Source organism: Acinetobacter sp. YH12105 (assembly GCF_013419095.1).
GTDB classification, from domain to species: Bacteria; Pseudomonadota; Gammaproteobacteria; order Pseudomonadales; family Moraxellaceae; genus Acinetobacter; species Acinetobacter pseudolwoffii.
This window is the reverse complement of record NZ_VPAU01000009.1, coordinates 57,672-115,342: the sequence shown is the minus strand read 5'-3', so window position 1 is coordinate 115,342 and position 57,671 is coordinate 57,672. Positions and strand designations below refer to the sequence as shown.

49 protein-coding genes, 3 tRNA genes and 1 pseudogene (1 of these 53 only partly in view) are annotated in these 57,671 nt (G+C 43.9%); 28 read left to right on the top strand and 25 right to left on the bottom strand.

From position 1 onward, the window contains the following. The first annotated feature begins 29 nt into the window (after positions 1-29). Positions 30-344, top strand: a complete 315-nt coding sequence (locus FTU44_RS08515; RefSeq protein WP_180050150.1) for a DUF5713 family protein — start codon at positions 30-32, stop codon at positions 342-344. Between the two features lie 32 nt (positions 345-376). Here FTU44_RS08515 and FTU44_RS08510 read toward each other — a convergent pair whose 3' ends face one another. The 3 genes and pseudogenes from FTU44_RS08510 to FTU44_RS08500 all read right to left on the bottom strand — a co-directional run bounded on the left by FTU44_RS08510 (position 377) and on the right by FTU44_RS08500 (position 2,135). Next, positions 377-1,060: a hypothetical protein gene (locus tag FTU44_RS08510; RefSeq protein ID WP_100329093.1), complete on the bottom strand. Its 684-nt coding sequence runs from the start codon at positions 1,058-1,060 to the stop codon at positions 377-379. Positions 1,061-1,151: 91 nt separating this feature from the next. Beyond that, positions 1,152-1,237, bottom strand: a tRNA-Leu gene (locus FTU44_RS08505). Between the two features lie 169 nt (positions 1,238-1,406). Next, a pseudogene (locus FTU44_RS08500) lies at positions 1,407-2,135 on the bottom strand (hypothetical protein). Between the two features lie 174 nt (positions 2,136-2,309). On the opposite strand from FTU44_RS08500, the gene FTU44_RS08495 reads away from it, so the two are divergent. Beyond that, a complete protein-coding gene (locus tag FTU44_RS08495) occupies positions 2,310-2,816 on the top strand; it encodes a hypothetical protein (RefSeq protein WP_074383395.1) in 507 nt (168 codons plus the stop codon). Between the two features lie 52 nt (positions 2,817-2,868). Here the strand turns inward: FTU44_RS08495 and FTU44_RS08490 are convergent, their stop codons facing one another. The 3 genes from FTU44_RS08490 to FTU44_RS08480 all read right to left on the bottom strand — a co-directional run bounded on the left by FTU44_RS08490 (position 2,869) and on the right by FTU44_RS08480 (position 5,636). Continuing rightward, positions 2,869-3,150, bottom strand: coding sequence for a hypothetical protein (locus FTU44_RS08490; protein ID WP_005097706.1), 282 nt, complete (start codon positions 3,148-3,150; stop codon positions 2,869-2,871). Between the two features lie 46 nt (positions 3,151-3,196). After that, positions 3,197-4,519, bottom strand: coding sequence for a hemolysin family protein (locus tag FTU44_RS08485; protein WP_005097704.1), 1,323 nt, complete (start codon positions 4,517-4,519; stop codon positions 3,197-3,199). 127 nt (positions 4,520-4,646) lie between these two features. After that, complete coding sequence (locus FTU44_RS08480) at positions 4,647-5,636, bottom strand: LysR family transcriptional regulator (RefSeq protein ID WP_005097703.1); 990 nt, start codon at positions 5,634-5,636, stop codon at positions 4,647-4,649. A gap of 662 nt (positions 5,637-6,298) precedes the next feature. Between FTU44_RS08480 and FTU44_RS08475 the strand changes: the two genes are divergently transcribed. The 4 genes from FTU44_RS08475 (at position 6,299) to FTU44_RS08460 (ending at position 13,390) form a co-directional block, all read left to right on the top strand. After that, complete coding sequence (locus tag FTU44_RS08475) at positions 6,299-7,900, top strand: isocitrate lyase (protein ID WP_180050148.1); 1,602 nt, start codon at positions 6,299-6,301, stop codon at positions 7,898-7,900. Positions 7,901-8,158: 258 nt separating this feature from the next. Then, positions 8,159-11,260, top strand: a complete 3,102-nt coding sequence (locus FTU44_RS08470; protein ID WP_180050145.1) for a multidrug efflux RND transporter permease subunit — start codon at positions 8,159-8,161, stop codon at positions 11,258-11,260. A gap of 133 nt (positions 11,261-11,393) precedes the next feature. Further along, a complete protein-coding gene (gene mgtE, locus FTU44_RS08465) occupies positions 11,394-12,734 on the top strand; it encodes a magnesium transporter (RefSeq protein ID WP_100357860.1) in 1,341 nt (446 codons plus the stop codon). 74 nt (positions 12,735-12,808) lie between these two features. Then, positions 12,809-13,390 (top strand): DUF4112 domain-containing protein, encoded by a 582-nt coding sequence (locus FTU44_RS08460; protein ID WP_180050143.1) that lies wholly within the window; start codon positions 12,809-12,811, stop codon positions 13,388-13,390. Between the two features lie 82 nt (positions 13,391-13,472). Here FTU44_RS08460 and htpX read toward each other — a convergent pair whose 3' ends face one another. Together htpX and FTU44_RS08450 are read right to left on the bottom strand one after the other, a co-directional pair. After that, positions 13,473-14,378: a protease HtpX gene (gene htpX, locus FTU44_RS08455; RefSeq protein ID WP_005097694.1), complete on the bottom strand. Its 906-nt coding sequence runs from the start codon at positions 14,376-14,378 to the stop codon at positions 13,473-13,475. Between the two features lie 175 nt (positions 14,379-14,553). Beyond that, entirely contained in the window at positions 14,554-15,426 is an 873-nt protein-coding gene (locus tag FTU44_RS08450; RefSeq protein WP_005097692.1) for a lytic transglycosylase domain-containing protein, read from the bottom strand. 500 nt (positions 15,427-15,926) lie between these two features. Here FTU44_RS08450 and ttcA point away from each other — a divergent pair, with 500 nt between their 5' ends. Next, a complete protein-coding gene (gene ttcA / locus FTU44_RS08445; RefSeq protein WP_180050141.1) occupies positions 15,927-16,853 on the top strand; it encodes a tRNA 2-thiocytidine(32) synthetase TtcA in 927 nt (308 codons plus the stop codon). A 203-nt stretch (positions 16,854-17,056) separates the two neighbouring features. Then, positions 17,057-17,443, top strand: a complete 387-nt coding sequence (locus FTU44_RS08440; protein ID WP_004280536.1) for an SCP2 sterol-binding domain-containing protein — start codon at positions 17,057-17,059, stop codon at positions 17,441-17,443. Positions 17,444-17,539: 96 nt separating this feature from the next. Here FTU44_RS08440 and FTU44_RS08435 read toward each other — a convergent pair whose 3' ends face one another. Then, on the bottom strand, positions 17,540-18,655 hold the full coding sequence (locus FTU44_RS08435) for a transglycosylase SLT domain-containing protein (protein WP_005097690.1): 1,116 nt from the start codon (positions 18,653-18,655) through the stop codon (positions 17,540-17,542). A 362-nt stretch (positions 18,656-19,017) separates the two neighbouring features. Here FTU44_RS08435 and greB point away from each other — a divergent pair, with 362 nt between their 5' ends. The 5 genes from greB to epmA all read left to right on the top strand — a co-directional run bounded on the left by greB (position 19,018) and on the right by epmA (position 22,256). After that, entirely contained in the window at positions 19,018-19,512 is a 495-nt protein-coding gene (gene greB, locus FTU44_RS08430; protein ID WP_180050138.1) for a transcription elongation factor GreB, read from the top strand. 88 nt (positions 19,513-19,600) lie between these two features. Then, positions 19,601-19,690 (top strand) — tRNA-Ser (locus FTU44_RS08425). Between the two features lie 258 nt (positions 19,691-19,948). Beyond that, positions 19,949-20,038 (top strand) — tRNA-Ser (locus tag FTU44_RS08420). 179 nt (positions 20,039-20,217) lie between these two features. Continuing rightward, the gene (locus tag FTU44_RS08415; protein ID WP_005097687.1) at positions 20,218-21,285 is read left to right on the top strand and encodes a 4-phosphoerythronate dehydrogenase; all 1,068 of its coding nucleotides are present in this window, start codon (positions 20,218-20,220) and stop codon (positions 21,283-21,285) included. After that, positions 21,282-22,256 (top strand): EF-P lysine aminoacylase EpmA, encoded by a 975-nt coding sequence (gene epmA / locus FTU44_RS08410; RefSeq protein WP_180050135.1) that lies wholly within the window; start codon positions 21,282-21,284, stop codon positions 22,254-22,256. The genes FTU44_RS08415 and epmA overlap by 4 nt, the downstream gene beginning before the upstream one ends. Positions 22,257-22,348: 92 nt before the next feature. On the opposite strand, the gene FTU44_RS08405 is transcribed toward epmA, so the two are convergent. The 6 genes from FTU44_RS08405 to ahcY form a co-directional block, all read right to left on the bottom strand. After that, positions 22,349-23,584, bottom strand: coding sequence for a multifunctional CCA addition/repair protein (locus FTU44_RS08405; RefSeq protein WP_074383390.1), 1,236 nt, complete (start codon positions 23,582-23,584; stop codon positions 22,349-22,351). 94 nt (positions 23,585-23,678) lie between these two features. Beyond that, the gene (locus FTU44_RS08400; RefSeq protein ID WP_005169926.1) at positions 23,679-25,958 is read right to left on the bottom strand and encodes an NADP-dependent malic enzyme; all 2,280 of its coding nucleotides are present in this window, start codon (positions 25,956-25,958) and stop codon (positions 23,679-23,681) included. A 140-nt stretch (positions 25,959-26,098) separates the two neighbouring features. After that, positions 26,099-28,975, bottom strand: a complete 2,877-nt coding sequence (locus tag FTU44_RS08395; protein ID WP_180050132.1) for a bifunctional diguanylate cyclase/phosphodiesterase — start codon at positions 28,973-28,975, stop codon at positions 26,099-26,101. 176 nt (positions 28,976-29,151) lie between these two features. Further along, positions 29,152-29,862 carry a 16S rRNA (uracil(1498)-N(3))-methyltransferase gene (locus FTU44_RS08390; protein WP_180050129.1) on the bottom strand — a complete coding sequence of 237 codons (711 nt, stop codon included), beginning with the start codon at positions 29,860-29,862 and terminating at the stop codon, positions 29,152-29,154. Between the two features lie 108 nt (positions 29,863-29,970). After that, positions 29,971-30,807: a methylenetetrahydrofolate reductase [NAD(P)H] gene (gene metF, locus FTU44_RS08385; RefSeq protein WP_180050126.1), complete on the bottom strand. Its 837-nt coding sequence runs from the start codon at positions 30,805-30,807 to the stop codon at positions 29,971-29,973. Positions 30,808-31,067: 260 nt separating this feature from the next. After that, a complete protein-coding gene (ahcY, locus tag FTU44_RS08380) occupies positions 31,068-32,450 on the bottom strand; it encodes an adenosylhomocysteinase (protein ID WP_159138232.1) in 1,383 nt (460 codons plus the stop codon). Between the two features lie 228 nt (positions 32,451-32,678). On the opposite strand from ahcY, the gene FTU44_RS08375 reads away from it, so the two are divergent. Then, positions 32,679-33,212, top strand: a complete 534-nt coding sequence (locus FTU44_RS08375) for an SLATT domain-containing protein (protein WP_180050122.1) — start codon at positions 32,679-32,681, stop codon at positions 33,210-33,212. Between the two features lie 79 nt (positions 33,213-33,291). Here FTU44_RS08375 and FTU44_RS08370 read toward each other — a convergent pair whose 3' ends face one another. The 6 genes from FTU44_RS08370 to radA all read right to left on the bottom strand — a co-directional run bounded on the left by FTU44_RS08370 (position 33,292) and on the right by radA (position 39,046). Next, on the bottom strand, positions 33,292-33,810 hold the full coding sequence (locus FTU44_RS08370; RefSeq protein WP_005097675.1) for a tetratricopeptide repeat protein: 519 nt from the start codon (positions 33,808-33,810) through the stop codon (positions 33,292-33,294). Between the two features lie 98 nt (positions 33,811-33,908). Next, entirely contained in the window at positions 33,909-34,247 is a 339-nt protein-coding gene (locus FTU44_RS08365; RefSeq protein WP_100329080.1) for a DUF3325 domain-containing protein, read from the bottom strand. Further along, a complete protein-coding gene (locus FTU44_RS08360) occupies positions 34,244-35,965 on the bottom strand; it encodes a PepSY domain-containing protein (RefSeq protein ID WP_180050119.1) in 1,722 nt (573 codons plus the stop codon). The genes FTU44_RS08365 and FTU44_RS08360 overlap by 4 nt, the downstream gene beginning before the upstream one ends. A gap of 1 nt (position 35,966) precedes the next feature. Next, on the bottom strand, positions 35,967-36,323 hold the full coding sequence (locus FTU44_RS08355) for a hypothetical protein (protein WP_034608454.1): 357 nt from the start codon (positions 36,321-36,323) through the stop codon (positions 35,967-35,969). Positions 36,324-36,531: 208 nt separating this feature from the next. Beyond that, entirely contained in the window at positions 36,532-37,536 is a 1,005-nt protein-coding gene (locus tag FTU44_RS08350; RefSeq protein WP_005169956.1) for a Tim44 domain-containing protein, read from the bottom strand. Between the two features lie 118 nt (positions 37,537-37,654). After that, the gene (radA, locus tag FTU44_RS08345; protein ID WP_159138228.1) at positions 37,655-39,046 is read right to left on the bottom strand and encodes a DNA repair protein RadA; all 1,392 of its coding nucleotides are present in this window, start codon (positions 39,044-39,046) and stop codon (positions 37,655-37,657) included. Positions 39,047-39,220: 174 nt separating this feature from the next. Between radA and FTU44_RS08340 the strand changes: the two genes are divergently transcribed. Beyond that, complete coding sequence (locus FTU44_RS08340; RefSeq protein WP_005169959.1) at positions 39,221-39,625, top strand: hypothetical protein; 405 nt, start codon at positions 39,221-39,223, stop codon at positions 39,623-39,625. A gap of 100 nt (positions 39,626-39,725) precedes the next feature. Here FTU44_RS08340 and FTU44_RS08335 read toward each other — a convergent pair whose 3' ends face one another. After that, positions 39,726-41,072 (bottom strand): sodium:alanine symporter family protein, encoded by a 1,347-nt coding sequence (locus FTU44_RS08335; protein WP_005097666.1) that lies wholly within the window; start codon positions 41,070-41,072, stop codon positions 39,726-39,728. 320 nt (positions 41,073-41,392) lie between these two features. Between FTU44_RS08335 and FTU44_RS08330 the strand changes: the two genes are divergently transcribed. From FTU44_RS08330 to FTU44_RS08300, 7 genes are all read left to right on the top strand, one after another. Next, on the top strand, positions 41,393-42,796 hold the full coding sequence (locus tag FTU44_RS08330) for an amino acid permease (protein WP_180050116.1): 1,404 nt from the start codon (positions 41,393-41,395) through the stop codon (positions 42,794-42,796). A 133-nt stretch (positions 42,797-42,929) separates the two neighbouring features. Continuing rightward, positions 42,930-43,163: a lipoprotein gene (locus FTU44_RS08325; RefSeq protein WP_180050113.1), complete on the top strand. Its 234-nt coding sequence runs from the start codon at positions 42,930-42,932 to the stop codon at positions 43,161-43,163. Between the two features lie 24 nt (positions 43,164-43,187). Then, positions 43,188-44,432, top strand: a complete 1,245-nt coding sequence (gene lysA / locus FTU44_RS08320; protein ID WP_180050110.1) for a diaminopimelate decarboxylase — start codon at positions 43,188-43,190, stop codon at positions 44,430-44,432. Between the two features lie 13 nt (positions 44,433-44,445). Then, positions 44,446-45,291, top strand: a complete 846-nt coding sequence (gene dapF, locus FTU44_RS08315) for a diaminopimelate epimerase (protein WP_100534855.1) — start codon at positions 44,446-44,448, stop codon at positions 45,289-45,291. A 93-nt stretch (positions 45,292-45,384) separates the two neighbouring features. Next, positions 45,385-45,990, top strand: a complete 606-nt coding sequence (locus tag FTU44_RS08310) for an alpha/beta fold hydrolase (RefSeq protein WP_227523632.1) — start codon at positions 45,385-45,387, stop codon at positions 45,988-45,990. Further along, entirely contained in the window at positions 45,991-46,926 is a 936-nt protein-coding gene (gene xerA, locus FTU44_RS08305) for a site-specific tyrosine recombinase/integron integrase (protein WP_005097658.1), read from the top strand. Positions 46,927-47,156: 230 nt separating this feature from the next. After that, entirely contained in the window at positions 47,157-47,540 is a 384-nt protein-coding gene (locus FTU44_RS08300; RefSeq protein WP_180050107.1) for a hypothetical protein, read from the top strand. Positions 47,541-47,720: 180 nt separating this feature from the next. On the opposite strand, the gene FTU44_RS08295 is transcribed toward FTU44_RS08300, so the two are convergent. Next, positions 47,721-48,215: an Lrp/AsnC family transcriptional regulator gene (locus FTU44_RS08295; protein ID WP_004645712.1), complete on the bottom strand. Its 495-nt coding sequence runs from the start codon at positions 48,213-48,215 to the stop codon at positions 47,721-47,723. A 112-nt stretch (positions 48,216-48,327) separates the two neighbouring features. On the opposite strand from FTU44_RS08295, the gene FTU44_RS08290 reads away from it, so the two are divergent. From FTU44_RS08290 to FTU44_RS08265, 6 genes are all read left to right on the top strand, one after another. Further along, positions 48,328-48,933: a LysE family translocator gene (locus tag FTU44_RS08290; RefSeq protein WP_180050104.1), complete on the top strand. Its 606-nt coding sequence runs from the start codon at positions 48,328-48,330 to the stop codon at positions 48,931-48,933. A gap of 521 nt (positions 48,934-49,454) precedes the next feature. After that, entirely contained in the window at positions 49,455-50,207 is a 753-nt protein-coding gene (locus FTU44_RS08285; RefSeq protein WP_005097655.1) for an electron transfer flavoprotein subunit beta/FixA family protein, read from the top strand. A gap of 18 nt (positions 50,208-50,225) precedes the next feature. Further along, positions 50,226-51,158: an FAD-binding protein gene (locus FTU44_RS08280; protein ID WP_074383378.1), complete on the top strand. Its 933-nt coding sequence runs from the start codon at positions 50,226-50,228 to the stop codon at positions 51,156-51,158. Between the two features lie 153 nt (positions 51,159-51,311). Next, positions 51,312-51,971 (top strand): hypothetical protein, encoded by a 660-nt coding sequence (locus tag FTU44_RS08275; RefSeq protein ID WP_100355612.1) that lies wholly within the window; start codon positions 51,312-51,314, stop codon positions 51,969-51,971. A 319-nt stretch (positions 51,972-52,290) separates the two neighbouring features. Beyond that, positions 52,291-55,284, top strand: a complete 2,994-nt coding sequence (gene gyrA / locus FTU44_RS08270) for a DNA gyrase subunit A (RefSeq protein WP_180050101.1) — start codon at positions 52,291-52,293, stop codon at positions 55,282-55,284. A 68-nt stretch (positions 55,285-55,352) separates the two neighbouring features. Next, positions 55,353-55,772: a DUF3887 domain-containing protein gene (locus FTU44_RS08265; protein ID WP_180050098.1), complete on the top strand. Its 420-nt coding sequence runs from the start codon at positions 55,353-55,355 to the stop codon at positions 55,770-55,772. A gap of 33 nt (positions 55,773-55,805) precedes the next feature. Here the strand turns inward: FTU44_RS08265 and FTU44_RS08260 are convergent, their stop codons facing one another. Continuing rightward, the gene (locus FTU44_RS08260) at positions 55,806-56,906 is read right to left on the bottom strand and encodes an ABC transporter permease (RefSeq protein WP_180050095.1); all 1,101 of its coding nucleotides are present in this window, start codon (positions 56,904-56,906) and stop codon (positions 55,806-55,808) included. Continuing rightward, positions 56,906-57,671, bottom strand: the 3' portion of a protein-coding gene (locus FTU44_RS08255) for an ABC transporter permease (protein ID WP_159138221.1). It continues 362 nt past the right edge of the window; only the last 766 of its 1,128 coding nucleotides appear in the window; its start codon lies off the right edge, out of view; it ends in the stop codon at positions 56,906-56,908. Before FTU44_RS08255 ends, FTU44_RS08260 begins: the two co-directional genes overlap by 1 nt.

The window sequence follows — 57,671 nt, the reverse complement described above, 5'->3', positions numbered from 1 at the left end:
TTAAATTGTCATCTTTTAGAGTGCCTGTAATGTTTGCAGATTTACTTCTCCCCATGTTCGATGATGCGTATTATCCCGATATTCTGGTTGCTGAAATCAAACAGCACATCGAACGTTTTGCCCAAAAAGTCGCTAAATCAGCTTTGTCAGATCAAGAAATTTACCAGCTTGCCCATCTGACCGTTGCTGATATTAATGCCATGAAACCGCAGTTTGAAGATCTGGATTCATCTCTGGATGATACCGCTGCAGATTATATTGCCGAAGCCATGATGATGGTGGTGCAAGAGCACGGGTTGTTCGAGATTGAAATGGAAGAGCTGATTACCAATCGTGAATGGTGATCGATAAAACCCTGCTACTGCAGGGTTTTTTATTATTTGTAGAAATAGTCTTTAAAACTTTTAAAGCGAATCGAGCTGAGTAATTTTTGCTCTTCATGCATGCATTGCTGATAAAGATTCTGGTAATAAGCCTGCAGATTTGACTGGTCCTGAATCGGTTGCGGTGTTTTGGATCTGGACTGTTGATAGGCCCAAAAGGCCAGCTGCCGCAGTTTTTGCAGTTTGATCTGATCAATTGCACTACAAGAACTTTTAAATAAAGGTTCTAAGGTCACAGCGCCAAAAGAGGAAAGCGCTAAAATGATCATGCTGATGATCACCAACATATCTGAATGAATTACATACAGATTCAGCAATAAAACCAGAAAAATCGGAATTTGCAGATACAGACAGTTCTGCAAGCGCTGACTATAGGCTTTGGAGCTGAATTGTGCCTGATATTGTGCATACCAGATATAGGGATAAAGCAGGGCCATTAACATGATCAAGGTGACATTAAAGGCGATCGTGGCATTCTTGAAAAAATAATATTCCAGAAGTACTGAGCTGATGCTACAGGCCACGCAGATTAAAAGAGACAGTAAATTAATCGCGATCACAAACTGGAGATTTTGCAGGGCATTAAATTTGAAGCGGCTATAACGCAGCTTCAGGAAAAAAGCGTCTGGATGGCGTAATTGTAATGTGGCGAGATCGAAGTATTTTAATTCTGACATGAGGATTTCGCGCTAAAAGAATAAAATTCAGGCACAAAAAAACCAGCCTAATGCTGGGTTTTCTATTGCACCATTTTAATAAAGATTAAAATGGTGCCCGAGGCCAGACTCGAACTGGCACGCTTTGTGGGCGGGGGATTTTAAATCCCCTGTGTCTACCGATTTCACCACTCGGGCATGTGCGCAATAATAGAGGACGAAATAAAGCTTGGCAAGCACATTTCTAAATGATTGCTTTCTTTTCAAGCAATTCCGTGGCTTCTCTCTAAAAAATTAGCAGATCAATCTGTTTTTAAGGCCCCTTATTAGAAATATTCAAGATGGCTAATCAAAATAATAGAGCGAACTATGAGTTCTCGTCCAGATAACTGTCGACATCCAGATGCTTGATGGTTTTACAGTATTGATGCTCATGTTTCAGCAGTTGGATATATAACTCGGCATAGTGATTTAATTGCTGTTTTAGTTCGGCATGCTGAGGATGATTGTTTGAACAAAAACGTAATTTTAGTCGAAGCATACAGGTCTGTTTATAAGCCCAGAAGCAGATTCTACGTAATTGTTGCAACTGATAATGTTCAGTATTTTGGCTGTTTTCCCGGAACAAGTTTTCCCGATAAAAACGGATAAAGCCAAAGCTGACTCCAAAAAAGAATAAACTCCACATCAGCAGGCTACTTTGTACAAAAAACAGATTTAAGGTTTGTAGTATAATCACCACAGCCATCTTGATTGGGGTATGGCGTAATAACTGATATAGCGAATAAGAAGAATGCTGAACCTGTTGCAGAATTAAGGTGAGACTCAACATCAGGAACAACAGTATCGCCAAAATGGCATAACTTTGCGCCTGAAATTCGCTCACTTGCACAAAAGATTGCTTTATGACGTCACCGAACATCAAACTGACGGGAATAAAAATCATGGCCGCCAAGACCCAGGGAATCAAAAGCTTGGCTTTATCTCAGATCCCACGGATTTTGATCTGGCTATAGAACAGGTAATTGCCTTTAAATGCAGTCGGATACTGTTGTTGAAGTTGCTGCAGCAACAAAGTCACTTGGGTAGTGGGCATCATCCAGAGATTGATTCAGAAATAGACACAGGCACTATAGTCGATTTGACGCAGAATCACAGGACAAATCCATTTTCAGCGCTTATCATTGCTTTAATCACGAAGATTTTAGTTTTTTAGCCACGAATTATGCGAAAATAGCCGATTCAAGATTTATTTTTTTAAGGACAGTTTATGACTGATCAATCTCCTGAGGCGTTAAGCGACATCGAAATTTTAGACATCCTGCAAAGCATGAAAAAGGATGAACTAAATACTGAGGCGAAAGAAGTGATTCGTCAGGGTGGTAAAGCTGGTCGTCAGGAAGCGCATAAAGAAGCGTTAGTGGCATTGAATCAGTCATTTGAAGACAAATTTGTCGAAGCGGTATCTTTGGCTTTGGGCCTGAATACGGCACAAATCAAAAAAATCCGTTATAAAAAAGACCGCGTCCGTATTTTAAAAGCGCGCGGAATTGATTATATGGCGATTGATGGTGCTGAAACTGCACAGGTACTGTCACAAATTGCCCAAGCAATTGTGCGTGAAGACGCGATTGTTACCCATGACCTGCATAATATTTTCCCATTCTGGAAAGAAGGCTGGCCTATGGTGCAGTTCGACAATGCTTACAAGATTCTAGAAGATGATATCCAGATTCACTATCAAGCTGTTTTAGATGCATTGTTAACAAAGATCTAAGCACCTCAATAGATGTAAAAAAGCACCGTTAGGTGCTTTTTTATGATTGAATTTACTGGTTTGAATAAAACAAACTTAAAATAAAACTGATAGGAACGATAAATAGTCGTCCCCATAAAATCAAAGGTATGGCTAAATACTGTCCCCAACTCATGGTTCGGTCATAATGGCCACGGTGACGCTGGTAACCATAAGGGGTAATGATGCAAGCAAAAATCAATAAAATGATCGCTAAAAACAAAAACAGCGGATTTTGTTGTTGAGCAAAAAAGAAATAGATTAAATACAGTCCTGAATAAAAACTAAAACAAGCCAATAGCGCAGAAATGGACATCACTCTATCCTTATGATTTTTATTTTAAAATAGAAGAAGAATCAGATTATTCTGATTCTTCCTGAATTAATGGATTGATTTCAATGATCCGAGTCACCAGCAACTGGTCAATCTTGAAATGATCGACATCGACGACTTCAAATTTATAACCGGCATGAATGACGGTATCGGCAGGACGCGGAATTTTACGCAGCTTGAACATCATAAAACCAGCCAGTGTTTCGTAATTTTCCTCATCTGGCATTGAGTCGATTTCAAGCGCATGTTTCATGTCTTCAATTGGCGTGCTGCCTTCAATCAACCAGGAATTATTGTCACGCTTAATAATTTGCTGATCGGCTTCAATTGGTGTCACCCAGTCGCCCATCACGGTAATCATAATGTCGGAGAGGGTAATCACCCCAACTACCAGCGCATATTCATTAATGACGACGGCAAATTTTTCCTTGGTCGAGCGAAAACGGTCCAGAACTTCCGATAAAGTTAAAGTATCCGGAATGGTCAGGACATTACGGATGGTATTTTCATTTAACTGTAGCAGCGACTGGTTATTCAGAATCCGCACCAGAATATCTTTGGCATCGACATAGCCAATCACACTGTCGATGTCATTGCTACACACCAGAAACTTGGAATAGGGATATTCCGCCAGCTTTTGCCGAATACTTTCTTCTGGTTCATTTAAGGTAAAGAACACCACATTCTCACGGGTAGTCATACTCGAAGGTACATTACGCTCTTCCAGCTCGAATACATTTTCAATGAAATGATGTTCCTGTTTTTGCAGTACGCCAGCCTGTGCACCTGCATCCATCACTGCGGAAATATCATCAAAGGTAATATTATCATCACGAATGGTATTCACTTTAAACAGACGGAACAGCATGTTGGCAATAACATTAATGAGCCAGGCCAAAGGCTTACAGACTTTAATGAAAATCTGAATGGGTTCAATGACCGAGACTGCGATCTTTTCTGGCGCAATCATGGCCAGACGTTTCGGCATCAAGTCTGCAAATAAAATAAATAAAGAAGTGACGACAGTGAAGGAAAGTGCAAAGCTAATGTTTTCAGCCCACGGACCCTGGTAAAAGCGGGAAACAAAATTAAAAATATAAGGACGGAAGGCTCCTTCACCTAAAATACCGCCAAGAATGGCGACTGCATTTAAACCGATTTGAGAGGCTGCAAAGAAGTCAGCAGAATTTTCTTGTAGATCTAAAACTTTTTGAGCGCGATGTTCACCCGATTCAGCCAGAATTTTCAGTTTGACTTTACGGGCACCTGCGAGGGCGATTTCTGTTAAAGATAAAAAACCGGCCCCCGCGATGAGTATTAAGATAATCACGATATTTTGTAAGAGGCTCACAAATCCACCTGTGGATGAATAGTATCTTGGGATATTTTTAACACAAAAAAAGGCTTGAGGTGTAAAAACTACCTCTCAAGCCTTCAAAGTATAATCTTAAAAAATAAGAATTTAGAAGAATTTGAGTTTAATAGTGTGAAAATTGAGAATTATTGCTCAGGAATTCACGATTTTCTTCCTCAATCATTTGACGCGCAACATACAAAATCAGCTGACGTAACCAGCGATGTGCAGGGTGATGATGCAATAGAGGGCACCATGCCATTTTGAGTTCAAATTCGGGAATATAAAATGGTGGATCTTTCAGAATTAAATTATGATTCTTGGCTTGCAGGCGTGCGATCCGTGAAGGCAGGGTTGCCACCAGATCGACATTGGAGGCCAATAAACCTGGCATTTGATAATGACGGGTAAAGACCGAGATTTTACGTTTCTGGCCAATACGTTCCAAAGCCTGATCGATCCAGCCTAAACCGGCCTGTTTCTCCGGGTTGACCCCAAAGCCGACACCCATACCGGTTTTAGAGACCCAGATATGCTGTGCATCCAGATAGCTTTTTAAGTTCAGGTTGGTTGCAGCGGGGTGTTTATTGTTTAATAAACAGGAAAAACTGTCACGCCAGACCAGAACCTGATGAAAACTTTGCGGTATTTCATTAAAACGGTTAATCGCCAGATCAACTTTGCCTTGTTCCATGTCACGATAAGACACATCACTCGGGGTTAGAAAGTCCAAGACCACGTTCGGTGCTTCTGAACGTAAGGCTTTGACCAGCCGAGGAACCAGCGTCGCTTCGGCATAATCCGAGGTCATAATCCGGAAGACACGATTTGACGTATAAGGACGGAACTCGGTACGCGGTTCCAGAATCATGGACAAGTCAGCCAGCGCATCCCGGATACGTGGCTGTAACTCAAGTGCACGTTCTGTGGGTGTCATGCCTTCAGAAGAACGGATCAGGAGAGGATCATTAAATAAATTGCGTAATCGGCGTAAAATATTACTCATGGCAGGCTGGGTAACGCCCAATTGTTCGGCTGCACGGGTGACATTTTTTTCGCGAAGAAGTACATCAAGATAAATTAATAGATTGAGATCGACCCGCTCCAGATTCATAAAAGAAATACCGAGAATAAATACAAGAAATTATGCTGATTATGCCATAACTGCCGGGCTTTGTGTAAAGCGCCGATGAAAAAAAAGCCATGATAAAGCAGATAAAATCTAGGGAATTTATGCAGGTTTAAGCTGAATAATTAACGATTTTATTCGACTGAGTAGAAGCATGGGCTAAGCAAAGATTCAGTATTTTCATGTATGCAGATCAACAGCTCCATAACCAAGCTTTAAACTTTAAAAATACAGGTGTGAGTGCGTGAATAATTGCGTGAAAAGTATGCTATCTTGATAAATGCTTCAGCCTAAGAAATAATTCAAAATCATGATTATTTTTTAATAAAAGTGGATTTGAGCCAAGCCCAGACTTAAGTCTAATGAAGTATTTTTAAGCAGTATGAGTGAAAAACGATCAGTTTTATTTTAGTAAAATATAAAATAAAACAATATCTTATTTTAACATCACAGGATTATACTAAGACTTTCATCTACTCATTTTTTAAATAAATACTGAAGATTCTTGCAGACTATTGGATTAATTTTCATAAGCCCACTAATCTTTAGCTATCCCAACGGACCGGCGAAAATCTAAACAAGTTACTGAGGGTGTGATTTGAACGGTTCGTTGCAGAAAAATCCTAATATTATTACAGGAAAATATCATGACTACATACCAAACAGCGATTGATGCAATCCGCGAATTGAAAGCGAAATTCGGTAACACTTGGGCAGACATCAGTCCTGAAGATGCTGCGCGTATGCAAATCCAAAACCGTTTCAAAACTGGTTTAGACATTGCGAAATATACCGCGGCAATTATGCGTCGTGATATGGCTGCTTATGATGCAGACTCTAGCAAATACACTCAATCATTAGGTTGCTGGCATGGTTTCATCGCACAACAAAAAATGATTGCGAACAAAAAATACTTCGGTACGACTGAACGTCGCTACATTTACCTTTCTGGTTGGATGGTTGCAGCACTTCGTTCAGAATTTGGTCCACTTCCTGACCAATCTATGCACGAAAAAACTTCTGTTCCTGCATTGATCGAAGAAATCTACACATTCTTACGTCAAGCTGACGCGAAAGAATTGAACGACTTGTTCCGTGCACTTAAAAAAGCACAAGAAGCAGGCGATACTGCTAAAGCAGCTGAATTGACTTCACAAATCGACAACTTCCAGACTCACGTTGTGCCAATTATTGCGGACATCGATGCGGGTTTCGGTAACGAAGAAGCGACTTATCTTTTAGCTAAGAAAATGATCGAAGCGGGTGCATGTGCACTACAAATCGAAAACCAGGTGTCTGACGCGAAACAATGTGGTCACCAAGCTGGTAAAGTAACTGTGCCACACGAAGACTTCATCGCGAAAATCCACGCACTTCGCTATGCATTCCTTGAAATGGGTCTTGACGACGGTATCATCGTTGCACGTACTGACTCTGAAGGCGCTGACCTGACTCAAAAAATCCCAGTGGTTAAAGAGCCAGGCGACATCGCTTCTCAATATATCAGCTACTTGGAAACATCTGAAATTGATATCGCTGATGCACAAGAAGATGAAATCCTGATCAAACGTGATGGCAAACTTCACCGTCCTAAACGTCTTGCTTCTGGCTTGTACCAGTTCCGTGAAGGCACGCAAATTGACCGCGTTGTACTTGACTGTGTAACCAGCTTGCAAAATGGTGCGGATCTTCTTTGGATCGAAACTGCGACACCAAACGTTGCTGAAATCGCTCACATGGTAAACCGTGTGAAAGAAACAGTTCCAAATGCGAAACTTGTATACAACAACTCACCTTCATTCAACTGGACGCTTAACTTCCGTCAACAAGCGTATGACCGTTGGGTTGCTGAAGGTAAAGACGTTTCTGCTTACGACCGTGCTAAGTTAATGAGCGCTGAGTACGATGCAACTGAACTGGCTGCTGAAGCTGACCAAAAAGTTCGTACCTTCCAAGCAGATGCTGCGCGTGAAGCGGGTGTGTTCCATCACTTGATCACACTTCCGACTTACCACACAGCTGCACTTTCTACGCATGAACTTGCTCAAGGTTACTTCGGTTCTGAAGGCATGTTGGCTTATGTTGCTGGCGTACAACGTAAAGAAATCCGCGGCGGTATCGCATGTGTTAAACACCAGGCAATGGCTGGTTCTGACATCGGTGATGACCACAAAGAAATCTTCGCTGGTGACAATGCATTGAAAGCTGGTGATGACGCTAAAAACACAATGAACCAGTTCAGTGCTTAATCTGCTGAATTGATTCACCAAAAAACCCTGCATCTGCAGGGTTTTTTATTTGGAAAAATGCTATTAATAAATAGGAAATGGCAACCTCAAGAAAGTATTCAAGTGAGATCATCCATAATTTCTCCATGATTGGTTTTTATCACAGTTATTATGTGTTTAATTCTTGCATTCTACTGCTATGTCACTGAATATTTAGATATAGCTTGCTCGTATTTGGTCTAAATTCATCCCTCTTTAATTAAAAAGTGACTCGGACTTATGCTGTCTAAATTTTTTATCCACCGCCCGATCTTTGCTGGGGTATTGGCGATTGTCGTGATGGCGATTGGCCTGTTCGCAGTGATGAACCTGCCAGTGGAACGTTATCCGGACATTGCCCCGCCACGGATAACGGTGGCAGCAACCTATAGTGGCGCTTCTGCGGAAACTGTGGAAGAAAGCGTGACCCAGGTGCTGGAGCAGCAGATTAAAGGGATTGACCATTTACTGTATTTTAGTTCGAATAGTGATTCTTCAGGGCGCAGCCGGGTCAGCATCAGCTTTGAAAATGGTACCGACCCCGATACAGCACAGGTTCAGGTACAAAATGCGATTAATGGGGTATTGAACCGTTTACCGGAAGATGTCCAACGCCAGGGCGTTAACGTGTTTAAATCTCTCGGCGATACCCATATGGTGATCAGCCTGTATGATGAGTCCGGCCGCAGTAACAATATTGAACTTTCTGATTACTTGATGACACATCTGGAGCAGGACATTTCCCGGATTGAAGGCATTGGTGAAGTTGATGTTTTTGGTTCTCAATATGCGATGCGGATCTGGCTGGATCCAGGAAAACTCAAACAGTATAAGCTGATGCCAAGCGATGTTCGTGCCGCCATTGAAGCTCAGAATACTCAGGTGGCTGCGGGCGCGATTGGGGATTTGCCGGCAGTGGATGAACAATACCTGAATGCTAAAGTCACCTCGGGTTCCCGTCTAAAAACCGTTGAAGAATTCCAGAATATTATTGTCAAATCGGATCGTGCCGGTAGTTTTATTTATTTAAAAGATATTGCACGGGTCGAACTTGGTGCTGAAAGTTATCAGTCTTATAGCACCAATAATGGTTATCCTTCGGCAGGTCTTGGGATTTCTCTGGCCTCAGGTGCCAATGCCATTGCCACCTCAAACTTGATTAAAGCTGAAGTTGCCCGTATTTCCCAGCAATTGCCCGAAGGCTATAAAATTGCCTATCCACGAGACAATACGCCCTTTGTACAAGAGTCGATTAAAGAGGTGGTCAAAACCCTGATCGAAGCGATCATTCTGGTTATCATGGTGATGTTCATTTTCTTGCAGAACTGGCGTGCCACCTTGATTCCTACCGTAACGGTGCCGGTGGTGATTTTGGGAACCATGGCGGTGCTTTATGCACTGGGCATGAGTATCAATACCTTAACTTTATTCGCTTTGGTTCTGGCCATTGGTCTATTGGTTGATGATGCGATTGTGGTGGTAGAAAACGTGGAACGGCTGATGCATGAACAGCATTTGTCTGCCAAAGAGGCGGCGTTAGAGTCCATGCAGGAAATTAGTGGGGCATTGGTCGGAATTACCTTAGTTCTAACCGCAGTCTTTATTCCGATGGCGTTCTTTGGCGGTTCTACCGGGGTGATCTACCGACAGTTCTCCATCACTTTGGTTGCGGCCATGTCCTTATCCTTATTGGTGGCCTTGATTCTAACCCCAGCACTGTGTGCGCTCATTCTGAAACCGAATCCAAAACCGGCAAAATGGGCGGCATGGTTTAACCAGAAGCTGGATCATTTAAAGCATCGTTATCTGCATCTTTCCAAAGTCACGATTCAGCATCAGGTCATTTGTTTACTGCTTTTCGCCGGCTTGATCTGTGTCTTTGCACTGTTTTACCGTGCTTTGCCAACCAGTTTTTTGCCGAGTGAAGATCAGGGGATTTTAAGCCTGCAAATCAAAGTGCAGGAAGGTGCTCCGATGAAAAATACCATTCAGGTCGGAGAAGAGGTTCGTAAATATTTTCTGGATCAGGAACAGGCCAATGTCAGCCTGGTGATGATTCGTTATGGCCGCAATTTCTCGGGAACTGGCCAGAATCTGGCCACCGGTTTTGTGGCATTAAAACACTGGAATGAACGTTCCGGTCAGGACAATACCGCACCCGCGATTCGTGAACGGGCTTTGAAGCATTTTCAAAGTAACCCTAATGCACAAATCAACGTATCCATGCCCGCGTCAGTCAATGGTCTGGGACAAACCGATGGTCTGGATTTCTGGATTCGGGATATCAATGGTAATGGCCGGCAGTATCTGGAACAGCAATTTCAGGCACTGGAAGCTCAGGCTGGCAATTATGCAAGCTTTGAAAATCTGGGCAAACGTTCTAATCCTGAAAAAGCCGAACTACGCGTCAATATTGACCAGAAACAGGCCATGGCCAATGGTCTGACCCAAACGGCAATTAATAGCACCTTATCTAGCGCTTGGGGTGGCAGTTATATCAATGACTTTATTGATCGCGGCCGGATTAAACGAGTGATCATGCAGGGCGATGCCGAATTTCGTTCCAAGCCGGAAGATCTGGCACAATGGCATGTCCGTAATGACCAGAATCAAATGGTGCCTTTTAGTAACTTCTCGCAAGTGGACTGGAGTGGTGGTCCGGAAGTGGTCAACCGTTTCATGGGCTATACCGCACTACAGATGGAAGCAGATCGGGCTCAAGGCAGCAGCTCCGGTCAGGCCATGCAGGATGTAGAGGCGCTGATTGCTGAACAGGACGGCGTAGATGTGGTCTGGAGCGGTTTATCCTTTGAAGAAAAACAGTCCAATAATCAGGCCATCTGGCTGTATCTGATTTCGATAGGTTTTATTTTCCTGTGTCTGGCCGCATTGTATGAAAGCTGGAGTATTCCTACTGCAGTGATGTCAGCAATTCCTCTTGGTATTGGCGGCAATATTATTTTCAGTTATTTGGCTGGCTTCCCGAATGATATCTATTTTCAGATTGCCTTGCTGACCACCATTGGCTTGTCCTGTAAGAATGCCATTCTGATTGTGGAATTTGCTTCGCTGGCACAGCAACAGGGCAAATCGGTGGTGGAGGCAGCATTAGAAGGTGCTTCCTTGCGTCTGCGTCCGATCCTGATGACTTCCTTGGCTTTTGGCGCCGGGATTTTACCCTTGGTCTTTGCCACGGGAGCAGGCGCGGTAAGCCGTCAGGAAATTGGTGTCAGTGTATTCGGCGGCGTAATTTTCGGAACCGTGCTGGTGCTAATTTTTATTCCCTTTATGTATGTGATGATTCGAAGTTTAATGGCTAAAAAATCACCTGTTGATTCATGATCGTGCGCTCAGAAAAACAATCCATAGCCTGACTCAATCCGGCTGTGATGATTTAGATGCACTGAGAGCAGGGGTAATGTTCGGAGGATGATGCTAAAATCCACGCCTTTGCGCTTATAACCATGGACTGCCTATGCCGAAAATTTCAGAAAAAATACAGCATATTCAACAACAGATCCGTTCTGAACACCATGCTATGGCGATTGGCTTATTAAATGAGCTGAATGTCGCCGATCAGGCCAGTATTTTAAAAGGTTTGAAGTTAGAAGAACAGATCCGGATTTTTCAGGAACTCAAAGAACCGAGCCGGGTATTCGAGTTTATGCCACTCAGCCAACAAGTCAGTCTGGCTGAGCAATTACCGGTCGCACAGATTATTGCGATTTTAAATGCGCTCGATTCGGACAACTTTGTCGATGTTTATAAACGATGTTCTCCACAGCTGCAGCAGCAGCTCATGGCAAAATTGTCCGAAGCGAGTCGGCAAACCCTAAAAGATCTGGCGATTTATCCTGAAGGGACTGCTGGTGCGCTGATGAGCTCCAGTTTTGTTTCTTTACATCAGGATCTGTCGATTCATGACGCTATCCAAATGTTGCGTGTGGTGGCCGCAGATCAGGAAACCCTGTATCTGATTTATATTGTTGATGAGCAGGACCAGCTGATCGGGGTAGTCTCTTTAAGGCAGATGATTCAGGCCAGTCCTGAAACCAGCATTGCCGAGATCATGCAAAGAGATGTGATTTACGCCAAGATTGGGGATGACCAAGAAGACGTCGCAAAAACTTTAACCTATTATGATTTTATGGCTTTGCCGATTGTCGATGAGCATAAAAAAATTCTTGGAATTGTCACTTATGATGATGCCATGGACATCATGGAAGCCGAAACCACCGAGGATATTTTAAAGTCAGGGGCGGTTGAGCCCTTAACTGAGTTAAGTTTAAAAACTGCGCCTATTTTTACATTGTACCAGAAGCGCGTATCTTGGCTGGTGATTCTGGTCTTTGGCAGTCTATTGTCCGGCATTGGCATTGCACATTATGAAGAGACCATTGCCGCGCATATTGTTCTGGTTTTTTTTCTGCCATTGCTGGTGGGCAGTGGTGGTAATGCCGGCTCGCAGTCGGCGACCTTGATGGTGCGTGCTTTGGCCACCGGTGATGTAGAGTTTAGAGACTGGTTTAGCCTGCTCAGCCGGGAAACCTTGGTGGCGTTGTGTCTGGGTGGCACCATGGCACTGGCTGTCTCGGTGTTGGGTTATGTCCGAGGGGATATCATGGTGGCTGTGGTTCTGGCGATCAGTATGCTCGGCATTGTGCTGATGGGCTGCCTGATCGGCATGAGTCTACCTTTTATTCTGAACAAGTTTAAGATGGATCCGGCCAGTGCCTCTGCACCTTTGGTGACCTCTATTTGTGATGCCACCGGTGTGATTATTTATCTATTTGTTGCTTCCAAATTATTGTTTTAATTCACAGATTGCTACAACTTTGGTCTCAAAATAATTTATGCTGATGAAAGTCAGCCCTATTTTTGGAATCACATATGCCTGAGCCTGGACAAAAAACAAAACTGAGTCAACAAGAGGTCATTCGTCTGGAACGTGATCTGGCCAAGTTTGCCAACATGATGGATTCAGTGGTACGTATTCCATTTACCAAGCAAGGGGTAGGGGCAGATGCCGCGCTGAGTACGATTCCGGTCGCTGGAGATATCGCCGGTTTTGTATTGACCTGTTATGCCATTCATAAGGCCAAACAGATTGGGGTGCCGAGTGCCAAGCTGAATCCGGTCATGAAACTGGCGGTGATGGATGCGGTGGTTGGATTTATTCCAGTGGCAGGCACCATTTTTGATATTTTTATTCGTCCCAGTCGCAAGGCGCTTAATGTGGTGCATGTTCATATTCGTGAAGAATATCAGATTCACAGTGATCGACATGTGGTACACCCTTTTTTGCATGAAAGCCTGGAACGCAAACAGCAGCAATCTGTATTTTGGCGCAATCCTGTAGTGGCCTGGATCTGGATTCATATCCCGGATATTTTAGGCGCCTTGTTCCTGATTCTATTTGTTTTTGCGATTGGGTGGGGTGCGATGGCGTTGTATCAGTGGATTAGCGCATAAAGGCCTATATAAATAATGAATAATTGAATCCAATAAAAAAGCCTGCAAGTGCAGGCTTTTTTCAATCAATGAATAGTATTACTTAAGCACAATCAAGCTGTTGTAGTGCAGCAACACGTTGTTCGATGCTTGGATGCGTCTGGAACAAGGCAGCAAGGCTAAAGCCTTCTTCTTTACCCGCAGAAATCGCAAATGCTTTCATTTCTTTCGGCATGGCATCTGGCATTTCAGACTCTGCCTGTAAGCGCAATAATGCTGAAATCATAGCCTGTTTACCTGCCAAGCGCGCACCTGCTTCATCGGCACGATACTCACGCTGACGGGAGAACCACATCACAATCGACGACGCCAGAATACCGAATACGATATCCAGTACGATGGTAATTACAAAATAGGCAATACCCGGTGCTTCACCTTCTTCACGACCAAAAACGTTACGGTCAATAAAATCACCCGCGACACGTGCGAAGAACATGACGAAGGCGTTCACAACACCCTGAATCAGTGCCAGAGTGACCATATCACCATTGGCGACGTGACCAATCTCATGCGCCAATACTGCACGAAGCTCGTCTTTGTTCATACGCTCAAGCAGACCAGTCGATACGGCTACTAAAGCATCGTTTTTATTCCAGCCAGTGGCAAAGGCATTGGATTGATAAGATGGGAAAATACCCACTTCCGGCATTTTAATGCCTGCACGCTGAGAAAGTTGTGCAACTTCATGGAGCAACCAGGCTTCAGCTTGGTTACGAGGTGCATTCGGGTCAATCAGTTCAGTACCCGTGGTCTTTTTCGCCATCCATTTAGACATGAACAGGGAAATCATTGAGCCAACCATACCGAACACGAAACAGATGACCAACAGGTTGCCTAGATTCAAGCCACCTGCGCCATGGTAACTACCGACACCGAAGAGTGACAAGATAATGCCAGCTACAACCAGTACCGCGAGGTTGGTTAGCAAGAACAAACCAATCCGCATCATTGAGAAATCCTCTTATTACAGAAAAATAATCTGATTATTGAATGTAAATCATTGAAATCAATATGAGGTGAAATCGATAAGATTTCAAGAAAAAAATAGCAATTCGCTACAAAAAGACAGTATGTTTTTTGTCCATATTGAAAGATAGGTCTTTAAAAACAAAGCTGTTTCAAAATTACTCACTTAAATATATTTTTGCAGATGCTGTCGCATTGGCAGTGGCATAAGAACCCATCGGTGCATCAGTGAAGCTACCATCTGCTCGTGCAATGATCTGACGCTGATATTTTGCCGCCTGAACATTGGATGCCGTCGTGGTTTCAGTTGAATAATTGGCAGAGCTGGCAATGACACGACCAGTATCAGAGGAAGCGGTATATGTACCACTGGTGCTGCCCAGTCCCTGTGCGTACAAGTTCTGATAACGGCTGCTGACACGGCGGACATAGTCCTGAGTTTCACGAAAAGGTGGCACACCCTTATATTTGGCCACATTGCCTTCGCCGGCATTATAACCTGCCAGTGCCAAGGTGGTATTGCCATTAAAGCGTTTTAATAACCAGGCCAGATATTTGGCCCCGGCCATAATATTCTGCTGCGGGTCATAGGCATTGCTGACATTAAAACGACGTGCTGTCGCCGGCATGAGTTGCATTAGGCCTTGTGCACCGACTGGAGAGCGAGCCTGTACATTAAAACCGGACTCGGTATGCATCACGGCTTTGATCAGGCCTTCAGAGACACCATAGGTTTGCGCTGCCTGGCGAATAATCGAATCATAAGCATTTTTATTTCTACTATAGCTCGGCAAGACCGAAGCTTCACTGGAACCCCAATTGCTATAACTATGAATATTACTGTCTGGATAATAGGTCTTCTTTTCAACCTGAAGATGGTTATAGCGACTTTTCTTATTGGTTAATAAGGTGCTGCCATTGCTATCGCGCAACTGATAAATGGTTTGACCGGCATAGACCAACTGGCAACAACTCGCCAATAGCACAGCACTGATCCCATGACACCCCAAAACACGCAAATTTATTTTCATTGTTTATATTAGGTAAACACAATCGAGAAAAATTTAATGATGAGTTTAACAAAAAATTACGGAATGAAAAGACTTGTACGCTGCATTTATAAACGAGTTTGTAAGTGCAAGCCATTTTTTACATTTTAGAGTTAGAAAAAAAAATATGATTTAATTTAAAACCTTAGGGTTGACAGGTTTAACTAGTTGATTTTTATTAATAATTAAATTGGTTAAAAAGTGATCAATTTAAAGAAAAGCCTTATCTTTTGAGACGAAGAACTTGTCAAGTGCGTTTCAATCCACAAAGTTATCCACAGCTTTTGTGGACAACTGTGGAAAAGTCCAAAAACTAGGCATCTTGCTGATTAATTGAACTGAAACGTTCAATATATCAATCTAAATAAAACATGAAAATGAAACTAATATGACATTTGCATGAAAATAAATTCTTTTGATGCGATGCGGGCCTGAATCGGCTAAAATTGCGCGGTATTTTTATTTATGGGTGAATCTCGTCTATGTACTCGCCAGTTGAGTCCGAACAAGGATTTAATTTCAAACCTGAACTGCCAACAAGCTCAGCCTACTATCGTTTGTTGAAGAAGCTGCGTCGCCAGGTCGGACATGCCATTCGTGACTTCAAAATGATTGAAGAAGGCGATAAGGTCATGGTGTGTATTTCAGGTGGTAAAGACAGTTACACCCTGTTAGATATCATGTTGCAGTTCAAGCGTATCGCACCGATCAACTTTGATGTCGTGGCGGTGAATCTGGATCAGAAACAGCCAGGCTTCCCGGAAGATGTATTACCACGTTATTTAGAAGAAAATAACATTCCGTATTACATTCTGGAAAAAGACACCTACAGCATCACCAAAAAGTTGACCCCGGAAGGTAAGACTTATTGCGCCGTCTGTTCGCGTCTACGCCGTGGCTCTTTGTATGGCTTTGCCCAGGAAATTGGTGCGACCAAAGTTGCGCTGGGGCATCACCGTGATGATATTCTGGCGACCTTCTTCCTGAACCTGTTCCATGGCGGCAGCTTGAAGGCCATGCCACCAAAACTGTTGTCTTCTGACAAAAAGAACATTCTGATTCGTCCACTGGCTTATGTGGAAGAAAAAGACATCATCAAATATGCAGAAATGCGTCAATTTCCAATTATTCCATGTAATTTATGTGGCTCTCAGGCGAACCTGCAGCGCGCAATTATCAATGACATGTTACGTGATTGGGATAAGGCACATCCAAAACGTCTGCACAGTATTTTTGGTGCATTGCAAAATGTCTCGCCATCACAGCTGGTCGATCGTGAATTGTTTGACTTTGAAGTGCTGGACAGCCAGCGCGAATTTGACTTCAAAGACAGCTGTTCGACTGAAGAAGCGCTGGAAGGCGAGAAACGCCGGATTAATATGGTCAATCTGGGCTTTGCCACAGAATAATTTCAGTACGCAGATATCAGCCTTCGGGTTGATGTCTGTATGAAAAACAAATAAAAATAGAACTACAAAAATTGAACGACGCGTACAAAATTCGTTAGCCTTTGCGCTAATGATCATGATATAACAAAGCACGAGCATAATAGCTTCAACATGATGTCGTCTGGATAGTCGACACAAATGAACAAATAATTTGAGGAAAGATCATGCCTGCTTTTTTAACTGATGATTGGTTTTCAACTGTAGAAACACTTACTGCGCAAGCTGGTGATTTAAACTTGCCACCAGCTTTGGCGAACCTGGCGATTAATTTGGTTGTAGCGGACACTACAGGTAATACTGAACTATCTTTAGATGGTGGAGCAATTAAAAAAGGTTTGTCTTCAAATGCCAAAACGACTTTGAATATGGACGGCGAAACGTTACGTAAAGTTTTTCTGGAGTTTGATATGGCCGCAGCCATGCAGGCATTTATGACCGGTAAAATCAAAGTACAGGGTGATATGTCTCAATTGATGGCACTTCAAACTGCCAAACCGAGTCAGGAACAAAAAGATCTATTCAAGAAAGTACTTGAAAATACGACAGCTTAATTTTGCTGAACATCAGCTGAAATGAGCACAAAAAAAGCTTACCTTTGAGGTAAGCTTTTTTATCGCCGGATAGAATAAAATCCAGCTCATCAGACCTTAGATATTCACCAATTGTGGTGTGGTCTTGATGTGTTCCAGATAAGCACGAATACGGGTTACATATTGTACTGCCTGACGATAGCGGCCGTTATTGGCTTTATTCTGATCCAGATAGGCATAGAGGTTGACCCAGTTATTTGGATTCTTGCCTTGTGACTGAATGCGTTTTTGTAACTGATTCACTGCACCTGGGCCCATATTATAAGCGACCAGTGCAAACCAGTTGCGATCTGGATAAGGAATATGCTCATAGCGGCTCAGCATTTGATCATAATACTTGGCACCACCCTGAATGCTTTGGGCTGGATCGGTACGATTGCTCACACCCATTGCTTTAGCAGTGCTATTGGTCAGCATCATCAAACCGCGAACACCTGTCGGAGAGACTGAGTTCGGTTTCAGATAAGATTCCTGATAACCAATGGCAGCTAATAAATGCCAATCTAGATCATATTGCTGCGCTGTCTGTTTAAAGCTTGCTTTATAGATCGGTAACCGGTTGCTCAAATCACGTTGAATGGCTGTCCAAGATTCCTCTTTCACCACATTCTGATTATAAAATGAAGCAAGCTGCTTGATGGCACCACTTTGTTTGCCTTTACAGATAAAAGCACTAGCAGTCTGGCTCAAGGGATCTGTGGCAGATTTAAATACCAGATTTAAATTGGTATTCAAGCCATTACTCACCAAAATAGACTGATCACCACAGGTGGCGGAGAATGAAGTCAGGCGCTTATTTTCAATTTCACCTAAATCGGTGGTGGTCATGGCCAGATTGGCTTTGCCCTGAGCAACCCATTGCAGTGCAGTGGCATTATTCGGGACAATTTTAAAATCCAGTTTCACATTCAGACTGTTGGCATAGTTGCGCACCAGGTCATAACCGAAGCCATGCAGATGTTGTCCATCCTGAAATACGGTGGTCGGATTTTCGACTGCAACCACGGTCAGCTTATTGCTATTGACCACATGATCAAACTGAAGTGTGGTCTTACTTGCATTGATACTGTGAAAGGGAATAAATGCAGTGCTCAGTACAAGTGCTTTCAAAGGGAGAGAAGAAATTACAGATCGTAGGCAAAGCCTCGACCCAGTGGATGAACTACTGTGCATGTTGTCTCCGCTACAAGTAATTTATGCCCTAAAAATCACAGCCAACATAGCCAGAAATTTTAACAGTTTGATAAATTCAATAAGGGTTGGGCAGTCATGACGTCATTCAAAATGACAAGAGATTTACGCATCATTATGTAGAAAAACTACATAGATTAAAAAGTAAGCATTTCCGGAAGTAGGTGGCATATTAATGATCTAAAAAACGATTGTCAAATTTTGTACACAAATTATTATTAAAAATAATTTTAAGATATTGAAATATAATGTGAATTTTTTTTGAATTTTTTCATTGTTTTGAAATGGTAAATAAAATAAGCTGTTTGTAAGTTAATACACTGAAAATTTGATCAGCACGACGTATGAAATCCAACTTAATCACCCGTGGTGGACACGATAAATTGGTGGCAGAACTTAAGAATCTCTGGCATGAAGAGCGGCCGGAAATCACCAGAAAAGTGAACTGGGCAGCGAGTCTCGGCGATCGTTCGGAAAATGCCGATTACCAATATAACAAGCAAATTTTGCGTAAGATTGACCGCCGGGTCAGATACCTAGGCAAGCGTCTTGAAGAGCTAAAAATCATCGATTTTTCTCCAGAGCAGGAAGGCAAGGTCTATTTTGGAGCTTGGGTCGAGATTGAAAATGAAGAAGGCGAGCAGAAAAATTTACGTATTGTCGGGGTCGATGAAATTTACGATCATCATCCGCAGCATATCTCGATCAGTTCGCCCATGGCACGTGCGTTGTTGGGCAAGCAGGTGGATGATGAGGCTGAAGTGCTGACACCTTCCGGAAAGAAACACTGGTTCATCAATTCAATTCGTTATGAAAAACCAGAAAATTCAGCAAATTAATGGAATTGATTTTATTTTGTGCAATTGATGCAGTGAAAGCATGAAAATATTTGCCAAGCGTGATTTTTGTTTATATCATGTCGGCCATGGAAGCGTGGCAGAGCGGTTTAATGCACCGGTCTTGAAAACCGACGAGGGTGTGAGTCCTCCGTGAGTTCGAATCTCACCGCTTCCGCCAAATTCGAAAAACCCAGTCAATTGACTGGGTTTTTTTATGCCTTTATTTTTATATTCATTATCAAGCTAATTCTGATTCATGCCGTTGCTTTATCTTGAATTAAACAGCTCTTGGCATCGTTTAAGTATTAACCTCTTTAAATAAAAATACATTTCAGCTTTTGTTTCGACTGATTTTTAACTGAATGAACAGCTTTTGCTAAAAGTTTTGCTAAATTTTATTGCCAAAAATCCGATTTATTTATATGATGGCGGCCAAGGAAGCGTGGCAGAGCGGTTTAATGCACCGGTCTTGAAAACCGACGAGGGTGTGAGTCCTCCGTGAGTTCGAATCTCACCGCTTCCGCCAAATTCTAAAAACCCCAGTCGAAAGATTGGGGTTTTTCATTTTAGGCAGCAATGATTCAATATTTTATTCATCAATAACCAGCTCATAGCTTAAAACTTGAAAAATGGACGCATGTGCCAAATATAGAGTCAGAGACATCAACGCGCTATCATATGCCCAAGCATCATATGGATCTCATTATGAAAATTGTCGCAGATGAAAATCTGGCATTTACCGATTATTTCTTTTCTGAATTTGCAGACATTCGTCATTGTCCAGGCCGTAACTTAATGGCACAGGATGTTCAGGATGCAGATGCATTATTGGTACGCTCAGTGACTCAGGTCAATGAAGCACTGCTACAGAATAGTTCGATCAAGTTTGTAGGCAGTGCCACTATTGGTACAGATCATCTGGATATTGCTGCATTGGAACAGCATGGGATTCAGTGGAGCAATGCAGCCGGCTGTAATGCACAAGCTGTGGCTGAATATGTCATTACCGCATTACTGCATGTACGTCCTGAGTTAGTAGATGCCAATGCAACATTTAGCCTGGGTATAGTCGGTTTGGGTAATGTTGGAACCCGTCTGGCTTATATGGCAAAACTTTTGGGCTGGCGCGTGATTGGCTATGATCCTTTGGTTCAAAGAGCGCAGGTTGATCAAGTTGAATTTAATGAATTGTTGCAGCAAGCGGATGCGATTTCGATTCATGTCCCTTTAACTCAAACGGGTCTTTATCCAACTTACCATTTATTCAATACGGCTACATTGGCGCAAATGCAGCCTGATGCAATTCTGATTAATTCTGCACGTGGGCCAGTGATTGAAGAGGCCGCCCTGATCCAGGATCTTAAAGCGACACAACGAACCGTGATTTTAGATGTTTTTGAACACGAACCGGTTATTTCAGCAGAGCTTCTGGATCTGCTGACGCTGGTGACGCCGCATATTGCCGGTTATAGCCTGGAAGGCAAGGCGCGTGGTACTCAAATGATCTATGACGCTTTCTGTCAAACTTTTGCTTTTGCAGCACATAAACAGTTCGAAACCCAGCTTCCGGTCTGCGAGCAGTTTTTCCAAAATCAGGATTTAAAAATGGTGCTAAAGCAATATTTAACGCAAATTTATGATATTGCCTGTGATGATCAAAATCTGCGTACTTGTGTCAAGGATGGCAAAGTGGATCAGCAGGCTTTTGATCATTTAAGAAAAACCTATCCGCTGCGTCGTGAATGGGCTGCACATGGTGGGCCAAAAGCATGAATAGCACTTATCAGCCGACGTGTGACCTGAATGCCATGCGTGCACGTGCCACCTTATATGCACAAATCCGTCAATTTTTTGCTGAGCGGGATGTATTAGAAGTCGAAACACCAATTTTATCTCAAGCCGGTGTGACCGATGTGCATTTGGCTTCAGTACAGGCACAGCGTCATGTACTGGCTAAAGCACATACGCATTATTTACAGACCTCACCTGAATTTGCCATGAAGCGTTTATTGGCCAGTGGCAGCGGGCCTATTTACCAGATTTGTAAAGTCTTCCGTGATGATGAACATGGGCGTAAGCACAATAGCGAATTTACCATGCTGGAATGGTATCGCCCGGGCTTTAGCTTAAAAGATTTGATGTTCGAAGTAGCCGATCTGCTTAATGTGACGCTTAAAGCACGTTTTGCTGAAATCCGTCCAACCATTTTGAGCTATAAACATGCCTTTATGGATCGTCTGGATATTAATCCATTGCAAGCGACCTTGCAGGAACTGAAAGACTGCTGTCGTCGTGTCGGTCTAAATCTGGATTTGGGTGAGGATCGGCTCGGCTATATCGACCTGTTATTTTCACATATGGTGGAGCCGAGTCTCGGTTTTGATACCGCAGTATTCCTGACCGATTTCCCGCCGGAAATGGCCTCTCTGGCGAAAACCCGAATCGATGAAGATGGGGAACTGGTCGCTGCACGTTTTGAGTTGTATATCGAAGGTTTAGAATTGGCCAATGCCTATGATGAGCTGATTGATGCTGAAGTTTTGCGCTCACGCTTTGAGGCGGATAATGTAGAGCGGGCCAGATTGGGACTGCATGTCATGCCTATTGATGAGTATTTACTGGCGGCTTTACCGAATATGCCGGAATGTTCAGGGATTGCCTTGGGAATTGACCGCTTGCTCATGATCGCGACCAATCAGATGAAACTGGAGCAAGTGATTAGTTTCCCGGCGGATATTTCCTGATCGGGATTTGATTTTCCTTAAGCTCTTTAGAGGGCTGGGTCTCTGCACTAAATGATTGAAGCAATAAAAAAGCACCCTCGGGTGCTTTGTCTTTATTCAATAGATACAGTTTGTTGGGCTTTAAGTTCACCCAGTGCCTGAATACGCCGTTCAATCAGCATTTCGCCAATATCCGGGCCTTGAATATCGGCAGGCAGGTCTTGTGCTTTAATGGCACGTACTATCTGCATGGCATCAAGTACATATTGTGCTTGTGGATAGGCACGATCTTCCAGTCCTAAACGGCCACGTGAATCACATTCACAAGCCTGTACAAAAGCTTCGACACGCTCGGGACGACGTAAAACGTCCAGACGCTGCAATAATCGCCATAAAGTACCGGGTTTGAGATTAAATGCCTGATGACATTTCAGGTGCTCTTTGCATACTGCCAACGCCAGTTGCTTGGTATAGGTCGGTACTTTTAAGCGATCACACAGATCATTGACCGGCTTGATGCCACGTTCTTCATGCATGATATGCCGCGGTAATTCTTCAACCGGGGTTAATGCTTTGCCCAAATCATGCACTAAAACGGCGAAACGTACATCCAGGCTATAGTTTTGACGACACGCCTGCTGCAAAGACATCATAGTGTGAATGCCGCAGTCAATTTCCGGATGATATTCAGGGCGTTGCGGAATACCATATAAGGCATCTATTTCAGGAAATAAGACTTTTAAAGCCCCACATTGACGCAATACTTCAAAATACACATCAGCATGACGTTCTGTTAAGGCACGTGAAGTTTCTTTCCAGACCCGTTCCGGTGTTAATGCATTCAACTCACCCGATTCCGTCAAGCGCTGCATGAGTGCTAAAGTTTCATCCGCAATCACAAAACCTGCACTGGTATAGCGGGCCGCAAAACGGGCAATTCGCAGCACCCGTAATGGATCTTCGACAAAAGCATCGGAAACATGACGCAGCACCCGGTTATTCAAATCCTGCTGACCGCCATAAGGATCATAAATCTGACCGGCATCATCCATCGCCATGGCATTAATGGTCAGGTCACGACGGATCAAATCCTGTTCCAGGGTCACACTGATATCGGTATGAAAGTCAAAACCATGATAACCGGTGCCGGATTTACGTTCGGTACGGGCCAGTGCATATTCTTCTTTTGTTTTGGGGTGTAGGAAAACAGGAAAATCTTTGCCTACGGGCTGATAGCCTAAGTCAAGCATTTGCGCCGGAGTTGCACCAACGACCACATAATCTTTTTCGTGATAGGGGTGTCCGAGCAAATGATCCCGAACTGCACCGCCTACTAAATAAACTTGCATGAAAAAACCTCTATTCTTACAAGCATCATGCTACAGAATAGAGGTTTTCTCAAGTTAAGAAACGAGGCGGATGCGTCGTTATCTTGTCATTGGATTAAAGTGCGTCTTGTTCCGCTTGCTGGATTTCTGCAACGGTAAGTGCAGTCATGTTCACCACGCGACGCGTAGTCGCAGTCGGAGTCAAGATATGTACCGGCTTCGCAGCACCCAACAGAATTGGGCCAATCGTCACGTTGTTGCCTGAAGTTGCTTTCAACAAGTTAAACGAAATGTTGGCAGCATCCAGATTCGGCATGATCAGTAAGTTTGCAGAACCTTTAAAACGTGAGTTCGGGAAGGCAAACTGGCGAATATTTTCATCCAGTGCAGCATCACCGTGCATTTCACCTTCCACTTCTAGCTCAGGCGCTATTTCAGACAGGATGTCATATACCTTACGCATTTTTTGCGCGCTGGCATCATGCTGGTCTGAACCGAAACTTGAGTGAGAAAGCAGGGCAATACGTGGGGTCATACCAAAACGGCGCACTTCTTCAGCAGCCAGAATGGTCATTTCCGCCAGCTGTTCAGCCGTTGGATTGGTGTTGACATAGGTGTCGGCAATGAACAGGTTACGATCTTCAAGCATCAAGGCATTTAGGGTAAAGAAAGTGTTATGACCTTCTTTTTTGCCAATGATGTTGCTGACGAAGTCCAGATGAATGTCGTAGCTTGAATAAGTACCACAGAGCATGCCATCTGCCATGCCATGTTTGACCAGCATCGATGCAATTAAGGTAGAGCGACGACGCGCTTCACGCTGTGCATATTCAGGCGTAACGCCTTTACGCTGCATGATCTGGTAATAATCGTCTGCAAACAACTCATAATCCGGATTCTTTTCTTGATCAACAATCGTGATATTCACGCCATCTTCAAGACGTAGACCCAATTTTTTGATATTGGCTTCAATCACGGCTGGACGACCGACCAAAATAGGGATCGCCAAACCATCATCGACTGCAATTTGAACGGCGCGAAGTACACGCAGGTCTTCACCTTCCGCATAGGCAATACGCTTAGGATTCGATTTTGCCTGTTCAAAGATCGGTTTCATCACGAATGCCGAGTTATAGACAAACTCAGACAAACGTTGACGATAATGCGAGAAATCTTTAATTGGACGTGTTGCTACACCCGAATCCATGGCTGCTTGTGCCACTGCAGGTGCGATTTCAAGAATCAGGCGCTGATCCAGTGGACCCGGAATCAGGTATTCACGGCCAAATGATGCCGATTTCTCACCATAAGTTGCAGCATCCGCTTCGACGTGTGCCATACGCGCAATTGCATGTACACAGGCAATTTTCATTTCTTCGTTAATCGTGGTTGCACCAACGTCTAATGCCCCACGGAAGATGTATGGGAAGCAAAGTGCGTTATTGACCTGGTTTGGATAGTCAGAACGGCCAGTGGCCATGATCACATCATTACGAACTTCGTGTGCATGTTCAGGCAGAATTTCTGGATCCGGATTCGCCAGTGCGAAAATGATCGGATCTTTGGCCATCACCTTAACCATTTCTTTGGTCAGGATGCCGGCAGCAGAAAGACCGAGGAACATGTCTGCACCCGCGATCACATCACCAAGCTGAGTGGCTTCAATGTCCTGTACATACGCTTTTTTAGATTCATCCAGACCTTCACGATGCGTGGTCAGCAGACCACGTGAATCGGCAACGATGATGTTTTCTTTTTTAGCGCCCAAAGCACACAGCAGATTTAAGCAAGATAGTGCTGCAGCACCCGCACCTGATGCCACAATCTTGATTTCGTCAATTTTTTTGCCATTAATTTGCAGGGCATTCAGTAACGCAGAACCGACAATAATTGAAGTACCGTGCTGATCATCATGGAATACCGGAATATTCATGCGTTCACGCAGTTTTTGCTCGATGTAGAAGCATTCTGGCGCCTTGATATCTTCAAGGTTAATCCCGCCAAAAGTCGGCTCTAAGGATGCGATAATGTCTACAATTTTATCTGGATCATTTTCAGCGATTTCGATATCGAATACATCAACACCGGCGAATTTTTTAAATAATACGCCTTTGCCTTCCATGACTGGTTTAGAAGCCAGAGGACCAATATTACCCAAGCCCAGCACCGCAGTACCGTTGGTCACTACAGCGACCAGATTACCGCGTGCGGTATACAATGCAGCAGTTGAAGGATCGCGTTCAATCTCAAGACATGGTGCAGCTACGCCAGGCGAGTAAGCAAGGGCTAAGTCACGTTGGTTGACCAATTGTTTGCTTGGTGTAACGCTGATTTTCCCCGGGGTAGGAAACTCGTGATAGTAAAGGGCCTGTTGCTTTAAAGATTGTTCGTCCATCAGTCTCTCGATCGTTGTAAAGATTACCCGGTCAGCGGGTAAAAAATTTATTTATGTCCCCGAATATACCATTTGTTCGCCAGTTCGCACAGCCAAAGACGGCCGTTTTTCCAACAATCTTATTGGGGTAGGGTATAAACTTAGACTTGATAAGTATAAGAATCGTTGGTCATATTTTGTGTCAAATACGCAGTGGCTTCCTCTTCTGGCAGCGGTTTGGAGAATAAATATCCTTGAGCGATATCACAGTCTAAATCACGCAGATATGCTAACTGCTCTTCAGTCTCGATGCCTTCTGCCACTACGGTCATGCCCATGGCTTTACCCATCGCCACCATGGCACTGACAATGGCTTCCTGTTTGTTTTCACCAATCTTGGACACAAAACTGCGGTCAATTTTTAGGGTATCAATCGGGAAATCAGCAAGATAGGATAGGGATGAATACCCCGTGCCAAAATCATCCAGAGCAATATGGATCTGTCGCTGTTTGATTTCGTTCAGCAGGTTTTTGACTGCTTCCGAATTTTCAATTAAAGACGATTCGGTAATTTCCAGTTCCAGACTGGCACCTGAAATCTGGTTATCGGCAATGGCCTGATCCAGATCATCGAGTAACTGACCGCGGCGCAATTGCTGCGCCACGACGTTGACTGATACACAAATATGATTAAAGCCCAGATTATTCCATTGGCGGATCTGTTTGGCTGTCTGCTGGATGACCAGACGGCCAATATCTGAAATCAGGCTGGTCTGTTCGGCTAAAGGGATAAACAAGCCGGGTGGAATAATGCCTTTTTCGGGATGATTCCAGCGAATCAAGGCTTCAAAGCCATAAATGCGCTGATCACTGAAATTAATTTTTGGCTGATAATAAACAATCAGCTCATTATTCTGGAGGGCTTTACGCAAATCCCGTTCCAGAAAAATCCCCGTTTCTTGTAGGCCATCACTTTGATTAGAATAAAAGTGAATGGTATTGCCCCCCAGATTTTTAGCTTCGTTCAGGGCCTGTTCGGCACAGTTGTTTAAATAATCGAGTTGACGACCATGATCTGGATAAAATGCCACGCCCATGGAAAGCGTGATCACATAATCCTGACCGTAAATATTAAATGGAGTGGTAAATGCCTGAGCGATGCGTTCACAGTGTCGCTGTACTGAAGGGCGAATATGTGAAATCTCATAGATAATCGCAAAATCATCACCATTCAGATGCGCCACAAACAAGGCTTCTGCATTATTCATGCGCAGGCGCTGCGCGACCTGACGTAAAAGTTCATCCCCGCCATTATTGGATAGATATTCATTTAATGGACGGAAGCGATCGATATTCAGGCGAATCACGGCCATCTGCTGAATGGAATCTTTTTGCGAGACCAGATATTGATGCAGCTGATAGTTATAATAGAAACGATTCGGTAAATCGGTCAGTGGGTCATAATTTTCCAGATAAGACAGGCGCTGTTCCTGTAATTTGCGTTCGGTCAGATCCGAGACAATCCCGACATAATGGGTAATCCGGCCTTCATCATCGGTGACGGCATTGATGTGTAACCATAAGGCGGATTGTTTGCCCGACATGAATTTGGCGTATACCTCGCCATCATAGGAGCCAATCTTTTGAAGCTGTTTGATAATACTGGCATGGTTACTGCGCTGTTCAGCTTTATTTTGTGCCACAAGATCGAATAAAGACTTACCGATGATCTGCTCACGCTCAAAGCCACTCAGGTATTCATAGTGAGGATTGACATCAATATAATACAGTTCAGGATTGAGAATAAAAATCCCTTCCGCGGCCTGTTCCAGTACACTGGCAACCAGTTTTAAACGTTCTTGAGAAATACGTTCCTGCTGAATATCACGACGAATACCCACCATTCGCAAAGGTTTGTTATTTTTAGGATCACGGCTAATCACGCGGCCAATATCATGCACCCAGTTCCAGCTGCCATCACTGAGCAGAATCCGGTAAGTGGCATCATAACGCTCAATCTGACCACGCAAATGCTGTTTCATGTTGCGCTTAAAATAGTCCAGATCATCAGGGTGAATCAGATGCTCTAATTGCAGATGATGATCTTTGGAATCACGCAGAATTTTTTCATCTTTATGATTGGTTAATGTAATGAGACGGTCTTTGATATTCCAGTCCCATGGGCGAATGCCGGCAATCTCATGGGCAAGATCCAGGTTCTGTTGCTGATTTTTCAAATGATAATTAATCTGTTCAATATCATAGGTACGTTCCCGTACTTTTTGTTCCAGCAGTTGATTGTTGAGCTGTAACTGTAATTCAATATCTTTGGATTTATTGACTTCAGTTTGCAGTTGCTGGCACAGCTCATCAGTCCAGACCACTTGCTGTTCGGCATTTTTAACCAGCAGACTGTTTTCTGCATACAAGCGCGATGTCCGGCGATGAATACGATAACTACTATTGGCACACAGCAGAATGACAATCACCGCAAAATTTAAGGCCAGACCGAAGAAGGGATTGGAAAGGCTGATATGATAAATTTGCGACAATAAAAAAGGGAATAAAGAGGGTAAAAATACCAGGCAGAAATAACTGAGTTTTTGGGTCAGATAGGTCAGCCCAAATGCCTGAGTCACAATCAGGAGCAGAGCAGACAAGGTCAGTGCTTCAATATCTTCGAATGCGGGATTGGCCTGCGGCAAATAGTAGTAAATTGTATAAATACCGACAGCAATACAGCTCCCGACAGCAAGACTCTGAATCTGTAACCAGCGATGTGCGCCTTTCAAATCATATTGTTCAGGCTTAAAATAAAGTGTGCTCATCAACCAGCACATACTGACCAGTAGCTCGGTCAGAATAAACCAGGTATTAAAATAGGTATTGGAAGGACGATATTGAAGGTGATAAATACAAAAAATATAAAGGCAAATCACCATTATACTGATTAAAAAATAGCGACTATGGCGAAGTGTGTTCGCAATCTGGGCATGATGCAAATGCTGCTGGATATAGTCGTCTTGCTTATCAACCATGTGATTCAATGCCTGTATTCATCCTAAACGTTTTTCCCTATGTATTGTTCTTATAAAAAAACTCCAGGAAATGTGTAAAATTAACTCATCAATAGTTATTATTCTTTCGTCGAGATTAGAGGTCTTAGGAATAAAAATCAACAAAATTAAAGACAAATTTTTACTGGCCTGATGAACTAAAGATTATAGTTCAAAATTGAAAGGGCCACGACAGGAGCTGTTTCGGTACGTAGTACGCGTTCACCAATACACCAGTTTAGAAAACCTTTTGCATTTGCTGCTGTAATTTCTGCCTCACTGAGACCGCCTTCAGGGCCAATCAGCAGGGCAATATCCAGGGTCGCATCTGCCAGTACATCTGTTTCATCTTTATTGGGGGCCAAAACCAGTTTGGTCTTGGGTAGCTCGGTTTCCAACCATTTTTCAAGTGATATTGGTGCTAAAATTTTAGGCACAATATTCAGTCCACACTGTTCACATGCTGCAATCGCGATCCCCTGCCAGTGATCCAGTTTTTTCTGGTCACGATCATACTTCAAGCGCATTTCACAACGATCCGAAGTCAGCAGCTGAATTTCGGAAACGCCCAATTCCACAGCTTTTTGAATCGCATAATCCATGCGGTCGCCTTTGCTCATCACCTGACCGAGCAAGGCCTGGAACTTGGGTGTGCGATTAGCCGGATTAAATGTATTGACCGATACTGTGGCTGATTTCTTAGCAACTTCAGTTAAGGTCACTTCATATTCGCCACCCTGTCCATTGAACAGGGTCGCGGTTTCGCCCGCTTGAGCACGTAATACCTTTACCCAATGATGAAAAACAGTTTCCGTTAACTCAACCGTAGTATCAACATTTAAGTCTGCTTCAATAAAAAAACGTGGCATGGAGGGATTACTCTCAGATGGAACAAAACAAGACTGCATTGCTATTTACACCCTCTTTGTGTTTCTCTCAAAGGGAGAAAATGGGTGAGATCAATGCAGCCTAAAAACTTATGCTAGACCTAAGTCTTTTACAAGTTGGCGTGTAGGATCAGTGGAGTTCATGGTGTAGAAGTGCAAGCTTGGTGCACCACCTGCAAGCAGACGCTCACAGAATTTAACCACAACTTCGTGGCCAAAGGCTTTGATGCTGGCAGTATCATCACCATAGGTTGCCAGTTGCTTGCGAATCCAGCGTGGAATCTCGGCACCGGTACCGTCCGCAAAGCGGATTAGGTTGCTGGCATTGGTGATTGGCATAATGCCCGGCGCCACAGGAATATCAATTCCGGCTTTCTGGATGCGCTCTACAAAGTAGAAATAAGCATCTGGATTGAAGAAAAACTGGGTTAATGCTGCATTGGCACCAGCTTGTACTTTTTCAACAAAGTGCTGGATGTCTTGATCAAAGCTTTCTGCCTGAGGATGCATTTCCGGATAAGCTGCGACTTCAATCTTGAAATGATCGCCTGAATATTCACGGATAAAGCGAACCAGATCAGCGGCATAGGGTAATTCACCCAAACCAACCTGACCTGATGGCAAGTCACCGCGGAGGGCAACAATACGGTCAATGCCTTGTGATTTGTACAGATCAAGCAGTTCTGCAATACGCGCTTTATCATCGCCGATACATGACAGGTGAGGGGCAACCGGTGCGCCTTTGCCATTAAAATCGTTGATGGTAGACAGGGTGCGTTCACGAGTTGAACCACCTGCACCATAAGTTACAGAGAAAAATTCTGGATTGAGCAATTGTAGTTCTTGATGAACCACTTTGAGTTTTTCCGCACCCACATCAGTTTTGGTCGGGAAGAATTCAAATGAAATTGGAATTTGCTTAGACATGTTGAAATCCTTTTTTTTATAAATACTGTTTTAATTTTCACCCTCTCCCTGACCTCTCTTGCGCTTCACTTTAAAGCAGTGCTTAAAGTTCGCTCAGGAGAGGAGAATTCATTACTGAATTATGCAGGGTTTTGACTCAAATTCTTTACATACCAAACTTAAGCTTGTCATGTAAATGGCTTGAGAGATTCACCCTCTCTTGCGCTGAACTTCAAAGCTGTGCTTGAAGCACGCTCAGGAGAGGGATGGGGTGAGGGCAATTAGTATTTATAAGTCTCAGATTTAAACGGACCTTCAACAGCAACGCCTAAGTAATCCGCTTGCTCTTGAGTTAATTGAGTCAGAACACCACCAAAACCTGCAACCATTGCAGCAGCGACTTCTTCGTCTAATTTCTTAGGAAGAAGCTCTACACGAATTTGCGCAGCTTTTTCAGATTCTGGAAGATCAGCAAATTTCTCAGCGAATAAATGCATTTGACCCAATACCTGGTTGGCAAATGAACCATCCATAATACGTGATGGGTGACCAGTCGCATTACCAAGGTTTACCAAACGACCTTCAGAAAGAAGGATCAGGTAATCATTTTCATTTTCTGAACGATACACTTGGTGTACTTGAGGTTTCACTTCAACCCACTTGTAGCCACGTAGGTAAGCTGTATCAATTTCAGTATCGAAATGACCAATGTTACATACAACAGCGCCCGCTTTTAATGAATCAAGCATTGCTGAGTCACACACGTGGTAGTTACCCGTTGTAGTCACGATCAGGTCAGTGTTTTGAAGAAGATCAAGATTCACGTCTTCTTTCTTGCCAGTTTGTACGCCATTTTTGTATGGAGAAACAACTTCGTAACCGTCCATGCATGCTTGCATTGCGCAGATTGGATCAACTTCAGTGACGCGTACAATCATGCCTTCTTGACGAAGTGATTGAGCAGAACCTTTACCTACGTCACCGTAACCAATTACAAGCGCACGACGGCCAGATAAAAGCATATCTGTACCGCGTTTGATGGCATCATTGAGTGAGTGGCGGCAACCGTATTTGTTGTCGTTTTTAGATTTCGTTACTGAATCGTTTACGTTGATTGCAGGAACTTTTAAAGTGCCATCACGAAGCATTTCATACAGACGTTGAACACCTGTCGTTGTTTCTTCAGTGACACCGTGGATTTTAGCAATCACTTCTGGGTATTTTTCATGAACAAGTAGCGTTAAATCACCGCCATCGTCAAGAATCATGTTGGCATCCCAAGGCGTGCCATTGACATTGATCTGTTGTTCAAGACACCACATGTATTCTTCTTCAGTTTCGCCTTTCCAGGCAAACACAGGAATACCCGCAGCCGCGATTGCAGCAGCAGCGTGATCTTGAGTAGAGAAGATGTTACATGAAGTCCAGCGAACTTCAGCGCCCAATTCAACCAGTGTTTCAATAAGAACAGCGGTTTGAATAGTCATGTGGATACAGCCGAGAATTTTCGCGCCAGCAAGTGGTTTAGCAGCAGCATAGCGTTTACGCAGACCCATTAGGGCTGGCATTTCAGCTTCTGCAAGTTTAATTTCTTTACGGCCGTAATCAGCAAGTGAAATATCAGCAACTTTGTAATCTGTAAATGAAGCAGTAACCGCGTTCATCAGGATCTCCTAGGAAAAAATAGATTGGATCGTTCTGTTCGCGGATGCCGTTGTTGATCAGAACGAATGTCTGACCGATGGTCGAGCCTAGCGATTTTACATTTAGTGCCTGTAAAACGTCGCAGCATCCCTCGACTAGCGCAGTATTGTACTTGTATTTAATTTTATATCCAAGTTATAAAACAGTTACAATTAATTAGTTGCTTAATAAATAGAAAAGGAAAAAGTATGGTCGAGAAAGTTAATGGGGCTTTAATAATTTTAGAAGAGCTCAGATTGGATTCTAAAATAGGCAAAAGTAAGCACTTCTCGGCGAGTGATAGACAGAAAAAATATCATAATCTAATTGGCATCCCTGCAATTTGTTTTAATATTTTTATTGGGACTGTGCTTATAGCATTTCTAACATCTGAATATAACAATACAATTCTTTCAATTGTAGCTGCATGTCTTTCTTTTCTTAGCGCCGTATTGGGAGCGGTACAGACATTTTTTAATTTCAGTAAAAATTCAGAAGGTCATCGATCAATAGGAAATAGATATTTAGAAGTTTCTAGAAATTGTAAAATGTTAATAATGAAACATGAAGATAAGCCTTTTACCTCAGAAGATTTATGGGGTGAAGTTATAAACTTACAGAAAGTATACCTTCTTATTAACCAAGAGGCCGAAGCTTTTCCGACATCAGAGAAAGATCTAAAAAAGGCTAGAAGTTCAGTAGAGATAACTCCTTTTAAAAACGGCTATAATTTAAAAAATTGAATTTAAAAAATAGGCAACTATTGGTATAAATATCGGAGCAATAAGAAAAAAAGCCCATCATCTGACGGGCTTTTCTTACTTATTTAGTTTCAGCAGCATCTGCTTTTTGAGTCCAGAACTCAGCCTGTTCTTCATCGCCATCTACGCCTAAACCATTGGCATAAATAAATGCAAGATCGCGCATTGCTTGAACTTCGCCAAGTTCCGCAGCCTGTTTGACCAAAGCAATCGATTTTTCCACGTCTTTTTCAATTACATCACCGCGACGGTAGAAACCGGCCAACTCTAAAGTCGCAGCAGGGTGCTTCTCGATATTGGCTTTACTTAGCCAGTAATAGGCTAACTCAAAGTGAGCTTTAGATTCTTCTGGATCTTCTTCAGCCAGTTCTTTGGCATAAACGGTATAACCTTCACCTAACCAGTACATCGCATCAACCAGTCCGCCGTTGGCAGCTTTCAATGCCCATTCTTCAGCCAGAATAATGTCATCATCATGCTCGCTTTGCATATACAGTTCAGCCAATTCAAATTGTGCTTCAGCATTGCCTGCTAAGGCAAGATTGGTCAGGGCAGCAGAGGGAGAAACACGCTGGGTCATATCAACATCTCAAAAATATTATGCGTAGACTAAAGGTTTAAATTAAAAAAGCCAATCCGAAGATCAGCTTTTCAAGTATGAGGGGGTAAATTAGAATTTTAGACCAAGCAAATGATTGCTGAAATCACGGCGATTACCACACAGATTGAGGCGATTACTTTAATTTTACTTTCCAGATAGCTCAGGCTTAAACCAACGACCAATGCTGCAAAAGTTAAACTGCCCAGCCAATAACTGATCATGTTACTGATTGTACCTGCGAACAGGCACAGGATGAGCGCAATCGTTAATATCACCCAGCCAAGAATGCTGGCCATTCTGGTTTTGGAAGCATCTAGCTCTTTAGCAAAGATCTGTTTCTGATGTTTGGACATCGACGCGGCAAGTGCAAATAAACCGAGAGAAGTCAAAGCCCAAATCAATAAGAAGAACATCATGCCTGATTCTCCTTTAATGTAGCTTTGGTTTTTTTTGGCGGCAAGCCTTTATGGTTTTTCACTTTCTTGAATGCAAACCAGAACAGGATCGCGAGCGCCCACATCGCCAGATCAAAAGAAGCAATCATCCACTGACCATGCATGATGCTGTTCCAGATTGCCTGACCGCCGGTCAGGAAGTTTACAATTGGGAGTAGGGCAAATGCTGCTGTTGCAAGCAGGAGCAGCTCTAGCCAGGCCTGACGATTGCTACGAATCATGGCATAAACTAAGGTCAGCAACCACGCGATAAAGAAGCTGCGAATTTCCCAGTTCAAACGCATGTCCATGTCTGCAGGAATAAAACGGTTGGCATAAAAGTAGGCAGCACAGGCAATCGGTAAACCGATAATTGCCGCGATATTAGTCACTTCCACAAGACGATAACCAAAAGATTTATAGCCTTGCTTTTGTTGTTGTGGTGCGCGTTTGACACACCACAGAATCAAACCAGTCGCAATCATGAATGTGCCGACCACACCAGACATGAACAATAACCAGCGTAGAGCCAAGTCCACGCCACGTGCTTCATGCAATGTGGTAAATACGTTATAAATACCGTTTGCAACTGAAGGTGTTTTCAGTGTGGTTTGATCCAGCTTTAATTCACCCGTCACGCCATTGAAAGCTAGACTCGGATAAACATTACGATAGGCTACGCTGACCCCATTTAAGGCACGAAGTTCAATTTCAGCTTTGGCGGTATTTGGCTGGATGATGTTAATTGTAGCAACCGGATTGTTTTTCCATTGCTTTTCTGCTGCTGCAAGAATGGGCGCTAAGTCTGCCAATGGCGCAGGGCGGGCAGGTGACGCATCGCCACGCGAACGGCGAGCTTCACCCCGTGCAGACATATCACCACGTTCACCACGATTCTCTCCCTCACTACGCGGTCGACGCTGGTCACTATCACCGGATTCAGCCTGAACGCTATTGTCCTGAATCAAGCTCTTACGTTGATCTTGCAGAAATGCGCCTCGATTTTCATAAATCTGGTTGACACCCCAAGGCATCAGGGTAAACAGCAGCAGTAACAAACCGCTAAAGGTAATCATGATATGGAACGGCAGGGCAAATACCGCCGTTGCATTATGGGCATCCAGCCAGGAGCGCTGACCTTTGCCAGGACGGAAAGTAAAGAAATCCTTAAAAATTTTCTTATGGGTAATCACACCGCTGATAATCGCCACCAGCATGAGCAAGGTTGCAATGCCGACAATCCAGCGCGCCCAGATTCGGGGCAGTCCGTACAGTTCAAAATGAAAACGGTATAAGAATGAACCACCGCGTGTTTCACGGGCTTGCAGCACTTCACCGGTTGCACTGTCAATGGTTAGGCGGGTACCGCCACGACGGGCACGCGGATCTTCACCGGCACCGCGAATATTCAGTATGGTGGTATTCTGGCGTGAGTTAGGCAGCTGAATCGCCCAGCTGCCGGCATCCGGATGATGCTGTTGCAGATAAGCCAATGCGACACGGGTCTGTTCGATTTGGGACTTTTGTGGGACTGACTGATGAAATTCCGGTTTCATCCAGATGCTGATTTCATTCTGGAAAAAACTTAAAGTTCCAGTTAAAAAAATCGCATATAAAAGCCAGCCTAAAATCAGACTGGCCCAGGTATGCAACCATGACATCGACTGGCGTGGCCCTTCCTGTTTTGCATCTACTCTCATCTTAATTTCCTAGGAATTTATAGCTGATATAGAGCAAAACACTGGGAATTACGATTCCGAGCGTTGCCTTGATAGTTTTGTTGACCATAAATACCCAAATAAAGGCTGCGGTATTCAGGCTAAAACCAATCAGGGTGGCTGACATGGCAGCACTGCTTCCTGCATCCATAAACATCTGGGCAATCACGATGGCAGCCAGCGAGGCAAGCATATAACCGCCGACACCAGCCAAAAGAAAGCGATATAAAATCATCCCACGATAAACCAGCAGATTTGCTTTAACTTTATTTTTGCTCGATGGACTCGGTGCAGTAACTGTTTCAGTCGCTATTGCATGCATATTCGGACTACTCATCATCGAAAATTCTATCTATTAAACTTGTTAAGCTATTTCGATGCGAATGATAACAATTATTGTTTATATTTTAAATACGAAACATCAAACTATTTATATGAAAAATAAAAAGAACTATTGGACAGGCTAAAAGGGGGGTATTAAAAAATATAAGCTTTAAAAATAAAAACAGCGGCTCGAAAGCCGCTGTCTAAATATTATCTGTTCAGAATTAGTCTTGCTGAATACCTGCAACCACCCAGTCCTGATTTGAACCTGCTGGTTTAGTGAAATGCCAGATTTCTGCAAACGGTTGTGGCAAGCTGTTCAAGTCTTCGCTTACCGTACCGGTAAAGCGTACGCTGACAATATACTGACCATTGTCAGTCGATGAATCTACCACCATGGCATTCAGATTTGAAAACTCGGCAACATCCTGATCCTGATTGCTCATGATGTCATTACGCATTGACTGATAAAGATCAGGAGTTAGGTAACGCTGAATTTCCGAAATATTGCTTGCCGTATTCATAGACTGAATGTGGTTAAAACGCTGACGTGCGACACGCAAGAACGCGGCAGGTTCAGTACCATCCGGTAACTGGCTACCACTTTGGGTATAAGCCGTGCCGAAAGGCGCCGTATTTACCGGCGCAGAACCAAACGGTGCATTAGTACTTGGCGTTTGACCACCAACATTCTGACCAAAGATATTGCTATTGTCACCACCGCGAGGTGCAGTCGGTGCTTGACCAAAAGGTGCTGTATTACCAGCACCGCTATTTGGTGCAAATGGATTAGAAGCTACTTTTTTTTTTGCGCCCATCTTACGGAAAATGAAGAAGGCAACAGCAGCAGCAAGCAGGATCCAGATCCAGCCTGGAATACCACCTTTTTCCTCTTCTGCTGGAGCCGCCTGAGCTTCAGACGCTGCCACACTTTGATCATCGGCCAATGCATTGGCAGCTACGGCACCAATCGCAGCACCCGCTACACCGGCAGCAACCATACCACCCACACCTGGGCCAGATTTTTGCTGGGTTGCAGCACCGGCAGCTGGCGCTTGTTGAGCAGGCGCAGCTTGACGAGGTTGTTGATAAGATTGGGTAGGCTGTGCAGAACGTTGCATACCGTGACTTTTACCGCCACCGGCACGTTTTGCTTCAGCAGCAAAAGGCGCAACCAATAATACTGCTGTCAAGATACCTGTAATCAAACCGCGCTGTCGAACTTGCATTCATTTTTCCTATGAGAATAAAACCTATTTGTACAGTCTATTTATATAGGCTTTGTGTGGAATTTCAATCAAAAATCTGTATTTTTTTGCGCTTTACTGCAAATTCACTGCCTGATGCTTAATTTAGCTCATCACTTAAAGACATGGCTTCACTCAGGGCTTCATGCAAACGGGCAACAGCAATAATCTGCACGCCTGCAATGGTTTTTTGCGGTGCATTGCCACGCGGCACAATAATGTATTTAAAACCATGCTTGATCGCTTCTTTCAGACGCTCCTGTCCATTTGGCACGGGACGAATTTCACCAGACAGCCCGACTTCCCCAAAAACAGCCAGTTGTTGTGGTAAGGCCTTGCCACGAATACTGGAAGCGCAGGCCAGAAGTACCGCCAGATCGGAGCCGGTTTCTGTAATTTTAAGACCACCAACAATATTGACATACACATCCTGACCTGAGGTTTGTACACCACCATGCCGGTGCATGACGGCCAAGAGCATATTCAGGCGGTTCTGGTCCAGACCCAGCGCGACCCGTCGTGGCTGACCATGCGCATCATCGACCAAAGCCTGTACTTCGACCAGGAGTGGACGCGTGCCTTCACGACTGATCATGACAATCGAGCCCGGAATCGCTTCATCATAACGGCTTAAAAATATTGCAGATGGATTGGACACTTCGCGCAGCCCTTTGTCGGTCATGCCAAACACCCCGAGTTCATTCACCGCGCCAAAACGGTTTTTGACGGCACGGATCATCCGGTAACGTGAATCGGACTGACCTTCAAAATACAGTACACAATCGACCATATGCTCAAGTACGCGTGGGCCTGCCAAGGCGCCTTCTTTGGTGACATGACCGACCAGAAATAAAGAGGTACCGCTGTTTTTGGCAAAACGGGTCAGCAGGGCAGCGGATTCACGAATCTGCGAGACTCCACCTGGAGCCGATTGTAAGGTCTCGGTATACAGGGTTTGAATTGAGTCCAGAATTGCGACGGCAGGACGTTGCTGGGCCAGTACTTCACAAATGCGTTCGACACAGGTTTCTGCCATGACCTTGAGCTGATCGGTTGGCAGATCCAGACGCTGGGCACGTAATGCGACCTGAGACAGGGATTCTTCGCCGGTGACATATAAGGCCGGATTTTTGGCAGAGGCCATATGCGTGGCTGTTTGCAGCAAAATGGTTGATTTACCAATGCCGGGATCACCGCCGATCAGAACCACTGAACCCGTTACCAGTCCGCCGCCCAGAACCCGGTCAAACTCACTGATACCGGTCGGTAAGCGTGTTTCATGCGAGACTGAGACCTGATTTAAGGTGGTGATTGTGGATGCCTGACCTGCATATCCACCCGCGATTTTTGGCTGAGCCCGATGTGTAACCGCAGGTGCAATGCTGACCTCAGTCAGGCTGTTCCATTCCCCACATTCCGAACATTGTCCCGACCATTTCGGATGATCTGCACCACATTGTTCACAACGATAGACACTTTTTGCTTTAGCCATATTTTAAGATGAAGCGATTGAAATTGACTGACAGCATAGCGGTGAATGTGATCTAAAACCAAGCCTTTCACCTGAGAAATCATGGTTTTTACGACAAGGCTTGTCGTTTTTATTTGTGCTTATTCGGATGTTGTGTATCAACGCCGTCTATAATGCCCGTCTTGTTATGCTGAAATGGAACAGATCTTGTCACAATTGCTGAAACATATTGATGCGATCGCACGTGAAAAAAACCGTGATGTGCTGTTTGTGCATTTTGAACAGTATGTATACCCAGATCAGGACGCTCACTCGGTTCGGCAAATGTTTATCGGCTGGTTAGAGCAACAGGGTATCCGTTATATACCGTGTTTGGGCATTGAGCCCACAGTCCGCAGTGACGTGTATTCGGGCAGTCTATATCTGGATGTACCTTTTGACCTGCAGCATAAAACTTATCAAAAACTGAGCGAGTACTTGGAAGATGATCAGGGCAATATGAAAATTGAAGGCATTCAGTTTTTTGTTTTATCTTTAGGACTGGCACTTGAACTCGAATCTGACGGCAAATTACCAGAATGGGGCGGTTTACGCTCATAGAACATGAATATTGGATTTGGATTTCGAATAATTAATAATAAAAAGCCACAATTGATGTGGCTTTTTATTCTCTTGGTTCGGGATTTAAGCAATAAGGCGGTTAATAAAGTTCACCAGATTTACGCCTTGCGATGAAGTCTTTCGATTCCTTGGCAATCACGCCAGACAATAACAGCAATGCAATCAGGTTGGGAACCGCCATCAGACCATTAAAGGTATCGGCAAATAACCAGACCAGATCCAGTGTCGCGATACAGCCGACAAAAACCGATGCAATATAAATAATACGATAGGGTAGAACGAACTTTTCGCCGAGCAAGTAAGTGGCACATTTTTCGCCGTAGTAGCTCCAGCCTAAAATCGTGGAATAAGCAAAGAAAATAATTCCGAAGGTGACCACCCAGCCACCGACACCGGGCAGGAGTTTGTCGAACACGCCAATCGTCAGTACTGCACCGGTCTGATCGCCAAATGAATTACCGGCCATGATGTAGCCCATGACCAGAACAATACCAGTAATCGAACACACAATAATGGTATCAATAAAAGTACCGGTCATAGAGACCAGACCCTGACGGGCAGGATGGTCGGTTTTTGCTGCTGCGGCTGCAATCGGCGCAGAGCCCATGCCGGCTTCATTCGAGAATACCCCACGTGCTACACCATAACGAATCGCCGCACCAATCGCACCGCCTACTGCAGCTTCACCGGTAAAAGCATAGGTGAAGATCATTTTTAGTGCAGGCGCTACCAGTTCTAAATTGTTGAGAATAATGACCAGACCACCAGCCACATAGCCTACCGCCATGATTGGAACAATCACCGAAGATGCCTTGGAAATCGATTTAATCCCGCCCAAAATCACCAGTGCTGAAAAGGCAGTAATGATAATACCGGTCATCCAGGTTTCGATCCCCAAACTGTTTTCAACTGCCAGTGCAACAGTATTGGACTGCACTGAACTGCCGATCCCAAAAGAGGCCAGTGTCCCGAACAAGGCAAAAATCAGCGCCAGCCATTTCCATTTCAGGCCACGTTCGATGTAGTACATCGGACCACCCGACATTTCACCTTTTTCATTTTTAATCCGGTATTTGACTGCAAGGACACCTTCGCCGTATTTAGTCGCCATACCAAACAGTGCAGTCATCCACATCCAGAACACCGCACCCGGACCACCCAGCACACAGGCGGTGGCTACGCCGGCAATATTACCGGTACCAATCGTGGCAGACAGTGCAGTCATCAGTGAAGCGAACTGGGAAATATCACCTGAGTGCTCGGGATGCTTGCCAAAGACCTGTTTGAAGGCCAGTGGCAACATACGGAATTGCCAGAACAATAAGCGGAAAGTGAGGAATATCCCGGTGCCGACAATCAGTACCAGCATATAAGGGCCCCAGACCCAGCCGCTTAAAGTCTCCATTAAACTTTGTAAATTTTGCATAAAATTCTTCTTATTGATCCATGTCTATGTAATTCGAGATATTGATTAAAAAGCAATTATTGTGCCATCGGTATTCATCCTGAATACTTAAAATGGCGGAATTGTGTTCTAGTTTTTACATGGTTTTGCTGCTTTGACAAGAAGTTTCTTGAATCTCGGGCGTCGAAAAAATAAGCGTTAAGCTGGCGCGAGTGAGATATAAGAAAAATAAATGAACTTTACAGTTTAGGCAGAAAATACAAATGATGTGATTTTTCTTTTTGTATTCAGGCTTTTTTACGTTAATTTGTCGCGAGTAAAACTCGAAGTTGAAATCAATAATGTCAGAAAAATATAACAGTTCATCGGCAGAGCACGGTGAGTTACAGCGAAGTTTATCCAATCGGCATCTACAGCTTATTGCCATTGGTGGCGCCATCGGAACCGGCCTGTTTATGGGTTCGGGCAAGACCATCAGTCTCGCAGGCCCTTCTATTCTGGTGATCTATATGATCATCGGTTTTATGGTATTTCTGGTAATGCGTGCACTCGGTGAGTTGTTACTCTCGAATTTGCAATATAAATCATTCATTGATTTTGCCACGGATCTGATCGGGCCTTGGGCCGGATACTTTGTTGGCTGGACCTACTGGCTGTGCTGGATCACTATCGGGATCGCAGATCTATCCGCGATTATTTATTACCTGCAATTCTTCAATAATGGCTTGCCCTTTAGTCCTGAAGAAGGAGTGATGATCAGCGTTGCCGCGATTGTGTTTATCATGGGTTTGAACCTGGTCACGGTCAAACTGTTTGGTGAAATGGAATTCTGGTTTGCTCTGGTCAAGATTATCGCGATTGTGGTGCTGATTGCCGTTGGCCTGTGGATGGTCTTTACCGGGTTTACCTCGGATGCCGGCACAGTTGCGTCATTTAGTCATATCTGGTCACATGGCGGTATCTTCCCGACTGGAGCGATGGGCTTCCTGGCCGGGTTCCAGATTGCGATTTTTGCCTTCGTGGGTGTAGAGCTGGTGGGTACGACCGCAGCTGAAACCAAAGATCCGGAAAAGAACCTGCCGAAAGCAGTGAACTCGATTCCGATCCGTATCATTATTTTCTATGTACTGGCACTTTTGATTGTGATGTCGGTAACGCCATGGAATCAGATTGATCCAAATATCTCGCCCTTTGTGAACCTGTTTAGTCAGGCTGGTATTGCCGCAGCTGCGATCATCATGAACCTGGTGGTGTTGTCCTCGGTGATGTCATCGATGAACAGTGGGGTATTCTCGACCAGTCGTATGCTGTTCGGTCTGTCGCGTGAAGAGCAGGCACCACTTGCCTTTGGTCGCTTAAACCGTCGTGCAGTTCCGGCAAATGCCTTGTATTTCTCTGCGGTATGTTTGTTGCTGGGTGCAGCACTACAGTATTTCGTTCCAGATACCGTCCGCGCTTTCACTTTAGCAACGACTTTATCCACGATTCTGTTTATCTGTGTCTGGATCATCATTATCTGGAGCTATATCGTGTACTACAAAACACGTCCAGAATTGCATGCCAAATCGACCTTTAAGTTGCCGGGCGGTCTGGTGACCTGCTGGATTGTGATCGTATTCTTCCTGAGCATGATCGTGGTGTTGGCGCTGGAAGACGATACCCGTCAAGCACTGATGGTCAGCCCGATCTGGTTTATCCTTCTGGTTGTTGGCTATTTCGGTTTCTATAAACAGAAACATAAATAAACCTTATCAATAAAAACGTCAGCGATCTGCTGGCGTTTTTTTATCGCTAAAGATAATCTCTAGGCTTTAGCGCTTTGGTCATGGTGATCATCGCGTTATACTTCATCGAAACACTATTCAATTAGGTGGTCAGATGCATCAAGTCATTTGCTACATCAGTATCTTGGCGACAAGTCTTGTTCTTGCAGCTTGTGGGCAGTCAGGTGCGTTGCACTTGCCGAATGATCCAGATTACGACAAGCGTGCCAAGTATTTGTTATATAAAAATACCGAAGCTGAATCCAAAGCCTCCGATGAAGAACGAGATGCCTCTGTGCAACAACAGTTTGCTGCGCCTGAAGCATCAGATTCAACGACTACACCTTAACGCTTTCAAAGAAAGGATACCTTCATGAGTTTCACCCGCATTAATGGGGTATTGCACGCTGAGCAATGTTCATTACAACAGCTCGCAGAGCAATTTGGCACACCTCTCTATGTTTATTCCAAAGCCACCTTGGAAAAGCATTTTTTAGATATGGACCGTGCTTTTAACTTTATCGATCATCAAATCTGTTTCGCGGTAAAGTCCAACTCCAATCTTGCGGTATTGAATGTATTGGCCAAACAGGGGGCCGGTTTTGATATTGTGACCGGCGGTGAATTGGCACGTGTACTGAAAGCCGGTGGTGATGCCGCAAAAATTGTATTTTCGGGTCTGGGTAAAACTGAAGCAGATATTAAAAAAGCCTTAGAAGTGGGCATTGCCTGCTTTAATGTGGAATCTCATGCCGAGCTGGATCGTATTCAAAAGGTTGCGGCTGAATTGAATGTTAAAGCGCCGATTTCATTGCGCGTGAATCCGGACGTCGATGCCAAAACCCATCCTTATATTTCAACCGGTCTAAAAGAAAATAAATTCGGTATTCCATCTGATAGCGTATTTGCAACCTATCAATATGCGGCGTCACTGGCCAATCTGGATGTGGTCGGGATTGACTGTCATATCGGTTCACAGCTCACCGAAACCCAGCCTTTTGTTGATGCGCTGGATCGTGTCATTGTCATGATTGACCAGCTCAAAGAAATGGCTATCCACCTCAAACACATCGATATTGGTGGTGGTCTGGGGGTGACTTATAAAGATGAAACCCCGCCATCGGTTGAAGAATATGCCAATGCGCTACGTCCAGCATTAGAAAAATTGGGCCTGAAAGTGTATATGGAGCCGGGGCGTAGTATTTCTGCCAATGCGGGTGTATTGCTGACCAAAGTCGATCTGCTCAAACCGACCAATCATCGTAATTTTGCCATCATTGATGCGGCGATGAACGACCTGATTCGTCCGGCTTTATATGAAGCATGGATGGACATTCAGCCAGTGACGCCGCGTAATGATGCTGAAACTAAAGAATGGGATGTGGTAGGTGCGATCTGTGAAACCGGTGATTTCCTCGGTAAAGAGCGTGAATTGGCAATCAAAGAAAATGATGTACTGGCAGTCTTGGGCGCAGGTGCCTACGGTTTTGTGATGAGCTCAAACTACAACAGTCGCGGCCGTGCGGCTGAAGTGATGGTTGATGCAGATCAGGCACATCTGATTCGTGAACGTGAGACGATTGAATCACTCTGGGAACGTGAGCGTTTATTGCCTTAAGGACTAAATCGAGATGTTATTAGAATTTACCAAGATGCATGGTCTGGGCAATGACTTTATGGTGGTTGATCTGATCAGCCAGCGCGCTTATTTGGATCCGGTCACCATTCAGCGCTTGGCCAATCGTAACTTTGGTATTGGTTTTGATCAGCTGCTGGTGGTTGAACCACCAGACGTACCGAGTGCAGATTTTAAATATCGGATTTTTAATGCCGATGGTTCGGAAGTAGAACAATGTGGCAATGGCGTGCGCTGTTTTGCCAAGTTTGTACATGACCGTCAGCTGACCAGCAAAACCAAAATCAAGGTACAGACGAAGTCTGGTATTGTTGAACCGGAATTGGGTGCCAATGGCTGGGTGCGGGTCAATATGGGCTATCCGAAATTCCTGCCACAGGACATTCCATTTTTGGCCGATGCACCGGAAAGCCTGTATGACATTGAGCTTGCTAGCGGTGAAAAGCTGAGCATTGATGTGGTGAATATGGGTAATCCACATGCGGTGACGATTGTACCGGATGTGATTGCTGCCGATGTGGCACGTATTGGCCCACAAGTTGAAGCGCATGCGCGTTTCCCGGCACGGGTCAATGCTGGCTTTATGCAGATCATTGATGAAAAACATGCGCGTTTGCGTGTGTATGAACGTGGGGTCGGCGAGACTTTGGCCTGTGGTACAGGTGCCTGTGCCGCAGCCATTTCCGGTATGCGCCGTGGTCTGCTGTCGAGCAAGGTTGAAATCGAGCTGGCAGGTGGTAAGTTGCAGATCGAGTGGAAAGAAGGCGATGTGGTCTGGATGACCGGACCAACGGCGACCGTGTATGAAGGGCGTCTGGATTTGCGTTATTTTCAGGGTTAATCGGCATTAAGTTTTAAAAAAGCACCGTGCTCAGAACGGTGCTTTTTTTATGTTAGGATGAAACTGAAATTTAATATGCATGATTATGCCTTCATGAATCAGCTTGTATTTTTACCGGGTGCATCTGGCAGCCAAGGTTTTTGGCAGCCGTTAAGGGCAGCATTAACCGAATATCCAGATCAGCAGGTCATTGCCTATCCAGGATTTGATGGGGTGACGCCAAATGTAGCCATTCAAAACCTGTATGATTTGCAAGAACTAGTAAATAGGCAGATTCAGGATGACTCCATTCTGATTGCCCAGTCGATGGGCGGTGTACTGGCAGTTGGGTTAGCGCTTAAGCATCCGCAAAAAGTCAAAGGGCTGGTATTGTTGGCGACATCAGGCGGTTTAAATTTGAAGAGATTTCACTGTGCCGACTGGCGAACAGATTATCGTGAACAGTTTAAAGCAGTACCGAACTGGTTTGTACAAGATCACACTGAATTTAATCCTGATCAGCTCGCCGGTCTTGAAATTCCCATTTTGCTAATTTGGGCAGATCATGATCCTCTAAGCACCATTCAAGTAGGACAATACTTAGAAAAAATATTTAAACATGCAAAACTGCATATCATCCAAGGCGGAAATCATTTCTTTGCCAACACTCATGCAGATCAGGTGGCAGCACTGATTCAAGATTATCTGGAGCAATTTTAAATGGAGCATGCAGTGACTGTGCCCCCTCAACTTTTGCTCAATATGTGGCTGAAAGAACGTGAAATCCAGAACCAGTCTAAACATACCTTGCAGGCCTATGCTCGTGATGTCTCGGATTTTTTAGAGTTTTGCCAGCGTGAGCAGCTCAATTTAAATGATGTAGAAGCCACAGACCTGCGCCAGTTTCTGGCTGAAAAAGTCGAACAGCATCAGCTGAGTCCCAGCAGTCTTCAGCGCATGCTGTCGTCCATTCGCCAGTTTATGAAATGGGCAGAGCAGGCCCAGCATCTCGCTTTTAATCCGGCTGATGATTTTCAGTTAAAGCGCCAATCGCGTCCTTTGCCGGGCATGGTAGACATTGAAACCGTGAATCAGATCATCGATCAGCCTGCGCCTGAAAATGAAATCCAGCAGCAAATGTGGCTCCGGGACAAAGCGATTCTGGAGTTGCTGTATTCCAGTGGGTTGCGTCTGGCCGAATTACAAAACCTCAGAATCAAAGATATCGACTTTAACCGGCAGTTGTTACGTATTACTGGTAAAGGTAATAAAACCCGGATTGTGCCTTTCGGCTCCAAGGCCAAAGCAAGTGTCATGGCCTGGTTACAGCTTTATCCACGCTGGAATGGCGACTTTGTGCCAGAGGCGAATGTATTTATTACCCAGAAGGGCAATCCACTGGGTGCACGCCAAATTGAAAATCGGGTCAAGTTTCAGGCGCAGCGCGCAGGCGTCAATGTGGATTTACATCCGCATTTGTTACGTCACTGCTTTGCCAGTCATATGCTGTCGAATAGCCGCGACTTACGTGCGGTTCAGGAAATGCTGGGCCACAGTAATTTAAGCACCACCCAGATTTATACTCACGTCGATTTTGATCATCTGGCACAAATTTATGATCAGGCGCATCCGCGTGCACAGCATAAAAAGGATTGATCATGCGCCAAGTGGTAGAAAGTAAGAATCATGAATATATTTTTTTGGCATAAAACTTTCATATTTAAATTTTAAAATGGAATTGAACTGAAAGCTGGCGTTCTGTTGGGCATTTCACTATTGTCTTATTCGTTAAATGCGCCATTTCAGGTATAACAAGAACGAGTAATTAATATTTAAAATGAAGTATGACTGAGCAAAGTCTCAGCATTTGGCGGATGGGAATTGATATGGACACAATAGTGATTGCAGATATAGAACAAAAATATGCACAGTTAAGCGCAGCTCAAAAAGAAATGTTTGCAGGTTATGGTTTGCGACAAATCAAGCATTTTGTGGACATTAGCTTACCGAGTCTTGCAGCGACTTTACCTGAAGGTGCCATCATTCAAGGGATTAATGCCGATGGTAAAGTTCAGGCATTTAATGCAATGACAGGACAATACTATTTATGGATTTCTGATTTACAGTGGCAAGTGTCGAATCGTGCCACCCAAGCGGTCGATTTAAAAGAAGATGCGATTGCGATTTGGATAGTTTTTGAATTATCAGACTATGAATTGGTGGATTTAAGCCATATTCATCGTGATTTTTTAGCACAGGTAACTGCCTAAACTCCCTAGTATCTCGGCTTTACTCAAGAAAAAGGTTGTCTTTAAACAAGGCAACCTGATATTTTTCTTATCGTCAAACTTGCGATCTATCTATCTGCAACATAGCGGGTGCTTTAAGCTGGCTATGATTATTTAGCGCTGGAATTAAAAATACGCCGTCGCCATTCTTAATCCATTCGTTTATAAATCTTCTAAAGGCAATTGGAAACTCTGTTTAATAATCTGACTAGGTAAATCGGTTTTAACACTGGTAATACCATTTTTTTTAGTCAGATGGGTCGACTGGAATTTACGGTAACTTTCCAGATCAGGCACCACAACCTTCAGCATGGCATCACTCTCTCCCAAAATGATATAGCACTCCATCACCTGAGGCAGTTCTTTCATGGCCTCAATAAAGGTGTCAATGGTTTCAGCATCTTGACCGACCAGCCAAATCCGTGAAAACAAAATCAGCTGAAAGCCAATTTTCTGTTGATCGACAATGGTGGTGTAATTCTGAATCACACCCGCATCTTCCAGTAATTTGACCCGCCGCAAACAGGAGGAAGGTGAAAGTCCAATTTCCCGCGCCAGATCATTATTCTGAATACGGCCATTGGCTTGTAAGTGTCGAATGATATTTTTATCAATTCGATCAAGTTTTACTCGCACAGACTTGGTGGATATTTTCATAAATTAGAATAATATTCGAAAAATAAGACTTATTATAAAATAAATTGAAAGCCAATTTTGTAAAAAATCGCAGATACTTGTTTCACTTTCTGGAGTTCGAAAGGAAAAGGAAATGTCTGTATTTGTACTCTTTGCACTGACCGTGCTTCCCCTGATTTTTACGCCTGGACCCGATATGTTATTTATCCTGTCTCAAGTGATGGGTAAAGATGCAAAAGCAGGCATGATGGCGACTGTCGGTGTGTGTTGTGGTTATCTGGTGCATTCGATTCTGGTCGCACTCGGAATTGCCGCGATTATTGTGTCCTTTCCGGTGCTGTTTGAAACGATTCGCTGGCTCGGAATTGCTTATCTGCTGTATCTGGCCTTTGGCCTGTTCAAGTCAGTATTCAGTAAAAATGTGCTGAACATTGAGAAAAAGACATCAGCCAATCCGATTCAAAAAGGTTTTTTTACTGCGTTATTAAACCCGAAAGGCATGCTGATTTATTTTGCGATTTTGCCACAGTTTATTGATAAATCAGCCAATACTGTCAGTCAAGGTTTGATTCTGTCCTTTATTTTTATTGGTCTGATTTTTGTGGTGTATTGCGGATTAAGTATTTTGTTCAGCAAAATCAGCCAGAAAACCCAGATTGATGAACGTAAACAAAAATGGGTAGACGGAAGTTCTGGTGGTTTATTGGCGCTTGCAGCAAGCTGGCTCATCATCAATTAATCCCGATTCAAAAAAGCATACTTTTCACAGTATGCTTTTTTTATGGTTAAAAGCACTTGAAAAAGAGATGACTTTTCCAGCGTATCTATAAGTGAGCGGGTTGCTTATTCAGTCAATTAGTCTTTTTAGTGGGCCAAATCCGTTTCAAAGAAGATTTCTGTCTAAAATGACAAATATGATTGTGGGTTCATCCTGCCAGTTTTGCTGCCAACTACTTTCATTTTATTTTGCGTACAGCTTTTCAATCAGAACTATTGATGTGACTAATCAAATAAAAAAATAATATAAATCAATGCTTAAATTTTAAGTAAATGTTTATACATTTCATTGTAATAAATGGATAACAATTAATTGTGAACGCATCGTTCAGGTAAATTTACGCATTTTTACAGCTCTTTGTTGAATTGTGACTTGACCGAAATGCCGTACACATTGCAAGATAGGGCACCTAAAAAAATTTAAGTGAAGAGTTACACTAACTTTTCTCAACATTTACATTTGCTAAAACAGCCGAGGATTACATGAAGGCTCTTGTTGCTGTAAAACGTGTGGTTGATGCCAACGTTAAAGTTCGTGTTAAACCGGACAACAGTGGTGTTGACTTAACCAACGTTAAAATGTCAATTAACCCATTCTGTGAAATCGCAGTGGAAGAAGCGGTTCGTTTAAAAGAAAAAGGAACTGTTTCAGAAATCATTGTTGTTTCTATTGGTCCTAAAGAAGCGCAAGAACAGATCCGTTCTGCAATGGCGCTTGGTGCTGACCGCGGTATTCTGGTTGAAGCTGATGACAGCCAGCTCGGTGCGCTAGAAATTGCTAAAATTCTGAAAGGTGTTGTTGAAGCTGAACAACCACAATTAATCCTTCTAGGTAAGCAAGCCATTGATGACGACTCTAATCAGGTTGGTCAGATGCTTGGCGCTCTAATGGGTGCGGGCCAAGGTACATTTGCTTCTGAAGTGAAAGTAGATGGCGACAAAGTACAAGTAACACGTGAAGTAGACGGTGGTTTACAAACTGTTGAACTTGCACTTCCAGCCATTATTACCACTGACTTGCGTTTGAACGAGCCACGTTATGCAGCGCTTCCAAACATCATGAAAGCGCGTAAAAAACCGCTTGATAACAAGTCGCCTGCAGATTTTGGTGTAACGACCACAACTAAACTGAAAACAGTAAAAGTTGAATCACCTGCAGAGCGTAAAGCTGGCGTACAAGTGAAGTCTGTAGACGAGCTTGTAGAAAAATTGAAAAACGAAGCGAAAGTGATCTAATACAGAAGGATAAAAATCATGAGTATTTTAGTTATCGCTGAGCACGACAACAAAGCATTAAACGCTGCTACTTTAAACGTTGTTGCTGCGGCGCAAAAAATCGGTGGTGATATCACTGTATTGGTTGCTGGTTCTGGCGCTCAAGCAGTTGCTGATCAAGCAGCGAAAGTTGCGGGTGTAAGCAAAGTCGTACTTGCTGATGATGCCGCTTATGCAAACCAGCTGGCTGAAAACGTAGCGAAACTGGTTGCTGAATTAGGAAAAGGTTATAGCCATATTCTTGCTGCTTCGACTACCACTGGTAAAAACATTTTACCACGTGCAGCTGCGCTTCTTGACGTAAGCATGATCACTGACATCATCGCGGTAGATGGTCCTAAGACTTTCAAACGTCCGATCTATGCAGGCAACGCGATTGCAACTGTAGAGTCAGGCGAAAATGTCGTACTGGCAACTGTTCGTGGTACAGCATTTGATGCTGTTGCTGCTGAAGGCGGTTCTGCCTCTGTAGAAGCTGCGACTGTTGCTGGCGATGCAGGCATTTCTAAGTTTATCAACGAAGAAATCGTAAAGTCTGAGCGTCCTGAATTAACAGCTGCTCGCATCGTGGTGTCTGGTGGTCGTGGTGTGGGTTCTGGTGAGAACTATCACGCGATCCTTGATCCATTGGCGGACAAGCTTGGTGCTGCACAAGGTGCATCACGTGCTGCAGTAGATGCTGGCTTCGTTCCTAACGATATGCAGGTTGGTCAAACCGGTAAAATCGTTGCACCTGACCTGTACATCGCTGTCGGTATTTCTGGTGCAATTCAGCATTTGGCCGGTATGAAAGAATCTAAAGTGATCGTTGCGATCAACAAAGATGAAGAAGCGCCAATCAATGCAGTGGCTGACTACTGGTTAGTTGGTGACTTGAACACTGTTATTCCTGAATTGGTTTCTAAAATCTAATTCCTGAATACAGTTTAAAACGCCTCTTAGTCTCTGTACCAAGAGGCGTTTTTTATTGGAAAATTTTTAAAGATACTCGGCAGTCGAAACTAGAGTATGTGATTTGGATGAAAAGTGATAAAATCCTGCTTTGCTTTTTCTCCTGTTTTGATCATGTCCTTTTCCAGAACCGCTCATATCCTGTTTATTAGTTTCCTGCTGATTGCGCTCTATGTGAGTATTTGTGTGCATACTGCGTTGAATGCACCGCTGTCAGTAACCCAGTATTTATTCAGTGAGTCGGGCGCTTTTGAAGTGCTTAGTCCTTGGCTATGGTACTTGCTGGCCATGCTGTGTCTGCTAAATACTGAAATTAAACTGAATACCCGGATATTTACCGCTGCTGCTGCGATATTGTTGGGCTTCAGGGAAATGGACTTTCATAAGCGACTGTTTGACGACAGCTTTATTAAAACCAATTTCTATCGCAGTGCTGAAATTCCGCTCATGGACAAGCTGCTGGGCTTTATTTTATTGCTCGGCATTATTTTTGTCTTTATGGTACTGGCAAAAAAATTGGTAAACACCATACGCAGCATGAAAGATTCTTTGAATATTGCGCATTTTTTTATCTTCCTGACCATTGCCTGTGGCGGACTGAGCAAGGTTCTGGATCGCACGACGTCAACCCTCAGGGAGGAATTCAATATTCAGCTCATACCACATACCCAGGTCATGATCATGACCATTGAGGAAGGGGTGGAGATGCTATTGCCGATTCTATTGATTGTGGCGGTGCTGACTTATCGCAAGGTACTGAATCAAGCGCATTAAAAGACAGATTAAATCTAAGGAAGATGCCTATTTGTGTGTGCATCTTTTTTTTGCACTGCTGTTTTTATGTATATTTCGGGTGCGAAAAAATATGGATGTGGTGCACTTGTTTTTGACGCTGAAATAACAGGAAAATGACCACTAAAATGAAGATAATTAACAAGGTTAAGCTGAATATTTCGACACAAAAATACAAGTGTTTATGCTATAATTTAGGGCTGTATTTTAGTTTTTAACTCAGTCGTTTGAGTTAATGATTTTGCTAGTTTTACGACATATAAATACAAGCCAAAACTGGCTTGTAGAATAAGGAGTATGCATGAGCGTATCGGAAATTAGACCGATTGCCATTGAGGATGAACTTAAAAGCTCATATCTCGATTATGCGATGAGCGTGATTGTGTCACGTGCATTGCCCGATGTACGAGATGGTTTAAAACCTGTTCATCGTCGTGTGCTTTTCGCAATGCACGAATTAGGCAATGACTATAACAAAGCTTATAAAAAGTCTGCACGTGTAGTCGGTGACGTGATCGGTAAATATCACCCGCATGGTGATTATGCCGTATACGAAACCATTGTACGTATGGCGCAAGATTTCAGCTTGCGTTACCAATTGGTCGATGGTCAGGGTAACTTTGGTTCGGTCGATGGCGACAGCGCAGCAGCGATGCGTTATACCGAAGTGCGTATGCGTAAACTGACCCACGAACTCTTGGCGGATCTTGAAAAAGATACCGTCGAGTGGGAAGACAACTACGATGGCTCTGAGCGTATTCCTCAGGTGATGCCCACCCGTGTACCGAACTTACTGGTTAATGGTGTAACCGGTATTGCGGTGGGTATGGCGACCAATATGGCGCCGCATAACATGACTGAAGTTGTGAATGCGTGTCTGGCCTATGCCAATGATCCCCAGATCAGCATCGAAGGGTTGATGGAACACATTTCTGGTCCGGACTTCCCGACAGGTGGTATTATTTACGGTAAATCGGGCATCGTGGATGCCTACCGTACCGGTAAAGGCCGTTTACACATCCGTGGCAAGTATCACTTCGAAGAAGATCCAAAGAATGGCCGTACCACGATCGTGTTTACGGAAATTCCATATCAGGTCAATAAAGCAAAAACCATTGAGCGTATTGCTGAACTGGTTAAAGAGAAAAAACTGGAAGGTATTTCCGAGCTGCGTGACGAGTCGGACAAAGACGGTATGCGTATCGCGATTGACTTGAAACGTGGCGAAAACGCCGAAGTAATCGTGAACAACCTGTTCCAGAACACGCAACTTGAAAACTCTTTCAGCATCAACATGGTCTGCCTGGATAATGGCCAGCCTAAACTGATGAACCTGAAAGATATTATTGCAGCGTTTATCCGTCACCGTCAGGAAGTGGTAACGCGCCGTACCATGTTCGAATTACGCAAAGCGCGTGAACGTGGTCATATCTTGGAAGGTTTAACCGTTGCTCTGGCGAATATTGATGCCATCATCGAAACTATCAAGAGTTCTGCAAACCCGGCTGAAGCACGTGAGCGTTTGCAGGCAGGTGAGTGGACAGGTGGCGGTGTATTGGCATTGCTAGAAAAAGCTGGCTCAGTTTCTGTACGTCCGGATGAGATTGAAGGTGAAGACCCAAGTCGTCCGTTTGGTCTGGATGGCGATATTTATCGTCTGTCACCCACCCAAGTCAATGCGATTATGGAACTGCGTCTGCATCGTTTAACCGGTCTTGAACAAGACAAGTTACATGCTGAATATAGTGAAATTCTGGCGCAAATTGCTGAACTGACTGCAATTTTAAATGACTTTAATCTGTTGATGAATGTGATTCGCGAAGAGCTTGCGTTAATTCTGCAGCAATATGGCGATGCACGTAAAACGTCGATTGTTGAATCACGTATCGATTTCTCTCGTGAAGATCTGATTCCTGAAGAGCAAATGGTGCTGACGGTTTCAAAAACAGGCTATGCGAAAACTCAACCATTGTCTGATTACGCCGCACAGCGTCGTGGTGGCCGTGGCAAGTCTGCGACCAGCATGAAAGAAGACGATTACATTCAACATCTGATTGTGACGTCAAGTCATGCGACGGTACTTTGCTTTACCAACGTTGGTAAAGTCTATCGTCTGAAAGTGTATGAAGTGCCACAAGCATCACGTGGTGCCAAAGGTCGCCCAATGGTGAACTTGTTGCCATTAGACGAAAACGAGACCATTACCGCAATTTTACCGGTGATTGATGCACCGAAGAAATTCAAAGAACGTCTGGCGGACTTCAAAGCCTTCGTAAAAGCCAATGCTGCACAACTGCAAAGCAATGAAGTGATTAATGGTCACTTTACGGCACTTGAAGCGGCACTTGCTGAATCTGAAGAGGGTGCGGATGATATTTCTGATGCACTTCGTGTTCAATTGAAAGAGCTAGGTTTAGAACTTTCAACGACCGATCTTGATGATGACATCATCAATGATTTTGCACAGCAGGCTGAAGCGGTTCGTAAAAACTTCTATGTGTTTATGGCGACTGAATACGGTACGATTAAACGTGTAGAACTTGAACAGTTCTCGAATGTGCGTTCAAACGGTTTACGTGCGATTGAACTGAATGGCGATGACACTTTAATTGGTGTTGCGATTACTGACGGCGAACAGCAAATCATGTTGTTCTCGAACGAAGGTAAAGCCATTCGCTTTGCAGAAACTGATGTACGTTCAATGGGTCGTTCAGCCAAAGGTGTGCGCGGTATGCGCGTGACCATCGGTGCAGCAGCCTTGCTGGAAGAAAGCGAAGAAACTGAGATCGAGTCTGATGATGAAGATGCTGCAGATTCAGCATTGATCAGCCGGATTGTATCTTTAGTTGTTGTCCCTGAAACTGGCGAAGTATTGTGTGCTTCTGAAAATGGTTATGGTAAACGTACCCCGGTGGATGACTTCCCGACCAAGAAACGTGGCGGTAAGGGTGTGATTGCACTCAAGACCTCAGAACGTAATGGTCAGTTGGTCGGTGCAGTAGCGATTGATGCATCTAAAGAGCTGATGTTAATTTCCGATGGCGGTACTTTGGTTCGTACCCGTGCCTCTGAAGTGGCTCAAACCGGTCGTAATGCACAAGGTGTTCGTCTGATCCGTCTCGGTAATGAAGAGTTACTGGTTGGTGTGGTTTCAGTTGAAGCTGTTGAAGAAGATGAGTTTGTTGAAGCGATTGAAGGTGAAGAATCTTTAGTAGCAGAAACAGATGTAGCAACTGAAACAGATGCAGTAGCTGAACATGTTGAAAAAGATGGTGAAAACTCAGTAGAAGAATAAGTGTTCTATTGATAAAAAGGGCGCTTCGGCGTCCTTTTTTATAAATCTTGACTGAATGAAGGTAAGCGATGAAAACCCAATCAATGTTGTTAGTGGCAGCAGTTGCATTAAGTGGCTGTAACTCAATGGACAATATCCCAAACCCAAGTCCTGAGCAGGAACAGGCAGCACAGCTGGCCTATGAGGATTTGCGTGATGGGAAGTATGACGAGTTTCTGGATCAGCTAGAGCCGCAATTGCAAACACAGTTTAAGGACAACGAAAAGCTGATGAAACGCTTTTCACGTTCAATTCCGAAAGGTGAGTACAAGTCTAAAACTTTAATGACCAAGCAGATTGAAGAAGCAACCAACCAGCCTGGCCAATATAAGATCAGCTATGAAATTGCCTATCCAAATAATCTGGTGCAGTATGATGTCAGTTTCGACCAGCCGAATGGTAGCAACAAGATTCGTAATTTTAATATTCAGGTCTTTGGCGAATCTTAATCCATAAGTTGATGGCAGCATAAATCCAATGCTTTATCTGCTTTGACTCACTTGAATCAAACGTCGATAAGCCAAGAAAAAACATAAACTGCCTATCAGCCCCAGATATATCAGTTTAGGCAAAATCAGTGCGGTCGGTACACCCATCTGATTCAGTTGAATAAACATCTGCACCATTTGGGTAGAAGGCAGTATCTCAGCGATCACTTGCATCCAGATGGGCATAGCTGCATGTGGCCAGGCAGCACCGGATAAAAAAAATAGAGGGATAGAAGTAAAAACAATTACATGTCCAGCGCGTTCCGGCATATCCAGAAAACTGGCAAATAGACAGGTGATTCCAATCACAGTATAAACGAAAACCGGCACAGCCAGCAGCATGCCGAATAGGTTACCCCCTCGCGGATAATCAAATAACCAAAAGGTAAATCCAAATAAATAAAAACAACCCAGACAGCCAATGCTCAATATCGCTAAACATAGCCCAATCAACGCATTTGAGTTTAACTGCACTTTTCTTTCGCGGTACATCAGAATCAGCATATTCAAACCTAAAAAAATGGTCTGATGAATGATGAGAGGGGCGACCGCAGGAAAGACATAACTGCCATAGCCGGAGAGCGGATTAAACAATGGAATCTGATGCACTGATAGGGCAGGAGAAAAATCTGAAACCTGGCCAAAACGTTCAGCATAGTCTGCCAAGGTCTGCTCAAGAGAGGTCGCTAAACCGATCCCCATCTGTTTGGTGACTAAAAAATTGGCAGCACTTAAGTACAGTCCTATTCCACCCGTTTCACCATGCCTTAACGTTTGCGATAAATTGTCCGGTAGCAGCAAAATCCCATCCGCTTGTTGCGATTCAACCCATGTTTTGGCTTCGGCGAAATTGCTGGTAATCGCCTTGATTTCAACATTCGGGCTTTGATGGACTTGGCCAATAATCCGCGCGCTCAAGTGACTTTGTTCTGCATCAACAATAATAATTGGTAAGGCTTCGGCTTGCTGTGCCTGATAAGCAAAGGGATAAAAGAAGCTATAAAACAAGACCGATAAAATCAGTGTGGTAAAGATAGCGCCGTGGCTGACAATATCTTTAAAGCTGCGCAGATAATAAAACCAAAGGGATTTCATCAGGCTGCTCCTTTGGCTATTTTCTTGAGAAAAATATAGGCTAGCAGTGCGTACACCACCACATAGGCCAGCAAGATCCATATAGCTTGCAGTGAAATCTGCACTGGACTGCCAATCATCCATTGTTCAGTTTGTAATTTGGCATAAGGAGTAAAGGGGATAATATTGGCCCAAAACTGGGTGAATAGGGGTGCATTATTTAAGGGTAAAGTCACCCCGGCAAAGCTCAATGATGACCCACCATATACAGCAATCAAGCCGAAAGATTTACTTAAATCTTGGGTGGCCAGCACCACCGCAGCGCTTAAAAATGCATAGGCGCTATACAGCAGCAATTGTGCCAATAAAATCAGACCAAGCGAACCGGCAACAAACCAGCCGCGAATTTCAATCATCCAAAACATCCACGCCCAAGTCCATAGACTAAAAATAGCCACATAGACCAGATTTTTAGACACTAAAGCCATCCAAATGGATGGATGACTGATCCACTCTGATACAGTCTGCCGCTTCAGTTCCTGACCGACGGAAAATGCCACACAACAACACAGCAGTAAATGCAGAACTGCGAGAATGACATAAGGTTCTAGATATAACTCATAATTCAATTGCGGATTATACAAAGGTGAGATTTTGATCTGTGGTGTCGGTGCTTGGATATAGGGCAGTCGATTCACCAGATAGTACTGTTCGGTAAACCCAGCCAGGGCTTGTAAGGTACTCACCAGCATGGCTGAAGAAATTGTATTGCCGATACTGAAATAA

What these genes read in the sequence shown, in the direction of transcription:
- FTU44_RS08515 (WP_180050150.1), top strand. Translation starts at nt 30, where the DNA reads ATGTTTGCAGATTTACTTCTCCCCATGTTCGATGATGCGTATTATCCC.
- FTU44_RS08510 (WP_100329093.1), bottom strand. Translation starts at nt 1,060, where the DNA reads ATGTCAGAATTAAAATACTTCGATCTCGCCACATTACAATTACGCCAT.
- FTU44_RS08495 (WP_074383395.1), top strand. Translation starts at nt 2,310, where the DNA reads ATGACTGATCAATCTCCTGAGGCGTTAAGCGACATCGAAATTTTAGAC.
- FTU44_RS08490 (WP_005097706.1), bottom strand. Translation starts at nt 3,150, where the DNA reads ATGTCCATTTCTGCGCTATTGGCTTGTTTTAGTTTTTATTCAGGACTG.
- FTU44_RS08480 (WP_005097703.1), bottom strand. Translation starts at nt 5,636, where the DNA reads ATGAATCTGGAGCGGGTCGATCTCAATCTATTAATTTATCTTGATGTA.
- FTU44_RS08475 (WP_180050148.1), top strand. Translation starts at nt 6,299, where the DNA reads ATGACTACATACCAAACAGCGATTGATGCAATCCGCGAATTGAAAGCG.
- FTU44_RS08470 (WP_180050145.1), top strand. Translation starts at nt 8,159, where the DNA reads ATGCTGTCTAAATTTTTTATCCACCGCCCGATCTTTGCTGGGGTATTG.
- mgtE (WP_100357860.1), top strand. Translation starts at nt 11,394, where the DNA reads ATGCCGAAAATTTCAGAAAAAATACAGCATATTCAACAACAGATCCGT.
- FTU44_RS08460 (WP_180050143.1), top strand. Translation starts at nt 12,809, where the DNA reads ATGCCTGAGCCTGGACAAAAAACAAAACTGAGTCAACAAGAGGTCATT.
- htpX (WP_005097694.1), bottom strand. Translation starts at nt 14,378, where the DNA reads ATGATGCGGATTGGTTTGTTCTTGCTAACCAACCTCGCGGTACTGGTT.
- FTU44_RS08450 (WP_005097692.1), bottom strand. Translation starts at nt 15,426, where the DNA reads ATGAAAATAAATTTGCGTGTTTTGGGGTGTCATGGGATCAGTGCTGTG.
- ttcA (WP_180050141.1), top strand. Translation starts at nt 15,927, where the DNA reads ATGTACTCGCCAGTTGAGTCCGAACAAGGATTTAATTTCAAACCTGAA.
- FTU44_RS08440 (WP_004280536.1), top strand. Translation starts at nt 17,057, where the DNA reads ATGCCTGCTTTTTTAACTGATGATTGGTTTTCAACTGTAGAAACACTT.
- FTU44_RS08435 (WP_005097690.1), bottom strand. Translation starts at nt 18,655, where the DNA reads ATGCACAGTAGTTCATCCACTGGGTCGAGGCTTTGCCTACGATCTGTA.
- greB (WP_180050138.1), top strand. Translation starts at nt 19,018, where the DNA reads ATGAAATCCAACTTAATCACCCGTGGTGGACACGATAAATTGGTGGCA.
- FTU44_RS08415 (WP_005097687.1), top strand. Translation starts at nt 20,218, where the DNA reads ATGAAAATTGTCGCAGATGAAAATCTGGCATTTACCGATTATTTCTTT.
- epmA (WP_180050135.1), top strand. Translation starts at nt 21,282, where the DNA reads ATGAATAGCACTTATCAGCCGACGTGTGACCTGAATGCCATGCGTGCA.
- FTU44_RS08405 (WP_074383390.1), bottom strand. Translation starts at nt 23,584, where the DNA reads ATGCAAGTTTATTTAGTAGGCGGTGCAGTTCGGGATCATTTGCTCGGA.
- FTU44_RS08400 (WP_005169926.1), bottom strand. Translation starts at nt 25,958, where the DNA reads ATGGACGAACAATCTTTAAAGCAACAGGCCCTTTACTATCACGAGTTT.
- FTU44_RS08395 (WP_180050132.1), bottom strand. Translation starts at nt 28,975, where the DNA reads ATGGTTGATAAGCAAGACGACTATATCCAGCAGCATTTGCATCATGCC.
- FTU44_RS08390 (WP_180050129.1), bottom strand. Translation starts at nt 29,862, where the DNA reads ATGCCACGTTTTTTTATTGAAGCAGACTTAAATGTTGATACTACGGTT.
- metF (WP_180050126.1), bottom strand. Translation starts at nt 30,807, where the DNA reads ATGTCTAAGCAAATTCCAATTTCATTTGAATTCTTCCCGACCAAAACT.
- ahcY (WP_159138232.1), bottom strand. Translation starts at nt 32,450, where the DNA reads ATGAACGCGGTTACTGCTTCATTTACAGATTACAAAGTTGCTGATATT.
- FTU44_RS08375 (WP_180050122.1), top strand. Translation starts at nt 32,679, where the DNA reads ATGGTCGAGAAAGTTAATGGGGCTTTAATAATTTTAGAAGAGCTCAGA.
- FTU44_RS08370 (WP_005097675.1), bottom strand. Translation starts at nt 33,810, where the DNA reads ATGACCCAGCGTGTTTCTCCCTCTGCTGCCCTGACCAATCTTGCCTTA.
- FTU44_RS08365 (WP_100329080.1), bottom strand. Translation starts at nt 34,247, where the DNA reads ATGATGTTCTTCTTATTGATTTGGGCTTTGACTTCTCTCGGTTTATTT.
- FTU44_RS08360 (WP_180050119.1), bottom strand. Translation starts at nt 35,965, where the DNA reads ATGAGAGTAGATGCAAAACAGGAAGGGCCACGCCAGTCGATGTCATGG.
- FTU44_RS08355 (WP_034608454.1), bottom strand. Translation starts at nt 36,323, where the DNA reads ATGATGAGTAGTCCGAATATGCATGCAATAGCGACTGAAACAGTTACT.
- FTU44_RS08350 (WP_005169956.1), bottom strand. Translation starts at nt 37,536, where the DNA reads ATGCAAGTTCGACAGCGCGGTTTGATTACAGGTATCTTGACAGCAGTA.
- radA (WP_159138228.1), bottom strand. Translation starts at nt 39,046, where the DNA reads ATGGCTAAAGCAAAAAGTGTCTATCGTTGTGAACAATGTGGTGCAGAT.
- FTU44_RS08340 (WP_005169959.1), top strand. Translation starts at nt 39,221, where the DNA reads ATGGAACAGATCTTGTCACAATTGCTGAAACATATTGATGCGATCGCA.
- FTU44_RS08335 (WP_005097666.1), bottom strand. Translation starts at nt 41,072, where the DNA reads ATGCAAAATTTACAAAGTTTAATGGAGACTTTAAGCGGCTGGGTCTGG.
- FTU44_RS08330 (WP_180050116.1), top strand. Translation starts at nt 41,393, where the DNA reads ATGTCAGAAAAATATAACAGTTCATCGGCAGAGCACGGTGAGTTACAG.
- FTU44_RS08325 (WP_180050113.1), top strand. Translation starts at nt 42,930, where the DNA reads ATGCATCAAGTCATTTGCTACATCAGTATCTTGGCGACAAGTCTTGTT.
- lysA (WP_180050110.1), top strand. Translation starts at nt 43,188, where the DNA reads ATGAGTTTCACCCGCATTAATGGGGTATTGCACGCTGAGCAATGTTCA.
- dapF (WP_100534855.1), top strand. Translation starts at nt 44,446, where the DNA reads ATGTTATTAGAATTTACCAAGATGCATGGTCTGGGCAATGACTTTATG.
- FTU44_RS08310 (WP_227523632.1), top strand. Translation starts at nt 45,385, where the DNA reads ATGAATCAGCTTGTATTTTTACCGGGTGCATCTGGCAGCCAAGGTTTT.
- xerA (WP_005097658.1), top strand. Translation starts at nt 45,991, where the DNA reads ATGGAGCATGCAGTGACTGTGCCCCCTCAACTTTTGCTCAATATGTGG.
- FTU44_RS08300 (WP_180050107.1), top strand. Translation starts at nt 47,157, where the DNA reads ATGGACACAATAGTGATTGCAGATATAGAACAAAAATATGCACAGTTA.
- FTU44_RS08295 (WP_004645712.1), bottom strand. Translation starts at nt 48,215, where the DNA reads ATGAAAATATCCACCAAGTCTGTGCGAGTAAAACTTGATCGAATTGAT.
- FTU44_RS08290 (WP_180050104.1), top strand. Translation starts at nt 48,328, where the DNA reads ATGTCTGTATTTGTACTCTTTGCACTGACCGTGCTTCCCCTGATTTTT.
- FTU44_RS08285 (WP_005097655.1), top strand. Translation starts at nt 49,455, where the DNA reads ATGAAGGCTCTTGTTGCTGTAAAACGTGTGGTTGATGCCAACGTTAAA.
- FTU44_RS08280 (WP_074383378.1), top strand. Translation starts at nt 50,226, where the DNA reads ATGAGTATTTTAGTTATCGCTGAGCACGACAACAAAGCATTAAACGCT.
- FTU44_RS08275 (WP_100355612.1), top strand. Translation starts at nt 51,312, where the DNA reads ATGTCCTTTTCCAGAACCGCTCATATCCTGTTTATTAGTTTCCTGCTG.
- gyrA (WP_180050101.1), top strand. Translation starts at nt 52,291, where the DNA reads ATGAGCGTATCGGAAATTAGACCGATTGCCATTGAGGATGAACTTAAA.
- FTU44_RS08265 (WP_180050098.1), top strand. Translation starts at nt 55,353, where the DNA reads ATGAAAACCCAATCAATGTTGTTAGTGGCAGCAGTTGCATTAAGTGGC.
- FTU44_RS08260 (WP_180050095.1), bottom strand. Translation starts at nt 56,906, where the DNA reads ATGAAATCCCTTTGGTTTTATTATCTGCGCAGCTTTAAAGATATTGTC.